At 38.4% G+C, this 57,671-nt stretch carries 44 protein-coding genes (1 of these 44 running past the window's edge); 20 read left to right on the top strand and 24 right to left on the bottom strand.

Annotated features, from left to right (window positions below):
- The 9 genes from UXI14_RS01065 to tsaD all read right to left on the bottom strand — a co-directional run.
- Positions 1-180 carry the beginning of a TonB-dependent receptor gene (locus UXI14_RS01065; protein ID WP_335964411.1) on the bottom strand. Its footprint begins 2,874 nt before the window's first position, so only the first 180 of its 3,054 coding nucleotides appear in the window; its start codon is at positions 178-180; its stop codon lies beyond the left edge, outside the window.
- A 306-nt stretch (positions 181-486) separates the two neighbouring features.
- Positions 487-1,542 (bottom strand): LacI family DNA-binding transcriptional regulator, encoded by a 1,056-nt coding sequence (locus UXI14_RS01060; protein ID WP_335964410.1) that lies wholly within the window; start codon positions 1,540-1,542, stop codon positions 487-489.
- Between the two features lie 88 nt (positions 1,543-1,630).
- Positions 1,631-2,812, bottom strand: a complete 1,182-nt coding sequence (locus tag UXI14_RS01055; protein ID WP_335964408.1) for a class I SAM-dependent methyltransferase — start codon at positions 2,810-2,812, stop codon at positions 1,631-1,633.
- A gap of 7 nt (positions 2,813-2,819) precedes the next feature.
- Positions 2,820-3,920 (bottom strand): AI-2E family transporter, encoded by a 1,101-nt coding sequence (locus tag UXI14_RS01050; RefSeq protein ID WP_277898816.1) that lies wholly within the window; start codon positions 3,918-3,920, stop codon positions 2,820-2,822.
- 128 nt (positions 3,921-4,048) lie between these two features.
- A complete protein-coding gene (locus UXI14_RS01045; RefSeq protein ID WP_335964407.1) occupies positions 4,049-4,558 on the bottom strand; it encodes a TrmH family RNA methyltransferase in 510 nt (169 codons plus the stop codon).
- Between the two features lie 2 nt (positions 4,559-4,560).
- Complete coding sequence (locus UXI14_RS01040; RefSeq protein WP_335964406.1) at positions 4,561-5,208, bottom strand: DUF4159 domain-containing protein; 648 nt, start codon at positions 5,206-5,208, stop codon at positions 4,561-4,563.
- An 83-nt stretch (positions 5,209-5,291) separates the two neighbouring features.
- On the bottom strand, positions 5,292-5,999 hold the full coding sequence (locus UXI14_RS01035; protein ID WP_335964405.1) for a 16S rRNA (uracil(1498)-N(3))-methyltransferase: 708 nt from the start codon (positions 5,997-5,999) through the stop codon (positions 5,292-5,294).
- Positions 6,000-6,254: 255 nt separating this feature from the next.
- Complete coding sequence (locus UXI14_RS01030; RefSeq protein ID WP_335964404.1) at positions 6,255-7,292, bottom strand: serine hydrolase domain-containing protein; 1,038 nt, start codon at positions 7,290-7,292, stop codon at positions 6,255-6,257.
- Positions 7,293-7,993: 701 nt separating this feature from the next.
- Positions 7,994-9,016: a tRNA (adenosine(37)-N6)-threonylcarbamoyltransferase complex transferase subunit TsaD gene (tsaD, locus tag UXI14_RS01025; RefSeq protein WP_335964403.1), complete on the bottom strand. Its 1,023-nt coding sequence runs from the start codon at positions 9,014-9,016 to the stop codon at positions 7,994-7,996.
- 139 nt (positions 9,017-9,155) lie between these two features.
- On the opposite strand from tsaD, the gene UXI14_RS01020 reads away from it, so the two are divergent.
- The 4 genes from UXI14_RS01020 (at position 9,156) to UXI14_RS01005 (ending at position 16,981) form a co-directional block, all read left to right on the top strand.
- Positions 9,156-13,538, top strand: coding sequence for a translocation/assembly module TamB domain-containing protein (locus UXI14_RS01020; RefSeq protein WP_335964402.1), 4,383 nt, complete (start codon positions 9,156-9,158; stop codon positions 13,536-13,538).
- A gap of 378 nt (positions 13,539-13,916) precedes the next feature.
- Positions 13,917-14,903: a 6-phosphofructokinase gene (pfkA, locus tag UXI14_RS01015; protein WP_277898823.1), complete on the top strand. Its 987-nt coding sequence runs from the start codon at positions 13,917-13,919 to the stop codon at positions 14,901-14,903.
- A gap of 53 nt (positions 14,904-14,956) precedes the next feature.
- Positions 14,957-15,958 (top strand): type I glyceraldehyde-3-phosphate dehydrogenase, encoded by a 1,002-nt coding sequence (gene gap / locus UXI14_RS01010; protein WP_335964401.1) that lies wholly within the window; start codon positions 14,957-14,959, stop codon positions 15,956-15,958.
- 165 nt (positions 15,959-16,123) lie between these two features.
- Positions 16,124-16,981, top strand: a complete 858-nt coding sequence (locus UXI14_RS01005) for an N-acetylglucosamine kinase (protein ID WP_335964400.1) — start codon at positions 16,124-16,126, stop codon at positions 16,979-16,981.
- Between the two features lie 91 nt (positions 16,982-17,072).
- Here the strand turns inward: UXI14_RS01005 and UXI14_RS01000 are convergent, their stop codons facing one another.
- The 3 genes from UXI14_RS01000 to UXI14_RS00990 form a co-directional block, all read right to left on the bottom strand.
- Positions 17,073-18,632 (bottom strand): family 10 glycosylhydrolase, encoded by a 1,560-nt coding sequence (locus UXI14_RS01000; protein ID WP_335964399.1) that lies wholly within the window; start codon positions 18,630-18,632, stop codon positions 17,073-17,075.
- Between the two features lie 99 nt (positions 18,633-18,731).
- Positions 18,732-20,444: a RagB/SusD family nutrient uptake outer membrane protein gene (locus UXI14_RS00995; protein WP_335964398.1), complete on the bottom strand. Its 1,713-nt coding sequence runs from the start codon at positions 20,442-20,444 to the stop codon at positions 18,732-18,734.
- Positions 20,445-20,453: 9 nt separating this feature from the next.
- Positions 20,454-23,681: a TonB-dependent receptor gene (locus tag UXI14_RS00990; protein WP_335964397.1), complete on the bottom strand. Its 3,228-nt coding sequence runs from the start codon at positions 23,679-23,681 to the stop codon at positions 20,454-20,456.
- Between the two features lie 255 nt (positions 23,682-23,936).
- Here UXI14_RS00990 and UXI14_RS00985 point away from each other — a divergent pair, with 255 nt between their 5' ends.
- Positions 23,937-24,686: a DeoR/GlpR family DNA-binding transcription regulator gene (locus tag UXI14_RS00985; protein WP_277898829.1), complete on the top strand. Its 750-nt coding sequence runs from the start codon at positions 23,937-23,939 to the stop codon at positions 24,684-24,686.
- 47 nt (positions 24,687-24,733) lie between these two features.
- On the opposite strand, the gene UXI14_RS00980 is transcribed toward UXI14_RS00985, so the two are convergent.
- Both UXI14_RS00980 and UXI14_RS00975 read right to left on the bottom strand, forming a co-directional pair.
- Complete coding sequence (locus UXI14_RS00980) at positions 24,734-25,114, bottom strand: RidA family protein (RefSeq protein ID WP_335964396.1); 381 nt, start codon at positions 25,112-25,114, stop codon at positions 24,734-24,736.
- A gap of 60 nt (positions 25,115-25,174) precedes the next feature.
- Positions 25,175-27,871 (bottom strand): putative LPS assembly protein LptD, encoded by a 2,697-nt coding sequence (locus UXI14_RS00975; protein WP_335964395.1) that lies wholly within the window; start codon positions 27,869-27,871, stop codon positions 25,175-25,177.
- Between the two features lie 136 nt (positions 27,872-28,007).
- Here UXI14_RS00975 and UXI14_RS00970 point away from each other — a divergent pair, with 136 nt between their 5' ends.
- The 8 genes from UXI14_RS00970 to bshA all read left to right on the top strand — a co-directional run bounded on the left by UXI14_RS00970 (position 28,008) and on the right by bshA (position 37,762).
- Positions 28,008-29,156: an N-acetylmuramoyl-L-alanine amidase gene (locus UXI14_RS00970; protein WP_335964394.1), complete on the top strand. Its 1,149-nt coding sequence runs from the start codon at positions 28,008-28,010 to the stop codon at positions 29,154-29,156.
- 56 nt (positions 29,157-29,212) lie between these two features.
- Positions 29,213-30,169: an MlaD family protein gene (locus UXI14_RS00965; protein ID WP_335964393.1), complete on the top strand. Its 957-nt coding sequence runs from the start codon at positions 29,213-29,215 to the stop codon at positions 30,167-30,169.
- Positions 30,169-31,497, top strand: coding sequence for a (Fe-S)-binding protein (locus tag UXI14_RS00960; RefSeq protein WP_335964392.1), 1,329 nt, complete (start codon positions 30,169-30,171; stop codon positions 31,495-31,497). The genes UXI14_RS00965 and UXI14_RS00960 overlap by 1 nt, the downstream gene beginning before the upstream one ends.
- Positions 31,498-31,524: 27 nt before the next feature.
- Positions 31,525-31,971 (top strand): phosphoheptose isomerase, encoded by a 447-nt coding sequence (locus tag UXI14_RS00955; protein ID WP_277898835.1) that lies wholly within the window; start codon positions 31,525-31,527, stop codon positions 31,969-31,971.
- A 183-nt stretch (positions 31,972-32,154) separates the two neighbouring features.
- Positions 32,155-32,946 (top strand): (Fe-S)-binding protein, encoded by a 792-nt coding sequence (locus UXI14_RS00950; protein ID WP_335964391.1) that lies wholly within the window; start codon positions 32,155-32,157, stop codon positions 32,944-32,946.
- Between the two features lie 46 nt (positions 32,947-32,992).
- The gene (locus tag UXI14_RS00945) at positions 32,993-33,478 is read left to right on the top strand and encodes an ABC transporter ATPase (protein WP_335964390.1); all 486 of its coding nucleotides are present in this window, start codon (positions 32,993-32,995) and stop codon (positions 33,476-33,478) included.
- Positions 33,479-33,583: 105 nt separating this feature from the next.
- Positions 33,584-36,508, top strand: a complete 2,925-nt coding sequence (locus UXI14_RS00940) for a glycoside hydrolase family 3 N-terminal domain-containing protein (RefSeq protein WP_335964389.1) — start codon at positions 33,584-33,586, stop codon at positions 36,506-36,508.
- Positions 36,509-36,631: 123 nt separating this feature from the next.
- Positions 36,632-37,762, top strand: coding sequence for an N-acetyl-alpha-D-glucosaminyl L-malate synthase BshA (gene bshA / locus UXI14_RS00935; protein ID WP_335964388.1), 1,131 nt, complete (start codon positions 36,632-36,634; stop codon positions 37,760-37,762).
- Positions 37,763-37,778: 16 nt separating this feature from the next.
- Here bshA and UXI14_RS00930 read toward each other — a convergent pair whose 3' ends face one another.
- Together UXI14_RS00930 and UXI14_RS00925 are read right to left on the bottom strand one after the other, a co-directional pair.
- Positions 37,779-38,441 (bottom strand): pyridoxamine 5'-phosphate oxidase family protein, encoded by a 663-nt coding sequence (locus UXI14_RS00930; RefSeq protein ID WP_277898840.1) that lies wholly within the window; start codon positions 38,439-38,441, stop codon positions 37,779-37,781.
- Between the two features lie 9 nt (positions 38,442-38,450).
- Positions 38,451-39,017: a cysteine hydrolase family protein gene (locus tag UXI14_RS00925; protein ID WP_335964387.1), complete on the bottom strand. Its 567-nt coding sequence runs from the start codon at positions 39,015-39,017 to the stop codon at positions 38,451-38,453.
- 78 nt (positions 39,018-39,095) lie between these two features.
- Between UXI14_RS00925 and UXI14_RS00920 the strand changes: the two genes are divergently transcribed.
- The 3 genes from UXI14_RS00920 (at position 39,096) to UXI14_RS00910 (ending at position 42,460) form a co-directional block, all read left to right on the top strand.
- Complete coding sequence (locus UXI14_RS00920) at positions 39,096-40,571, top strand: PLP-dependent aminotransferase family protein (RefSeq protein ID WP_335964386.1); 1,476 nt, start codon at positions 39,096-39,098, stop codon at positions 40,569-40,571.
- 78 nt (positions 40,572-40,649) lie between these two features.
- Entirely contained in the window at positions 40,650-41,588 is a 939-nt protein-coding gene (locus UXI14_RS00915) for an AraC family transcriptional regulator (protein WP_277898843.1), read from the top strand.
- Positions 41,589-41,692: 104 nt separating this feature from the next.
- Positions 41,693-42,460: an SDR family oxidoreductase gene (locus UXI14_RS00910; RefSeq protein ID WP_335964385.1), complete on the top strand. Its 768-nt coding sequence runs from the start codon at positions 41,693-41,695 to the stop codon at positions 42,458-42,460.
- A gap of 673 nt (positions 42,461-43,133) precedes the next feature.
- Here the strand turns inward: UXI14_RS00910 and UXI14_RS00905 are convergent.
- Complete coding sequence (locus UXI14_RS00905) at positions 43,134-44,105, bottom strand: NAD(P)-dependent alcohol dehydrogenase (protein ID WP_335964384.1); 972 nt, start codon at positions 44,103-44,105, stop codon at positions 43,134-43,136.
- Positions 44,106-44,805: 700 nt separating this feature from the next.
- Here UXI14_RS00905 and UXI14_RS00900 point away from each other — a divergent pair.
- Positions 44,806-45,756 (top strand): phosphoribosylaminoimidazolesuccinocarboxamide synthase, encoded by a 951-nt coding sequence (locus UXI14_RS00900; RefSeq protein ID WP_277898846.1) that lies wholly within the window; start codon positions 44,806-44,808, stop codon positions 45,754-45,756.
- 67 nt (positions 45,757-45,823) lie between these two features.
- On the opposite strand, the gene UXI14_RS00895 is transcribed toward UXI14_RS00900, so the two are convergent.
- Complete coding sequence (locus tag UXI14_RS00895; protein ID WP_277898847.1) at positions 45,824-46,495, bottom strand: hypothetical protein; 672 nt, start codon at positions 46,493-46,495, stop codon at positions 45,824-45,826.
- A gap of 158 nt (positions 46,496-46,653) precedes the next feature.
- Positions 46,654-46,905, bottom strand: coding sequence for a hypothetical protein (locus UXI14_RS00890; protein ID WP_335964383.1), 252 nt, complete (start codon positions 46,903-46,905; stop codon positions 46,654-46,656).
- 896 nt (positions 46,906-47,801) lie between these two features.
- Between UXI14_RS00890 and acs the strand changes: the two genes are divergently transcribed.
- Together acs and UXI14_RS00880 are read left to right on the top strand one after the other, a co-directional pair.
- The gene (gene acs / locus UXI14_RS00885; protein ID WP_335964382.1) at positions 47,802-49,712 is read left to right on the top strand and encodes an acetate--CoA ligase; all 1,911 of its coding nucleotides are present in this window, start codon (positions 47,802-47,804) and stop codon (positions 49,710-49,712) included.
- Positions 49,713-49,947: 235 nt separating this feature from the next.
- Positions 49,948-50,700: a DUF6503 family protein gene (locus UXI14_RS00880; protein WP_335964381.1), complete on the top strand. Its 753-nt coding sequence runs from the start codon at positions 49,948-49,950 to the stop codon at positions 50,698-50,700.
- Positions 50,701-50,737: 37 nt separating this feature from the next.
- On the opposite strand, the gene UXI14_RS00875 is transcribed toward UXI14_RS00880, so the two are convergent.
- From UXI14_RS00875 to UXI14_RS00855, 5 genes are all read right to left on the bottom strand, one after another.
- Entirely contained in the window at positions 50,738-51,817 is a 1,080-nt protein-coding gene (locus tag UXI14_RS00875; protein WP_335964380.1) for a DNA topoisomerase IB, read from the bottom strand.
- 6 nt (positions 51,818-51,823) lie between these two features.
- Entirely contained in the window at positions 51,824-52,486 is a 663-nt protein-coding gene (locus UXI14_RS00870; RefSeq protein WP_277898852.1) for a 3'-5' exonuclease, read from the bottom strand.
- Complete coding sequence (locus tag UXI14_RS00865) at positions 52,483-54,402, bottom strand: DUF294 nucleotidyltransferase-like domain-containing protein (protein WP_335964379.1); 1,920 nt, start codon at positions 54,400-54,402, stop codon at positions 52,483-52,485. The genes UXI14_RS00870 and UXI14_RS00865 overlap by 4 nt, the downstream gene beginning before the upstream one ends.
- A 64-nt stretch (positions 54,403-54,466) precedes the next feature.
- Complete coding sequence (locus tag UXI14_RS00860) at positions 54,467-55,018, bottom strand: NUDIX domain-containing protein (protein WP_335964378.1); 552 nt, start codon at positions 55,016-55,018, stop codon at positions 54,467-54,469.
- A 21-nt stretch (positions 55,019-55,039) separates the two neighbouring features.
- Positions 55,040-56,128 carry a M42 family metallopeptidase gene (locus UXI14_RS00855; protein ID WP_277898855.1) on the bottom strand — a complete coding sequence of 363 codons (1,089 nt, stop codon included), beginning with the start codon at positions 56,126-56,128 and terminating at the stop codon, positions 55,040-55,042.
- A gap of 236 nt (positions 56,129-56,364) precedes the next feature.
- On the opposite strand from UXI14_RS00855, the gene UXI14_RS00850 reads away from it, so the two are divergent.
- Positions 56,365-57,132 (top strand): DUF4294 domain-containing protein, encoded by a 768-nt coding sequence (locus tag UXI14_RS00850; protein WP_335964377.1) that lies wholly within the window; start codon positions 56,365-56,367, stop codon positions 57,130-57,132.
- Positions 57,133-57,671 lie beyond the last annotated feature (539 nt).

Here is a 57,671-nt window from a genome sequence, read left to right as displayed (position 1 = left end):
GAAACCTTCAGCGTCCAGAACAGTACCCGTAACTGTAGTTTCCTGAGGCTGTTGGACAATGTTTTTTGCATGCAACGGGTTTATAATCCCGATGCATAAGGTAAAAAGCAGCAAAAATAAATTTTGATACCTACAAATGGATGCAGACATCCAAAATACAGGGTTTTTAAAGTGTTTCATAATTTTAAAGTTTTTGTTAGCGGTGTTTATCAGTTTAGAATGTGTACGTACACATTTTTAATAAAAAGTTTATTCCATAAGCGTTTAATTAGTGATTAATTTAAATTTTCATTGATTTTAAAGCCGAAATTTCGCCCAAGTTAACATTTTTTTTGGATAAAAGTAATTTTGAAGGTTAAAAATAAGGTACGTATAACATTTGGTTACTTTCAAAAATGAAACAACTATTTTAATATTTAATCAACAAAAGCTATAAATAATTGAGGATTACTCACAATAAGAGTAACATTTTGTACTGTTGTTGTGTTACACAACATCGTCGTTGTAATACATTAAATTTTCCTGCGTGATGATGTCCAGCGGAAGGTATTTTTTTTGCGGCACCGATTTGCCCAGTACCAAATGCTTGTAAAAGCTTTCGAGCGCCAAATAGCCTTGGTTTTCGGGCCTTTGACCAATTAAATAGTTGATGACGCCTTTTTTTAGGTACTTTACATTGTTTGCAATTAAATCGTTCCCCACTAACTTTATATTGCTCATGGTGTCAAAATTGGCCTCGATGCATTTGGCGACATGGTGAATCATGGAGCTTGGCACAAAAATCCCAACGGTATTATTGGTGGGCGTACAGGCTTGCATTAAGTTTTCCTCCCAATTGGCAGTTCCTAAATGTATGTTGTTTTCTATCAGGGTAATGTTGGCAATAAAATTACTGTTATAAATGTAGTCCTTAAAGCCCTCAATACGCTGTTGGAGCGTTTTGTTATGGTTTTCGTTATTTTTTATGGATATGATCGAAATGGTGCCTTTTGAATTTATTTCAGAGCACAATAACTTGGCCGCTAGTTTCCCGCTTTGAAAGGCATCTTGCCCAATAAAGCTTAATGCCTTGCTGTTCAGGATGTTCGAGTCGATAAGGCTAAAAGGAATCTTGGCCGATTCTAGTTTTTTGGTAAGTTTTACGGCTTCAAAATTAATAACCGGAGCAAGTATAACGCCATCTGGTTTTAGTTTTAGAAGTTCGTTGACCTTTTCGTTAAACGAAGGGACAGAATTTTGGTCGAAGTATAATATATTGAGGTTTACCCCAAACTGGCTCAGGTTTTTTTCTGCCATCTTGATTCCTTTTGACGGCATTTCCCAATATTCCCCTTCAATAAAAGAAGGGACCAGCGCAACAATGGTATACGATTTATTTAAAACCAGCCCGCGGGCATAGATATTTGGTTGGTAATTTACTTTCTCGATGATGGCCAATATTTTTTCCTCGGTTTTCTTGGAGACCTTGCCCCGCTTGTGGATTACACGGTCTACAGTCCCTAATGAAACATTGGCTAATTTGGCTATTTCTTTAATTGTCAAGTTTTGTGTTCTTTGTTGGTTGAGCGACTAAAATAGTAAATAAAAAATAAATGAGGTACGTTAACGCTCGCTTGTTGTTTTTGTGTTTTTACGTTTTTTTGGCACTGATAACTATTTTTTCATTGTTGAAAATAGTACAAAAAAACAAATAAATATCCCCACCGTCTTTTATACCCGTTTTTTTGCGTATCTGTGCAACGCTTTCCGGGAAATTTCTTGTGGTAATATTGGCTTTGTTGCCTGGCAAAGCTTTCTTCAGCATTTTTTTGTTGTAAGGTAATATTTCTTTTATAATAAAACCCCTGCCCGGAAAGTCAATTTTATGGTTGCTTGTATATAAATGGGTGTTTGGATGCAGTTTGCTTACGGCAAATTTTTGAGTCAGGATATTAAATGCGCCACTTTTTAAAACGGCCGAATTGGGCTCGTATAAATATTTTTCGGGTACCGAAAAGGTGGCAATATTGGCGCTTTCTTCCTGCCAGGCAAAATTAAGGCATTGGCTCCCTTCATTCAGCATGTTTACGGTCTTTATTTGAATATCTGTACCGGCATCTGGCCCTAATAGCCACAACAGTTCCTTGACTTCGTTATTAACGGCAACAATATGTATTTCTTTAACACGCCCCAAATCTTCAATGCCCTTGGAAAGATCTATTAAAGGTGAAGTCTTCATTAAGACAAGATTACTTTTCTTGAGTAAAAAGGGAAGGATTTTTAAAATATCCGGCTCGCAATCATGTAGTAAAAATACTTTATTCTTTGAAGCGTCCCTGCGTGATGGGTCTAAAAAAATAACATCAAAGTGTTTTTTGCTTTCCTCTAAAAATGCTACTCCGTTTTGATGGATTGCATGGATGTTTTTTGTGTTTAAAATTTTAAAATTGTGCGCTGCAATTTCAGCTAATTCTTTGTTTATTTCGCAGTGTATAACCGTCTCGAATTTTTTAGCAAAATAGTAGGCGTCCACACCAAATCCACCGGTGATGTCAACAAGGGTTTTTCCCTTTATGATTTTTGATTTATATTGTGCTGTTTCTTCAGACGAAGTTTGTTCTATGTTTAATTTGTTGGGGTAATAAATTTGCTTGCTGTTAAACCAAGTAGGGAGCTTTTTTTTGGTTTTTTTCTTCGCTTCAATTTGTTGTGCCACTTCTTTTGGCGAAACACCGTCCAAATGTACGCCTTTTAGCAAAAGTGACGAAATGTCAGTATTCAGATTTTTTGTTATAAATAATTGTATACCAGTATTTAAAATATTTTTATTCAAAGTTTTACTATAAGTTTTTTGTGAGCTTACTAACGATGTTGTTTTCTGATAAAAATTCTTTTAAAACTACCTTAATTGCTGTATATGCAGGTACTGCAAGCACCATCCCGAATACTCCAAATACCATTCCCGCAATAATAATTACCAAGAAGATTTCTAATGGATGCGATTTTACACTGCTTGAAAATATAAGGGGCTGGCTAAAGAAATTATCTACTAATTGACCAATGATAAAACCAATTAAAACATATATGGCTTTTGGTAAGATTACGGTGCTAAAATCTGCCCCCAAATTACTAGACATGGTTAAGGAAACCATAAGTATCCCCCCGATAAGCGGTCCCACATATGGAACCAAATTTAACAGGGCACAAAGAAAGGCAATAACGATTGCATTTTGTATACCAAATACCAATAAAACTATGGTGTAAATTACAAAGAGAATTGCTATTTGTAACAGTAGGCCAATGAAATATCTTGATAGTAAATTTTTTATACTTTCCAATGAATTTATTACGCGCTGTTCGTTGCTTGGCGGAATAAATGTTAACAGGCCATTTTGGAAAAGGCGCCTATCTTTTAAAAAGAAAAACGAAATGAAAATAATGGTAAACAATGCAACGGTAATCGAGCCGAGCCCACCGATGATGTAATTGAACATATTAGGAATGGCAGATAGGTCTATGGTAGATATAAAATCGGATTTTTTAAGGGATTCTTCAATAGATGCCTCTACTTCGTAACGGCTTACTGAAAAATAGTCGGATAATTCCCGGTATACATCCTGTAAGCTCATCCTGAGGTTTTCTATGTTCAGCAAAGATAAATTCTTTCCCTGTTCAATAATAAGCGGTATAAACAGGCTTACAATGCCCACCAAGAGAATAATCATTACCATCATGGTTATAATAACGGCCACATTATTGTTGAATTTGCACCGTTTTATTAAAAAGCGTACCAGCGGCCTCCCGATTAACGAAATTACTACTGCTATAATAATATAGGCTATTACTGCTTGAATTTTGTATAAGAAAAACAGTAAAAGCAAAATACCAACAATGGTTGCAATGGCTCTTAATATGCCATTGGCTATAGTTTTAGAATCCATGTTTTATTGTATTAGTTAAGTCTAAAATTTTATTGTGTTTAGCCAGATAAATTATTTGTTGTTATTGTAAGTATAGGAGGAGTGTGGTTTATTGATGTCCGTAAAAATAAATAAAAAGCATCAACTATCTATATCTTGAGCTTATTTGTTAATTCATAGAGGCATATGCCGGTGGCATTGGCAAGGTTCATACTGCTGTTGTTCCCGTACATTTCTATATGGTGGACCGTATGGGCAGTTTCCAGCCATTTTTTTGAAACCCCGTGATTTTCGTTTCCTATAACAAGAACTATAGCGGTATTTTTTGGCAATTGCATGGTTCCAACTGGGCTGCTGTTACTTGTAATTTCCAGGGCAATGATATATTGTTTTTCTTTTTTTAAGTTGTTTATAAAGGCGTTTTCGTCTTCAATATATTTGTATGGAACCGTTTTATGGGTAGCACGGGCTGTTTTTTCCGTCCGTCTGCTAAGTAGCGGTTTTATGCCCGTAAAAACAATCTGTTCTACGCCAAAAGCATCGGCTAGCCTAAAAATAGAACCTATGTTGGATGCGCTCGATATATGGTCGCAAACAATGGTTATTGGAAATTGCTTTTTTAAAAAAGGCGTATTGGTATGTTGAAGCTGCGCTGCCATGATTAATTTTCAAAGGCATATTGAATAATATTGGCGCCCATTTCCAGCGCTTGAATCCTCACGTTTTGCGGGTCGTGATGTACTTCGGGGTCTTCCCATCCGTCTCCAAGGTCGCATTCAAAAGTAAAAAGAAGAATGAGCCTGTTATTGTCGAAAATACCAAAGGCCTGGGGCCGTTTTCCATCGTGCTCGTGTATTTTTGGAAGTCCGTTTGGAAATTTATATGTCTGGTTAAAAATGGGGTGGTTGGCGGGAAGCTCGGTAAATTCTTTATCCGGGAATATTTTGGGGATTTCTTTTTTAAAGTAATTTATCATTCCATAATTATCGTCTACATGTAAGAAACCGCCCGAGAGTAAATATTTGCGTAAATTTTGAGCCTCTTCATTGGTAAAAAAAACATTTCCGTGGCCTGTCATATGTATAAAGGGGTATTGAAAAATATCGCTGCTTCCGGGTTCTACCGTGGCCGGTTTTTCATTAATGGTGGTATGGATATTTTTATTGCAAAATTTAATGAGGTTTGGCAGGGAAGTGGGGTTGGCATACCAGTCGCCGCCACCTTTGTACTTTAGCAAGGCTATTTCTTGCGACTGCGCCAAGAGCCCGAATAAACAAAACAGCAAGCATGCCCAATAATTTTTTGTCATTTCTTTTTATAAGAAGTTTATCGTGTACCACAAACTTACACAATTTGTTTGGTATTGTATTTCTTGAAATGTGGTGTGCTTTTTTAGCCGTTCGCAATAGAAATAATATGGCACCCTACAATGGCGGCTGTTTCGGTTCGTAAACGGTTGTCGCTAAGTGTAACCGGGATATAGCCACTGCTGGTTGCCTTTTTAATTTCAGCAGAAGAAAAATCGCCTTCGGGCCCGATTAAAAGCAGGGTCTTGCTGTCTGGCAATACTTTTCGTTTGAGGTCGTATTTCTCATCATCTTCACAATGGGCAATAAATAATTGACCTTCGGAATTGTTATTTTCAATAAAAGTATTAAAATCAATGGCATCGTTAAGCTTTGGCAAATAACAGGTAAGCGATTGTTTCATGGCCGACTGAAGTATCTTTTCATAGCGTTCGGGCTTTATCACTTTTCTTTCGGAATGTTCGCAGATAATGGGGGTAATTTCATCGATACCGATTTCCGTGGCCTTTTCAAGAAACCATTCATAGCGGTCGTTCATCTTGGTGGGGGCCACCGCCATATGCAAGTAATAATTTTTTTTATGTTTTAGGCGTGCCTGGGTAATGGCTACATTGCAATGTTTTATGTCGGCGTTTATTATTTCGGCTTCAAAAAGCCAGCCTTTTCCGTTTGTAATATATAACTGGTCGCCCTCTTTTTTACGCAAAACTTTGCTTATGTGCTTGCTTTCTTCTTTGTTAAAAGAAAATAGTTTGGTGTCTTTCTCTATTTCGGGCGCATAAAAAAGTTGCATGGGTTTAAGTGGAGTTTATAAAGTTAAAAGAGTTAAAAGTTTGTAAAGTTAAAAAGTTTGTAAGGTTTATAAAGTTGAAAGTTGTAAAGTTAAAAGTTATATGCAAAACGGATTGATTTTTTATTTAGAAAATTTAATGGTTATTGTGTGCGGGTTTGTTTGTTGAACAAATCGGCAAAAAGGATATGCCAAAGGCGACATCCTTAAAAGCGCTTTTGTATGTCTTTTTTTACGATTATGGGATTTTTACAGCAGCTAGTTTTCCTTTTTTAATATTTTAACGATCCGGTTATACATTATTTCTGACATATTCCAATTATAGCCATCAAAATTAACCGTGTTTGTAAATTGTATAACGACAGCATCTATATCTTTATGGTATTTGGCAATAGTTTGGTATCCCGGTATCAAACCTGTGTGTTCATACTTATAAATGGAAGAATAGATTTCTTTTTCTTTTTTATCCCTAAAAACCGAACCATCGTTTAGGGCACGTATAAATTTGCTCAAATCTTCTGCTGTTGCCAGTATCGAGCCTATATTGTCCGTTTTTAAATCTGCATCATAGCCCACATAGTAACCGCTCATTATATTATCTATATTTACATCTTGAATCGATCCAAACGTATGCTTTAAGCTTAATGGATTTAAAATTTCTTCTTGAATGTATTGGAACGAACCATATCCAAGAACCCGGTTCATTATTTTGCCGAGTAATAAGTAATTGGTATTGGAATATTCATACCCTTGGTCGGGTTTAAAATTAGCAGGCAGGTCCAAAACCAAAGCAAGATTTTCATCTGCTGTCTCTTTTGGAGCTGCCCAATACATATAAGTATCTGTATAGTTTGGAATACCGCTTCTATGTTTGACCAACATACGCAAAGTAATTTTGTCGGCATATTCTATCCTGCCTTTTAATTCGGGCAAATAATCGGCAAGTGTTTTGTTTAATGATAATTTTCCGTCGTAAACCAGTTTTGCAACGGCTACGGCATTATACAATTTGCTTACGCTGGCAATTTTAAATAGGGCATTGGGGTCGGCTGGAATTTTGTTTTCCCTGTTTTTGTAGCCCGAAGCATAAAATTCTGATTGGTTACCTTTTTTGTTCACGCAAACAATAATACCATCAAACCCGTAATCGGCTGCTTTATCAACTTGTTCCTGAACGGTGTTTGGAAGTGGCATAATCCAAGCTTTTACAATGGGCCAAGGGACAAAATATAGAGAGATAATCGCTCCCAGGAGCAATAAAACCCTAATGATGCGTTTTGATTTTTTTTTAGTCATTTTATTTTTTGTTCAATGTTGATTGAAAAATAGGTGAAAAATGCAATTGCATTTATTTATTTTTTAACACACCAAGTTTCATGTATAAAATGCCCTAAAAAAATAATAGCAGCGAAGAATGGTGTTGGTTTAGTTGCCCTAAAATACATATTTATCTTACAAAACAATGTTTTAACAGTATTTTTTAGTTTATAGGAGCAAATTAAGTGTGGAATGACCTATTGGATACGTCCGGAACCCCAACCGATATGTCCAATAACGTATCTGGACATATCTGGAACCCCACGAAATACGTCCGCTAACGTATCAGGATACGTCCGGAACCCCACGGGATAAGTCCGCTAATGTATTTGTATGGAAATAGTTAATGGTTGAACTTTGCACCTTTAAACCCTCAACAACATAGCATCGTAACAACCTTGAATAGTGAATAGTGAAAAGGGGTTAGTTAATTGTTAATTGTAGAGCTTTGAACCTCTGAACCTCTGAACCTTTGCAATTTTGAACCTATCAACCCCCAACAACGTAACACCATAACACCATAACAGCCTTGAATAGTGATAAGGGAAAAAGGGGTTAGTTATTTGTTAATGGTTAATTGTTGTATGTTAGGGATATTTGAAACCTGAAACCTGAAACCTGGAACCTTTGTAACTTTGAATCTTTGCACCTCTAGACTCTCAACTCTCAACAATCAACTCTCAAATAGAAAACCGTGCTTTGGCGGTGATGCGCTGATCGGTAAAATCTTCATTCAAAAATTTATAATATCCTACAATACCTATCATGGCGGCATTGTCTGTGGTGTATTCAAATTTAGGAATGTAGGTCTGCCAGCCAAAGCGCTTTTCGCATTCTTTTAAAGTGTCCCTTATTCCCGAGTTTGCCGAAACCCCGCCACCAATGGCTATTTGCTTGATACCTGTTTGTTTAACCGCTTTTTTTAATTTATCTATTAAAATATTGATTATTCCCTGTTGTATGGATGCACAGATATCATTAAGGTTCTTCTCGATAAAATCTGGGTCTTTTTCGGTTTCTTTTTGAATAAAATACAATACAGAAGTTTTAAAGCCGCTAAAGCTAAAATTAAGTCCGTCAACCTTGGGTTTCGGGAACGGATAGGCTTTAGCATCGCCTTGCCTTGCATATTTGTCCACCAAAGGGCCGCCCGGATATGGAAGGCCTAATATTTTTGCCGATTTGTCAAAAGCTTCGCCAACGGCATCGTCTATGGTCTCGCCAATAACTTCCATATTAAAATGGCTGTTCACTTTAACAATTTGTGTGTGCCCGCCACTAATGGTCAGCGCCAAAAATGGAAAACCGGGCATGGGCGTTTCGGGTTCCTTGATAAAATGTGCCAATATATGTGCCTGCATATGGTTTACCTCGATTAACGGGATGTCTAATCCCAGGGCAAGCGACTTTGCAAACGATGTTCCAACCAATAACGAACCCATTAATCCAGGGCCTCTTGTAAAAGCTATGGCAGATAATTCTTTTTTGTCGATATTTGCCCTGCTCAATGCTTGATGGACTACCGGAACGATGTTTTGTTGATGCGCCCTGGAAGCCAATTCCGGTACAACGCCTCCATATTCTTCATGAATTTTTTGGTTGGCAACAACATTGCTCAACACTTTATCGTTGTGGAGTACAGCGGCCGATGTATCGTCGCAAGAAGATTCTATGGCTAGTATGTAAACATCTTGAGTATTCATGCTATCTTTGGAATGGAAATTGAATGGCAAAGGTAAAACATTAAGAACTATCAAAAAACTCAGAAAAATATTAATTAGAATACTACTTGTTTTGATCCTTATTTTGGTGATGGCAAGTATTTTTCTATCCTTACCTTTTGTGCAGACATCCATTGCAAAACGTGCAACCAACTACTTAAACGAAACCTTCAATACAAACATCAATATAGACGAGATACATTTTATTCCCTTTTTTGGCGATGTAAACATTAAAGGGGTTTATGTAGAAGATTATAAAAAGGATACGCTTATCTATATCAACAAATTGAGCACATCTATTTTAAGCCTTCGCAATGTGGTTAAGGGCGATCTGGAGTTTGGCGAGATTAGGGCCGATGAATTGTTGCTTAACCTAAAAATCCACAAGGGCGAAGACAATACCAATTTAAATGTTTTCGTGGACAAGCTCGATAGTGGAGAAGGCGATCCGGACCATCCTTTTTTAATGACTTCTTCTAATATTTCGGTAAAAAAAAGCGAGTTCAGATTGGTAGACGAGAACAAAGAGAACCCTGTAATATTGGGACTCGAAAATTTGCATATTGAAGCCGACTCGTTTAAAATTTTGGGCCCGCAGGTAAATGTCGGGGTAGAGCAGCTGGATTTTACCTCCAAGAAAGGAGTGGTGGTAAACCGTTTAAAAACAGAATTTTCTTACAACAGAACCGAAATGCGATTGGATAGCCTGTCAATCGAAACCCCCGAATCATTTATCAAAGGAGATGTGGTTTTTAATTATGAAGTGGAAGATTTCCGGGATTTTATGAATAAGGTAAAATTAACCGGGCACTTTGACGATTCTACCGTTTCCCTTGACGAGATAAACCTTTATTTTGATGAATTTGGTACCGGAAGGGAAGTAGAACTGTCTTCTAATTTTAAAGGGGTTTTAAACAAGCTCGAAATGAACAATCTTAACATGACATCGCAAAACACACTTATAGACGGCGATTTTGTTTTTAACAATATGTTCGAAAAAGCCAAGCCCTTTAGCATAGATGCCCATTTAAGGAATGTATCGTCCAACTATTACCAGCTTACCAATTTACTGCCGGGCATTTTGGGCAAGGCGTTGCCTTCTTCTTTTCAAAAATTCGGTCAGCTTTCCGTTTTTGGAAACATGCGCATCACCGAGCAGTCGGTTTATGCCAAAGTAAACCTTATTTCGGATATCGGTAAGGGATATTCCGATTTAACGCTTACCAGCATTAACGATATAGACGAGGCCTCGTACAAAGGAACGCTCTCTCTCCAAGATTTTAACATGGGTACCTTTATTGAAAACGATCTGCTGGGCGAAACCGATCTGGATATTCGGGTAGACGGAAAAGGATTTAAGCAGGAGGCCCTCAATACAGAAATAATTGGCGAGGTATATACCGTTGATTACAATGGGTACGAATATAAAAACTTGAAGGTTTCGGGAATTTTAAAGGATCAGCTTTTTGATGGTTCGGTAACTTCTAAAGACGAAAATTTTGATGTTGCCTTTAAAGGATTGGCCGACCTTTCGGGCGACACCAATGAGTTTAAGTTTGTGGCTTCTGTAAACAGGATAGACCTCAATCGCTTAAACTTTGTCGACCGGGACAGTATATCGGTCTTCAAAGGGAACATCGTGGCCGACATGGCAGGAAATACAATGTATGATTTGGCAGGGGAGATAAGCTTTTACAAAACCAATTATACCAACCAGAACGACAGTTATTATTTTGATGATTTTACGGTAACCTCAAAGTTTAAAGGAGACGAACGTATTATTACCGTAAATTCCCCGGACATTATTACCGGGTCTTTAAGGGGCAAGTACAGGGTTAGGGAACTGGGTAATTTGGTGAAAAATTCCATTGGTAGCATTTATACAAATTACGAGCCCGTTGAAATTACACCCGGACAGTATGTAGACTTCAATTTTAAAATATACAACAAGATAATCGAGGTTTTTTTCCCAAAGCTTGAATTTGGGAGCAATACCTTCATAAAAGGGAGCATGGCCGCCGATGAAGGTGATTTTAAGCTGAATTTTAACTCGCCTAAAATTAATGCCAACGGAAATATCTTTGATAATATTCAAATACAAATAGACAACAAAAACCCATTGTACAATACTTATGTTGAAGTAAAGGATATTCAGTCTAATATTTACGATGTAAGCGATTTTAGTTTGATCAACACAAAAATTAACGATACGCTTTTCTTTAGAACAGAATTTAAGGGCGGTAAGGAATTCAACGACGTGTACAACCTTAACTTTTACCACACCTTCAACAACAATCAAGAATCTGTTATTGGCTTAAAACGTTCCCAACTTGGATTTAAGGGAAGAAACTGGATAATTAACGAAAACAACGACACCAATAATAAGGTAAGTTTCAACAAAACCTTGGACACCATAAACATTAGCCAGGTTGTAATGAACTACAAAGACGAACAGATACGCCTGGAAGGAACGCTTATAGACAGTACGTATAAAGATATCGATCTGGAATTTGAAAAAGTAGCACTGGACAAGATAATGCCCAATGTAGACAGCCTAAAACTGGATGGCATTGTAGATGGATATTTAAACATTTTACAGCGAAACAGCAACTATACGCCTTCGTCCAATGTAAAAATTTCAAACTTTGCCGTAAACGATTTGCCATTGGGGAATTTGTTTCTATCTATTCTCGGGAACGACAACCTCACCACTTTTGGGGTAAATGCAAAAATTGTAAATCAAGATACCGAATCGTTGAATATTTTAGGCGAAATTAAACCAACGGAGACCAATACAATGCTGGACCTTAATGCGCATTTGGAAGGGTTGAATCTAAAAGCACTGAGCCCGTTGGGGGGCGATGTAATTTCGGATATGCGGGGGCTTGCATCGGGCGATTTTAAAGTAACAGGCGCCCTGAAAAATCCTGAAATGAACGGAAGCATACAAATAACCGATGGCGGACTTAAAATTCCATATCTAAACGTGGATATGGATTTTGATAAACTTGCCAATGTTGCGCTGGAAGGCCGTGCTTTTAAGTTTGACAATATTGGCCTTATAGACTCAAGGTACAAAACAAAAGCCAGCCTGCGCGGTTCCATAAGTTACGACCATTTTGAAGATTGGTACCTGGATCTCTACCTAGATACCATGGGCGAACGCTTCTTGGTGCTTAATACCGGGCATAAAGAAGAATCTTTGTATTACGGAACGGCTTTTATAAGCGGTAATGCGCAAATTTATGGGCTTACCAACGAAATGATAAATATAGACGTAAATGCAAAAACCGAAAAGGGTACTACGTTTGTCATACCCGTAAGCGATATTACGGAAATCGGGGACACGTCTTTTATTAATTTTATTGAAAAAAACGAAACCGAAGAAGAGGTTGAACAGCGTAAACTAGCCGATGTTCAGGGCATAGAAATGCAGTTCGACCTGGATGTTACCCCCGATGCCGAAATTGAGATTGTAGTAGACCAAAAAACCAGAAGCTCTTTAAAAGGTACCGGCGCAGGAAACCTACTGATTGAGATAAATACCAACGGAAAATTTAGAATGTATGGCGACTTTATTACCTATACAGGGGAGTACCTTTTTAAATACGGAGGCTTTATAAACAAACGCTTTGTAGTACAGCCGGGGGGGACAATTACTTGGGAGGGCGATCCCCTCGACGATGTAGACATGAACATAGCGGCGAAATACTCGTTGTATGCAAACCCAGCGGTATTACTGGATAATGCACAGCTTACCCGAAAAATAGAAACCGATGTAATTATTAGGCTTCAGGGGCAATTAATGCAGCCAAGCCTTGATTACGAAATTAACTTCCCGTCTACCAACGCCGTTATAAACGCCGAGCTTCAATATAGACTGGATGATAATGCAAAACGGGAGCTGCAAGCTTTTTCCCTGCTTTCCCAAGGGGTTTTCTTAAACGAATTGAGCATCAACCAAACAGCAGTTACGGGAAATTTGGTGCAAACGGCATCGAGTTTGTTTAATCAGGTATTAAACTCGGGAGACGGTAAGTTTGATGTGGGCGTTTCTTATGAAATAGGCGAGCGCAACCCAGAACTCGATTTTGTAACCGAAGACCGGCTTGGGGTTACGGTCTCTACACAAATAAGCGATAGGATACTTATTAACGGAAAAGTGGGAGTACCCGTTGGAGGTGTTACCGAAACCGTTGTTGCCGGCGATGTGGAAGTACAGATTTTATTGAATGACGAAGGAAATTTGACCGCCCGGATTTTTAACCGCGAAAACGAAATCCAGCAATTCTTTGCCCAACAACAGGGCTATACGCAAGGTGTTGGGCTTTCTTATCAAGTCGAGTTTGATACTTTTAGGCAATTATTGCGAAAAATCTTTGAGGGAGACCCCGCCAAAGCACAAACAAAAAAAGAACTTAAAAAAGAAGAAGAGGCTACGACCGAAGATGAAAGTATGGGGAACGGCCTCGTAAACTTCCGCACCAAAAAAAGTAAGGAATAAGTCTTTTTTACGTCTATATGGATGAAGTTTTTTTAAGACTGTATTCGGGCCAAAAAAAACAGAAAGCATTGTAGAGTTTTGCGTTGGAATTAAAAAAAATAGGAGCGGTAAACAAAAATGCCATATTCTTACCTTTGGGCTTAATTATCATAATACATTTGGTTATTCTTATAATTACACACAAAAATTTATTACAATAACTGTTAAGAGGGCTCTTTTTTTGTTAATTCAGAAATTCAGACTTAAAAAAAAATAACACATTTGTTAAGAATTTAGCAACGAAAACGATTGAATCTTTCATTATTGTATTTTTAAGCAAAACAATATGAGAAAATTGAAAATTCTTTGGTAGTTTTACCATCCAAATAATAAAAATTAATGTCTGCAAACATCAAAAAAATAGGAGTATTGACGTCCGGTGGCGATGCGCCGGGAATGAATGCTGCCATTAGGGCAGTTGTAAGAACATGTGCATATCATAATATAGAGTGTGTAGGTATATATCGAGGTTACCAAGGTCTTATTGAGGGCGATATGGAGGAACTAACCGCAAGAAGTGTAAGAAATATTATAAATAGGGGCGGTACCATATTAAAATCGGCTCGATCAAAAGATTTTAGGACAAAAGAAGGCAGGGCCAAGGCCCACCAACAATTGGTAGATAACGGAATTGATGCCTTGGTACTAATTGGTGGCGATGGAACCTTTACCGGAGGCGTTGTTTTTAACGAAGAGTTTGGCTATCCCGTAATCGGGATCCCGGGAACCATAGACAACGATATAGATGGTACCATGTATACGCTTGGTTACGACACTGCCTTGAATACCGTGGTAGATGCCATTGATAGAATTCGGGATACCGCAAGTTCGCACGACAGATTATTTTTTATAGAGGTAATGGGGCGCGACTGTGGCCAGCTTGCATTGAACTCTGGTGTTGGTGCCGGAGCCGAGGAAATATTGATTCCAGAAGCAAATAGGGGGCTGGAGCGTTTGCTGCACTCTCTTGAAAGAAGCCGTACCAGTGGAAAGACATCGAGTATAGTAGTGGTTGCCGAAGGCGATAAAACCGGGAAAAATGTTTTTGAGCTTGCATCATATGTAGAAGAAAACCTGCCAAATTACGATATCAGGGTGTCCGTGCTCGGGCATATGCAAAGGGGTGGAAGCCCTACATGTTTCGATAGGGTGCTGGCCAGTAGAATGGGTGTCCGTGCAGTAGAATCGCTCATGGAAGGTAAATCTAATTTCATGGTCGGGATTATAAAAGACGAAATTGTGCTTACACCAATAGAACAGGCCATTAAGGGAAAAACCACTATCGATAAGGAATTGATGAGGGTTTGTGAAATAATGTCAACATAATACTAAAAATAAAAACAACAGATAATTAATAATTTTTTAAAACTTAGAATAACATGTCAACAATTAAGATTGGGATAAACGGATTTGGACGTATAGGAAGATTGGTTTTTAGAGCTACGGTAAAAAGACCAAATGTAGAAATAGTTGCAATTAACGATTTATTGGATGTAGACCATTTAGCTTATTTATTGGAGTACGATTCTGTACACGGTAGATTCGACGGGAAAATTGAAGTAAAAGACGGAAACCTGGTTGTTGATGGAAAAACAATTAGGATTACTGCCGAAAGAGACCCTAAAAACCTTAAGTGGGACGAAGTAGGTGCCGATATCGTTGCCGAATGTACGGGAATATTCACAACTATGGATACGGCTCAGTACCACTTGGATGCAGGTGCTAAAAAAGTTGTAATTTCTGCTCCTTCAAAAGACGCTCCAATGTTTGTAATGGGCGTAAACCACAAAGATGCCAAAGCTTCTGATAGAATAGTGTCCAATGCCTCATGTACAACCAACTGCTTGGCACCGATTACAAAAGTTTTGCATGACAATTTTGGAATAGAAGAAGGTTTAATGACAACCGTACACGCTACAACAGCTACACAATTAACGGTAGACGGACCTTCCAGAAAAGATTACAGGGGCGGGCGTAGTGCAATGCTAAATATTATACCGGCTTCAACCGGCGCTGCAAAAGCAGTTGCCAAAGTAATTCCTGCAATGGAAGGAAAACTTACGGGAATGGCCTTTAGGGTACCGACCGCCGATGTTTCTGTAGTAGACCTTACCGTGAAACTAGGAAAAGACACTTCTTACGAAGAAATTAAAAAAGTAATGAAGTCTGCTTCTGAAAACGAATTAAAAGGAATTTTAGGATATACTGATGAATTGGTAGTTTCACAAGACTTTATTGGGGAAACCTGCACAAGTATTTTTGATGCCGATGCCGGTATTGAGCTAAACTCTAAATTCTTCAAAATTGTTTCTTGGTACGATAACGAAACAGGTTATTCAAACAAATTGGTAGACTTGGCCGAGCATATTAGCGCATTGTAAATAATAATAGATCTTTAAAGTAACCTAAATAGTATTTTAAAAAATAAGCAAACCGAAGCGAAAGGCAGTTTCTATATGCCATTGGGCACAACAACCGTCTTTTGTTTGGGTTTGCTGCAAAAAAATGTAAAACTGTTTGGGTGGCTATTAATTTAAATTTAAAATATGATTTTAATAGTAGATAGTGGTGCAACAAAATCAGATTGGATCGCATTAGATGAAGAAGGTAATAAGTTATTTGTTACTAAAACTTTAGGATTAAGCCCTGAAGTATTAACCAGAGAGATTATAGACGAACGTCTCGCAAATAACTTTGAGCTTTACAAACATCGGAAAGAAGTGACCCAGCTTTATTTTTATGGGGCAGGTTGCGGTACCGAGAGAATGCGAAAGTTTTTAAAGGAAATTTTTAACGAATACTTTATAAACGCCAAAATTTCTGTAAAAGAAGACACATATGCCGCTATTTACGCAACTGTAGAGCCAGACCAGCACGCCATAGTGTGTATTTTGGGTACAGGATCCAATTGTAGTTACTGGGATGGAAAGGAACTTTTTCAAAAGGTAACCTCGCTAGGATATATTTTGATGGACGATTGCAGTGGGAATTATTTTGGAAGACAGCTTTTAAGGGATTACTATTACCATAAAATCCCGGAAAAACTTGCCGTGAAATTTGCCAGTGAATACGACTTGGAAGAAGACAGTATAAAAAATCATTTATACAAACAACCAAACCCGAATACCTATTTGGCAACCTTTGCCAGGTTTTTAATCCAGAACAAAGATGAGGAATATAGCCAGGCTTTGATAAAGAAAGGAATGCAGTTGTTTATTACCAACTCTATAACACAGTTTGAACAGGCAAAAAACGTGCCTGTCCATTTTATAGGGAGCATAGCTTATTACTTGCAAGACGAGTTAAGACAAATATTGCAAGACAACGGCTTGTCCATGGGGAAAGTACTAAGAAGGCCCATAGACGGATTGGTAGATTACCATAAATCTGTTTTGTTTGAATAAAACATAAAAATTGAGCTACAAAAAATGCCCGAACTAAATCAGTCCGGGCATTTTGCATTTAATGAGAACATGTAGGTATTGGTAGGGAAACTTATTCGGTATATATAATTTCTTGTTCTTTAAATTGACTTTGGTTTCCGGTTCGGTCTACAGCAGTAATTCCTATTTTTAGTAGCGGGGAATTTGTTTCTGCATTTAGCAAGGGGATATTTTTTAACAGCGTTGAATTGGTTAAAATCTCATAATCCCATTTTGTTCCCTGATACTGAAAGTAAAAAATATAATGAAAAACATCTTCTGGCTTATGAGCTTTCCAAGTAACAAAAACCTCATCTTTTTTCACATTGATATGAGAAATAGGGTTTTCGGGCGGTATGTTGTCGAGCCATGGACTTGGCGGAACCAGTGCTTTTTTTGCATAGGGCCTTTGTACTATATTAAGAGATAACGTATCGTACTTTATTAGCGGGCCTATGCTCCAATGTACAGTCCCTTTGCTTTTTGGGAGCATTCCACGGCTTATCATGATTTGATTGATGGTTTCGTCAACATTTACTTGCCCGCCCCCGTGGTCAACCCTAATACCGGGCCATAAATGCCTTTGTTGGTAATTTTCATGGCTCCACCATCCTAATAATTCAGGGAAGCTTTGCCCTTGCTTGTTAATTTCCCAATATAGTTGAGGGGTAAAATAATCAATCCATCCTTTATTTAACCAAAGTTTTGCATCGGCATAAAGTTTATTGTACTGGTCATAACCCGTTACAGATTGTGGAGATCCCGGGCGCCATATTCCAAATGGGCTTAAGCCAAACTTAACATATGGTTTTTCTTTTTTTATGGCATGGTATACTATTTTTATAAAGTCGTTAACTTGTTTTCGCCGCCAGTCGCTTCTATTTAATTTGCCTTCAGAATTTTTGTATTGTTGCCAACTTTTATCATCAGGAAAATCTTTCCCGTCATTATAAGAATCGTAAGGATAAAAATAATCATCAAAATGGATACCGTCAATATCGTAGCGTTTAACTATATCTTCAACCACAGATAGCGAATGCTTTTTTGTGGCTTCCAAGGCGGGGTCCATCCACCACATTCCATTGGCCAGTTCAACAACCAGCTCCGGATGTGTTTTAACTATGGAATTTTCTGAAATGGCTCCCCCAGAAGTATGGTGAGCCCTATATGGGTTTAACCAAGCATGTAATTCAAGGCCCCTTTTGTGTGCCTCTTCAACCCAAAACTTCAATGGGTCGTAAAATGGAGCAGGGGGATTTCCTTGTTTCCCTGTGAGGTAGTACGACCATGGTTCGATATTGCTTTGGTATAAAGCATCACATTGGGGCCTTACTTGAAAAATGACAGCATTATAATTATGTTCGACCAAAAAATCCAAAAGTGAAAGAGCTTCTTCTTTTTGCTCTTCAGTTGAAAGCCCTGGTTTGCTTGGCCAGTTAATATTTGCTACCGTGGCCACCCATGCTGCCCTAAACTCTTCTATGTTATAAGGAGTATTTGCTTGCCAGATTTTTGGTTTCTTTTTGGTAATGTCAATCCCGCTTGCCTTGTTGTAATAAGCTGTTTGATACCCCGATTTACAAGAAGCAACAAAAAAAAGAATGAGAATAATTAATTTGAGTTTAAAGTTCATGAATGGTTATTTATTAAAAACATATGTATGGTAACTAGAACAAATTTAAAAGTTCTCCAGAAAATTTTCTGGAGAACTTTTTAGGGTTTAAGATGGTGGCTACCATCCTGGGTTTTGCTCTAAGTCTGCTCCATGATCGCTGTACAGTTTAATTTGATCTAATGGAATTGGACTTAAATATACTTTTGGATCGTCAAAAACCCTTGCAGATTCTGATGCCGATGCAGGAATGATATATCCTGTAGCACCATTGGTAAGGGTAATGCTTTCCAGATTGCTATCTGGATAGTTTGCTTTATCTATCCAAGCCCCACGATTAATATCTTCATTAGACACCATATCGCTGTATTCAAGTTTTTTCCATCTTCTGAGGTCATCCAGCCTGAAGCCTTCCATCATGAGCTCGATTCTACGTTCCCTGCGTATTTCCCATATAACGGAAGGCACTTCTGGGTCCCTGTTCGGGTCATCATACGCTACACCGCCAACAGTAACAGAATTTCCAGATACTTGGAGATGGGGGAGTGCTATTCCAGGACGGTCCCTTAATGCATTTAGCGACTTGTCCAAATCGCTTTGGGTTAGTGCCGGACCACCTATGGAAGCCAATTCGGCTGCTGCTTCGGCATAATTTATAAGGACTTCGCCATAACGTATTACCGGGGCATCGGTTGGGTTTAAGTTTGAACTTCCTTCTGGGTCGTCTTTTATTTGTTCATTTAAAAATTTATGGACGGCAAATCCTGTCGTAGAAAAATTAAAGTCTATTCCATTTAAACGGAGTATATTGGGCACAAAAGTCTCATACATTCTAGGGTCTCTGCTTGCCATTACATTTTCAACCCCCATATCTCCTTGGTAATTTGGAGAAACAGAAATGGGAAGGCCATCATCCATTAAATAAGATTCGATAGCATTTTTTGAAGCCCCCGATTGAGGTTCTTTATTGTTATAACTATTAAGGGCGTGCGTTAAAATACCTGCTTCGTATTCGCGGAATAAAATTACTTCCGGATTATTGGCCAAGCTTAAAGAATTGAATACCTCCCGGTAATTCCCTAAAGAGTAATTCCCTTGATCTATAATTTGTTCACCGGCCCACTTGGAGGCTTCAAGGTATGTTGTGGCTCTTGTATTGTCTCCTATATGATATTTTTGCCAAGTTCCTTCAAAAAGGAATACACGCGACATATATGCCAAAACAACATCGCGATTTACTTCTAGCCCCGGGCTGTCAACATTAGCCCTTACATATTGGGCCGCATATTGAAAATCTTCCAATACTTTGTCCATTACATAGCCACGGTCGTCCCTTGGTTTATAAAGTTCTTCCGTATCTTCTTCGGAAAGTTCTTTGTCGTAATACGGCACATCGCCAAACCGGTTTACAAGGTCATGATATTCAAGCGCCCTAAAAAACCGTCCAACACCTGTCCAATGTTCTATTGCTTCCTGTTCCATAGGTACGGTTTGCACGCGTTCAATAAAAATATTTGCTTTTCTGACCCATGAAAAAGACCAACCACCATTACTTGTGGGCACTTGTTGTGTAAATTGAGGAGGGTTTGAAGGTGCAAAATCGTCGTTTAATGCTTGTCCGGAAAAATAGTCGCCCCAAGTATATCCAGAACCATAACCGGTAAAATAGCCTGTATAAAAACCAAAAGCAAAAGTTCTTACGTTGCCTTCGTTGGTCCAGTATGTTTCGTCAACTAATTGGTCTTGTGGAGGCACTTCAAGGTAATCTTTTTCGCATCCTATTAGTAATAATAAGGAAAAGATAATTGTTGTTATTTTGTATTTCGTTTTCATTTTTTTTATTTAGAAGGTTAATTGAAGTCCAAATGAAAATGATCTTCTAAAGGGATATACCCTGCCAAAAGTAGAAGTGTCGTTCAATCCGGCAGTTGTATAGTCAACTTCAGGATCTACGGGAACTTGGGCATCTGTAAATTCAAACAGATTTTCGCCACTGAAATATATTCTAAGCCTGTTTACATGAAACTTAGACGTAAGCGATTCTGGAATGGTATATCCAAAAGCCATGTTTTTCATTCTTATGTACGACATGTCAAGAAGGTATTTGGTTTGCGGCAAGAAATTCATAGCATCGTTGGATTGTCCTTGATCGTTGGGCCTTGGGTAATATGCATCTGGATTTTCGGGGGTCCAATAATCCAATTGGTGAGTATACCAACCTTCGCCATACCGATATCCAGGGATAAATACCGGTCCATTGGCCCAAAAATCCCGTTTGGCCACCCCTTGCAGAAACATGCTAAAGTCGAAACCTTTCCAATCTGCCCTAAATTGAAACCCGTATTGATAACGTGGTGTTGTGTTACCAATTACTTTCATGTCTCCAGAATCTCCTACGGTTTCCGTGCCATAATTTATAACGCCGTCGCCATTTAAATCTTTGTATTTAATATCTCCCGGGCCATATTTAAACCAGCCATTGGTTTCAAATATTTCCTGACTGGGAACACCATCTGCATAGCTTCCATCAGAATTGAAATCAGATTCGTTGAAAAAGCGGTCGGTTTCATACCCCCAAATTTCACCAATCTTTTTTCCTTTATAATAAGAGTTGATACCTTGTGTTTCATTTTCGTATTTTGTGATTTCTTCGGTAAAATCGCTTAGCGTGGCTATGGCGCTAATGCTTAGCCCGTTGCTAAATTGATGTTTGAAATCTACTGAAAGTTCCCAACCGGTTGTTTGCAACTCTCCGTAATTTCTGGTTGGGGATGATGTGCCAAAAGTATTGGGGAGCGTAACTCCTGGACTGTGCATATCGCTTACGGTCCTTTGATACCAGTCGAAAACAATGCCCAATTTGTTATTGAAAAATTTAGAATCAAAGCCAAAATCCATGGTGGTTACTGTCTCCCATGTAAGTGAGGCAGGAAGTGCCCCGGGAGTACCTACCGTAACTTGGTTTTGTGCATCGATGAGCCATCCAGAATTGGAAGATGACATGACCCGGTATATATTAGACAAATATGTGTTCTGGTTTCCTACAGACCCATAAGACCCTCTTAACTTTAAGAAAGAAAGAGTGGGTTGCAGGCTTTTCATAAAGTTTTCCTCGGTGAGGACATAACCTGCCGAAAACGATGGGAAATACCCCCATTCTTGATCGGGGGAAAGTCTTGAAGAACCATCATAACGAGCATTTACTTCTAACAATATTTTGTTTTTATATGCATAGTTTACACGCGCAAAAAAACCTAGAGTGGTCCATTTATCACGATTACCACCTATAAATTGATCTCCGGTTGCCAATTCCAGTTCTCCTTGATCTGGATTTAAAAGATTTCTTCTTTGTGAATACTGAAACCAATACTCATATTTCTCCATGTCACTACCAACAGTAAAATCGAATTTATGCACATCGTCAAATGTTTTGGTGTAATTGCCAAATACTTTTGCGGTGTTCCTTCTGCTCCATTCAGAATTGTATTGAACCCTATCGTATGCGGGGCTGCTGTATGGAACATAGGAAAAATCGGCTCCTTGTGCCCAAAAATTATAAGCATACAAAGTGCCTCCAGTTTGATGTTCGTGTTCTTCTATTCTATCATGTGTAAAATCGAAATTAACAGAAAAATTATCAGAAGGGGTTATGGTAGTCCCTAGATTTAGGCGCGACAAGGAATAATCGTTTTTATTCATTTTTGCTTGTTCGACCTCTGATATATGATTTCGGAAAGGTTTGCCATCCAGTGTGCCATAAGGATAAAAAGCCGGCCATCTGGTAGTGTAATACCAGGCATCGTACGTTGCACTACCAAACGCAAATGGTTCTGTTGTTATTGAATTGGTGTTGAGTACTTTTGCCCGGACATCCAACCAATCTGTAACAGATGTATTGATGCTTAAATTTACGTTGTAACGTTCGTATTTATCAGGATTGGTTTTATATACTCCCCCTTGGTTTAGGTACCCAAGCCCTAAATAATAATTGGTGTTTTTGCTTCCTCCCGATACCGAGACATCGTGTTTTTGCTGCAATGCCCATTCTTTTACAAATAATTCACGGGGGTCCCATGACCTATAAAAAAACAAGCGTCCGTCCCTTATTTCAAAATCTCGTCCTTCAACCATTTCCATGCCCAAATCTTGACCGCCGTATAGTTCTTCCCATTCTCTCATTTTTTGTATTGCAGTTTGGTCTATGTACATGCCTACAACACCAAAAGCATCCAAAGATGGAATCCTTCTATTTACGGCAGCGAAAGCCATTTCTGCACCTTCTGCCGCAGGCGCTACTTTGGGTGTTACGGTAGGGGTTGCCCATGAAAAATTATTGGAATAACTTATGGTAGGTGCCTGCTCCCTCCGGCCGTTTTTTGTGGTTATTAAAATAACGCCCCATGCACCTCTAGACCCGTAAATGGAAGTTGAGGCTGCATCTTTTAAAACAGAGATATTTGCTACATCTTCCGGGTTTATGGATTGTAAGCTTTGTATTTCCACATTATCAACCAAGATTAATGGTTGTGCCCCGCCCGGCGTTCCAAGGGTGCCAATGGAGCCCCGTAACTTTATAATAGGGTCTTGGCCTATTTGTCCACTCGATGATAACACGGTTAATCCAGGAGATACTCCTTGTAATCCACGGCCAATATCGGTAATCGGTCGAGATTCTAAGACCTCGGCATCAATAGAGGCAACGGCTCCCGTTAAGTTTCTTTTTTTCTGGCTACCATAACCAACAACAACAACTTCTTCCAAACCTGTTATGTCTAACTCCAATTTTATGCTAACAATAGTTTGGTTATGCAACGGTAGCTCCTTAGTGGCAAAGCCAATAGACGAGAAGACCAGAACATTGTCTTCATTTTGCGGCACGCTGATTAAAAATTTGCCATCAAAATCGGTAACTACACCATTGGTAGTATTTTTCAGGATTACATTGGCTCCGGGTATCGGAACACCATCTGGATCGTAAACAACGCCGGTAATTTCTTTGGTTTGTCCCCATGCCGTTAAACAACAGCTAATGGATAAAAACCAGAAAATGAATTTTAATTTTCTTTTCATTGTTTTAGGAATTTAGGTTGATTAAATAGATTTAGATTGTTTCTCAATCCATAGCGCCGAAGTTATATTTATGGTTTTTTTGGGCTGTTTTGTTATAAATATATAAAAGTCGACTGTTAAATTTAGGTAAAATATTGCATAAGACTGCAAAATATTGCAGTTTTTTATGTAAAAAATCCATTATTTTAAATTAAAGCATATGATAATTGCATTTTTTTACCGTATTTTGTCAAATATTACTAATATTGAAAATCTGTGTTAAAAGCCGAAAGAAAGCGAGTGATTCTAAATGAGGTTAGAATTCACAATAGAGTTTTATTAACTGATATTGCCGAAATTTTAAAAGTTTCCGTTGATACTATTCGACGTGATATTACAGAGCTGCATAAAGAAAAACAGCTTAAAAAAGTCCACGGAGGTGCTATTTCCTTGGGGTTTGATAATTACGATACTGGCCGGAAAAATATCTATTCTTTAGAATTAAAGACCAAGATTGCCCAGAAAGGAATCGAACTCTTAAAAAAAGGACAGGTTGTTTTGTTAAGTGGTGGAACTACAAACATGGAATTGGCCAGATTGATACCCCCGGACCTTGAAATAACATGTTTTACCCCAAGTATACCAGTTGCCAACCAATTAATGACAAAGCATAATGTTGAACTTATTGTTATAGGCGGGAAGGTTTCCAAGGGATCGCAAATATCTATTGGGGGAGAGGCATTAAATCTCCTTTCCGACATAAAGGTAGATTTGTGTTTTATGGGAACAAATTCCATCGATGCAAATCATGGCCTGACAGAGTTTGATTGGGAAATCGTTCAGCTCAAAAAAACAATGATGAAAGCTTCAAGGAAAATTGTTTGCCCGGTTATATCAGAAAAATTAAATACGGTTCAACGCTATAAAATATGCAATATTGATGATATCGATATTTTAATTACCGAACTTTCTCCGGAAAATGAAAAACTAGCCGTATTTAAACATAAAAAAATATCAATTTTATAAAAGCCAGCTTTTGACTGTCGGGATAGGTTTTTCTGTTTAATGAATCTTTATTTCACGGCAATCATGGATATTTCAACATTTACGTTTTTAGGCAATGTAGAAACTTCTACGGTTTCCCTGGCGGGTGCAGTGGCTTCGTCAAAATGAGCTCCGTAGATGGTATTTATTTTTGCAAAATCGTTCATGTCGTTTAAAAAAATAGAACTTTTCACTACATTATCAAAAGTCATCCCGGCAGCTTCCAAGACTGCTTTTAGATTATGCATTACTTGCTTGGCTTCGTCTTCAACGCCTGTGGAAATCAGTTGGTTTGTTTTTGGGTCGATGGCTATTTGCCCCGAAACAAATAAAGTATTGCCCGCTAAAATTGCTTGATTGTATGGGCCCAAGGGCGCAGGAGCTTTGTCGGTGTTAATTATTTTTTTCATATGTTTTATTTTGGTTGAATATAAGGTTTAATTTTTATGCCTTATGCCTTATGCCTTATGCTACAGCCTCTTATCCGGTTCGCTTCGTTTTTCCCATTTAAGGTCGCTCAACATGGACGATTTAATACCAATAAAGAAAAACCAAGAAGCCCTATTGCTAAAAGGTACCCAGTTAAAATTAAGCCTAAAGCTTTTTAAGTCCCGGGCAAACCTCAATTGGGTATATGTAAACCCTTTTTGTTTAAAATCGTATCCCGAGGAAACACCGACCTTCCACTGTGGAGAAAGCTCTATATTTCCCGAAAACATAAGCGAGTTATTAGAAATTTCGCTTTCCCTGTTTCTGTTGGAATAGGTCAGGGAATATGCCATTCTAAGATCCCAAGGAAGTTTTGCCGCATAGGCTTCTGCCGGGATGTCTTCTTTTTCTTCATCATCTTCATCTGCAAAAGTCCGTTCGTCGCTAAAATCTTGTGCGCGCCCAAATAAATCGTCGTCACGCCCGCCACTTTGGGTATTGTCTACTTGTTCTTTGTCTTCCTCGCCCGAAAATGTCTTGCTGTTTATGGAGTAACTTACATTTACATTGGCTTGGGTCAACCTAAACAGGCTTCCGCCGTTTTCGTAATTAAAAACATCTATCCGGGTTCCGGTATTGTCGATGGCATAGGGATCTAAAGTAGCACCAAAATTTACGTTCATCTTGTTTTGGAAAAACTGAGTTCCACCACTCATCCGGACAGGGCTCCAAGGGAGCGAATCGGCAACAATATTGTATGAGGTGCTAAAGTTAAGGTTGTTTAAGAGCATGACCTTTTTGGGTTCTGTAGCTGTGGTGTCTTTGTCCCTTACTTTTGCCTCGACCACATTACTTAAAGATAAACCTATGCTGTTGGAGTTATTAAGGCTGGGTTGCCCGTAAATACCGTTTTCGAATCTAGTATACTCACGTTCCACACCATCTTCTCCAATATATTCATCATAATATTGGTCGAAAGCTGGTGTATACCCATAACTTATGGATGGCCTGACGGTATGGCGGATTGCTTGTATTTTTTTGTCTTCCCCAAAAACAAAGGTCCCATAAAGTGTGGTACCAAGGCTGGCATTGAAATTATAGGTGCCAAACCTGTCAAAACCACTTATGGTGTCAATGGTTGCTTCTTCTAATATAGAATCATAATCATTTCGATGAATGGTTTTTAACTGCCATACTTCGTTGTAATTGGCTCCTACGGAAGTACTGAAAAACTTAAAGATTTTAAAGTTCGTACTAATGGGAATGGTGTGTTGAAACCCAACTTTTGCATTGTCGAACATTTCCTTTTTAAAAAGAAGCGTATCAATAGTACTTATCCTGTTTTCTGCCCTAAAATTATATTGAAAGTTAATATTTTGTATAATCCCTTTTTTGGCACCATCCCTTTTTGCAAACGGAAAAATACGTTCCATGCTGGCCTGCAAGGTTGGCAATGTCATATTTACCGATTGGTCTCTGGTATTTTGCTGAATGGAAGTGGTAGCGTTTAAATTTACCATGGGATAGCCCGGAAATGTTTTATTGTACGAAATAGACGATTGCAATGTATTGTTTAGGAAGTTGGGCGTGTTTAATTGGTTAAATGAATTTTGGTAATATTGACTACTACCAAAATTAACCGACGCCGATAACCTGGAATTTGGGTTGGCTTTTGCATCCTGGCTATGGTTCCATTGAATATTGTATATGGTACTCCTGCTATAATCTGGAAAACCGCGTTGGCTCTCTACATTATTTTCGTACCTAAAGCGCAATGCGCCCCTAAATTTATAGCGTTTTGCATAATTGGTTTCCGTTCGAAGACCATAGCTTCCGTTGGTATAATAATCTCCAAGTAAGGCCAGGTCGAAATAATCGCTTATGGCAAAATAATAACCACCATTTTGCAGGGAATACCCCCGTCTGTTTGTTTGCCCGGGGGTTGGCATGATAATCCCGGAATTTCTACGTTCTTGCGACATGGGGAAATAGGCAAATGGTACGGCAATGGGCGTAGGCACATCGGCAATGTACATATTGCTAAACCCTGCTATGATTTTTTTGTTAGGCACAAATTTACCTTTCCGTACACGTATGTAATAATCGGGGTCGTCAATATCTTCGGCGGTCGTTATCCTACCTTCCCTTAAAAAGTATACCGAGTCGTTTTCTTTCTTTACGGTTTCGGCAAAAACGCTCATCGATTCGCCCATGGACTGCTCGGTCCTGGAATTAAAAATAAGGGCTTTTTTGGTGTCGAAATTAAACCTTATGGAATCGGGTTCCACAATGTTATTCCCCTGCTTAAAATACGGAGGTTGAATTAATGCGCCGGTGGAGTCTTTTATACGTCCGGCATGGACCTCGTTGGTAGTATAGTCAATAACAATAATCCCCGACTTTAATTCGTAATCCTGGTAATAAACTTCGGCTTCGTTATAGAGGTAGATTTTATTTTCCTTACGGCTCATTTTCATATAATCTTTGGCCTTGTAGTCTATTTTCCCCTGTAGAAAACCTTGTTTGGTAGTGTCTTTAGATATGGAGTCTGTTTCGGTTGTGTCAACAACGGCCAAGCTTGTTAAAACTTCACTGGCATTAATTTTAAGGGAGTCTGTTTGCTCTTTTTCGGCCTTAATGTCCAGCGCTTGAACTTTAGGTCTTTCTTGGGCATAAAAAAAACCACTGAAAAACAGAGTTAATAGCGCTAAAAGTATGTAACGTTTCTTTGCTCGCAAAGCTTTTAATCCTATTTTTGTATAAAGAATGGCTTGGTTTTTGACGTGCCAAACATACGTATATTTTTTGGTCTGTTTGGTATAGATTAACAAATTTTAATCAAAATAAATAACTGCCATAAACCGTTATTATTTTATGAAGAGATTTTTTGGTGTCCTGTTTTTAGGGATGAGTTTATTAATAACACAGCCTATATTTTCATTTGAAAAAAATAAACCCAATGATGGCAAATTTACCGTTGTTCTTGATGCTGGTCATGGTGGTCATGATCCTGGGAATTTGGGTAATGGGTTTAAAGAGAAAGATATAGCATTGAAGATTGTGCTTAAAGTGGGTGCAATTTTAGAGAAGCATCCAGATATTAAGGTAATTTACACTAGGGACGACGATAGCTTTGTAGACCTATACGTTAGAGGAAAAATAGCCAACGAGGCAAAAGCAGACCTTTTTGTGTCGGTGCATTGTAATTCTCATGGTTCCAGTGCGCATGGTACAGAAACTTTTGTATTGGGGCTTCATGCAAACAAAAGAAATTTTGAAGTAGCCAAAAAAGAGAACTCGGTTATTTATTTGGAGGACGATTACGAGGTAAATTATGCTGGTTACGATATTAATTCTCCCGAATCGTTTATTGGCTTAACAATTATGCAGGAAGAATTTTTGGATCAAAGTGTGTTCTTGGCAAAATCTATTCAGGATAATTTTACCGATAAGTTAAAACGTGTGGACAGAGGGGTTAAACAGGCGGGGTTTATTGTGCTCCACCAAACATTTATGCCCAGCGTATTGGTAGAAACCGGGTTTTTAACATACAAACCAGAAGGGTCTTACTTGAATTCAAACAAAGGAAAGTCGGACATGGCCACTTCCATAGCCGATGCCATTTTAAAGTATAAAAAGCATGTCGAGGAGAATATTGGCGACGATTTTTCATTTGAGGTAAAAGATCATTCATCGGGACAGGTTGCCACAGAACAAACCGACGTTTCCGGAAATTCTTCAGATGTGGTAACTGCCGAAGGGGTAACCTTTAGGGTACAAATAGCGGCCGGGTCCAGTGCCATAGAAACCAAAGCCTACAATTTTAAAGGCCTTTCTCCCATCAGCAGGGAAAAAGAAGGGAGTATTTACAGGTATTATTACGGCGAAGTAACAAATTACGATGATGTAAAACGCATGCAGCAAGAAGCAATAAGCAAAGGATACAAAAGTAGTTTTGTGGTAGCTTTTAAAAACGGCGAGAAGGTTAAAGTGAAATCTGTGCTCAATTCCATATCAAATTAAAGCCAATCTTAAGAAATTATTTCTAATTTTGTTGCTTATAGTATAAAAAAAAGCTTTTGAAATTAACTAAAGAATTAAAAACCGGAATTATAGTAGTAGGTGGCATTGTGCTGTTTATTCTAGGCTTTACTTTTTTAAAGGGAAGCGACCTCTTTAATTCCAGCCGGACTTATTATGCCGTATACGAGAACGTAAACGGGCTTTCTACGGGAACATCCGTAAGCATTAATGGGTTGCAGGTAGGGAATATTAAAGATATAAGTTTTGTTAATGGTGAAGGAAATCTACTCATTACCTTTACGGTCAACAGCGAGTTTCAATTTTCGAAAAATAGTGTAGCCGAAATATACGACACCGGAATTATAGGAGGTAAAAGCTTGCGTATTGTTCCTGTTTACGATAGGAGCGAACGCTCCAAATCTGGAGATACCTTAAAGACCAATGTACAGCCAGGACTAACCGAGCTGGTAACCCAAAAGCTGGGACCCTTGCAAAGTAGCCTTGACGGGGTGTTGAAAAATGCCGACTCGGTTATGGCCGGGGTAGACGATATTTTGGATGAAGAAAGCCGTGCAAATATAAAATCCAGTCTGGCCAACCTGGACAAGGTTATTTATAATTTTAGCCAGGCATCGGGAACGCTTAATGCATTGTTGGCAAACAATAAAGATAAATTAGACAGGTCTTTGACCAATATAGACAATCTTACAACCAATCTATCCATGGTAAGCGATACGCTTGCACAGGCCAATATTGGCGAAGCCATAGGCGATCTTCAGTCCAGCATGGCAAAATTGGATGATATTATGACCAAAATCGAATCTGGAGATGGATCTGTAGGAAAATTGTTGAACGATGAAGAATTGTATAAAAACCTCACCGATGCCTCTTTGGAACTAGAGCTGCTATTGGAAGACCTTAGATTGAACCCGAAACGGTACGTACATTTTTCGTTATTCGGGAAAAAACCCAAACCATACGAAGCCCCCGAAGAAGAAACCAATAACGAGTAATGAGCTATATTTCCCAAATACTATTTGCTGTTGTATTAGTAGCCGGCATCGGTTACTTTGCCATTAATGTTAAAAAACTTGTCAGGAACATCAGGCTTGGAAGGGCAATAGACCGTACCGATAATAAGGCCGAACGGTGGAAAAACATGGCACGTATTGCCTTAGGGCAACAAAAAATGGTGGTGAGGCCATTGGCAGGGTTTCTCCATATTATTGTATATGCAGGATTTATCATTATAAACATAGAGGTATTAGAAATTATTATCGACGGGCTCTTTGGTACCCACCGTATTTTTTCATTTTTAGGAGGGTTCTATAGCTTTTTAATAGCTTCTTTTGAAATATTGGCCGTATTGGTTATTGTAGCAGTGGCCGTATTTTGGGCCCGAAGAAACATTGTTAAATTAAAGCGTTTCTTTTATCCAGAGATGAAAGGGTGGCCAAAAAACGATGGGAACATTATTTTATATTTTGAAGCAGTGCTTATGTGCCTGTTCTTAACCATGAACGGTGCCGATTATACGCTTCAACAAATGGGGGCAGAACATTACACAATGGCCGGAACCTTTCCGGTAAGTCAGTTTTTGGTGCCGTGGTTCGAAAACTATAGCACCGCAACCCTTATTTTTATAGAACGGACGGCTTGGTGGCTACATATTGTGGGAATATTGGCATTTTTAAATTATCTATACTTTTCCAAACATTTACATATTTTACTGGCTTTTCCAAATACATGGTATGCCAATTTAAAACCAAAAGGCGAATTTAACAACTTGGAATCGGTTACCAAGGAGGTGCAGTTAATGATGGATCCCAATGCAGATCCTTTTGCCGCACCGGCCGAAGATGAGGGAGATGATATGCCGGAAAAGTTTGGGGCTTCAGATGTATCCGACCTTAATTGGGTACAGCTTTTAAACGCATATACCTGTACCGAATGCGGGCGCTGTACCAGCGAATGTCCGGCAAGCCAAACCGGAAAAAAATTGTCCCCGCGCAAAATAATGATGGACACAAGGGACCGTTTAGAAGAAGTAGGAAAAAACATGGATGCCAACAAAGGCGAGTTCAAGGAAGATGGAAAACAATTGTTGGACGATTATATAAGCCGGGAAGAACTTTGGGCATGTACCACGTGCAATGCCTGTGTCGAGGCCTGTCCGGTAAGCATTAACCCGCTTTCCATCATTATGGATATGAGGAGGTATTTGGTAATGGAACAGTCGGCCGCACCAATGGAATTGAACAATATGATGGGGAATATTGAAAACAATGCTGCCCCGTGGCCATATAACCAAATGGATAGGCTGAACTGGAAAAATGAGTAAACATAAACCAATAAATAAAGCTTTAAAATGAACAAAGAAGAAGTTGAAAAATTGCTACATGAAAAGTTAGAAGACGGAGAACATATAAGTCCGGTCTTGCCAAAGGGGATAAAAAACTATTTAATCGATATAGATGGTACTATTTGCGACGATATCCCCAATGAAGAGCCAGAGAGAATGGCTACCGCACAGGTATATCCGGATGCTTTAAAAACATTAAACAAGTGGTATGAGGAAGGGCATATTATATATTTCTTTACTTCCCGTACCGAAGAACATAGAAAAACCACCGAAGAATGGTTAAACCGTCACGGGTTTAAGTACCACGGGATGGTAATGGGGAAACCAAGGGGCGGAAATTACCATTGGATCGATAACCACTTGGTGAAAGCAACCCGTTACAATGGTAAATTTACCGACCTTATCGACAAGGAGGTTACCATTCAGGTTTTTGACGATGGAAAACACGATTAAAGATATTCAACCTTTACCAAAGCAGTATTGTAAATATTGCAATGCTGCTTTGTATAATGTGTATTACATATTGTAGTTGCAGAGCAAATAGTCTTGAACGCTCCTTTTTTTGAAAAGGCCAATGTTAAGCCAAATATCTCAAGAATAACTTGATGCAACTATAATAGCTAAAAACAATTCAGTATGAGCGATACAATAAAAGTGCCCACAATGGCAGAAATGATGGCTGAGGGAAAATCCCCCGAAGTACTTTTTTGGGTGGGTTGCTCCGGAAGTTTTGACGATAGGGCCAAAAAAATAACAAAGGCTTTTGTAAAACTTTTAAACAAGGCCAACGTTAGCTTTGCTGTATTGGGTACTGAAGAAAGTTGTACGGGAGACCCTGCCAAGCGGGCCGGAAACGAAATGCTTTTTCAAATGCAGGCAATGACCAATATAGAAGTATTGAACGGTTACGAAGTAAAAAAAATTGTAACGGCATGCCCACATTGTTTTAATACCCTAAAGAATGAATATCCTTCATTGGGCGGAAATTACGATGTGGTACACCATACACAATTTTTACGTTCTTTATTGTCTGAAGGAAAGCTTACGGTTGAAGGTGGTAAATTTAAAGGAAAGCGGATAACGTTTCACGACCCTTGCTATTTAGGAAGAGCCAATAACGTGTATGAAGCACCGCGGGACCTTATTCAAAAACTGGATGCAGAACTGGTTGAAATGAAAAGCTGTAAAAAAAGAGGTTTGTGCTGTGGTGCAGGCGGGGCACAAATGTTTAAGGAACCCGAAAAAGGAAATAAGGACATTAATATAGAACGCACCGAACAGGCCCTGGAAACCAAACCTGAAATTATTGCAGCTGGATGCCCTTTTTGTAATACCATGTTAACCGACGGAATTAAAAACAAAGAAAAGGAAGTACAAATAGCCGTTATGGATGTTGCAGAACTTATTGCAAATGCAGGCGATTTATAAAAAAATATTTTAACTGAAAAACGGACTCTTTTAAAGGTAAAAGAAAATGATAGTAGCTTTTAATGAAATATCAGAAACGGCACGCGTATGGATATACCAGGCCAACAGAAGTTTTACAGAAGATGAGATTAAGGAACTAAACCAAAAAATAACAAACTTTATAGAACAATGGACCGCTCATGGAGCCCACCTGCAAGCTTCCTTTGAAATACGCTATAAAAGGTTTATTATCATAGCATTGGATCAAGAATTTAATGCTGCAAGCGGTTGTTCCATTGATGCTTCGGTACGTTTTATCCAAGAACTTGAAAAAGAGTACCATGTCGACCTTCTGGATAAAATGAACGTTTCCTACAGACAAGGCGACTTTATTGCCTACAAGACCTTGGCTGATTTTAAAAAAATGGCAAAACAAAAGGCAGTCTCCCAAAACACAATTGTTTTTAACAACTTGGTGACCAATAAAGAGGAATACCAAAATTATTGGGAAGTCCCCGCAAGGGACAGCTGGCATGCCAGGTTCATGAATTAAACTTTAACTTTTTACCTGCTAACTAGTATTTTAAACATCGTTTTTTATAGTAAAATGATGTCGATTTTTTATGAGAAAAACATTCTATTTAATAAAAATTATTCAATGGTATTAAAGAAAAATGTTTTTGTTGTTGTATTCCTATGTGGATTTTTAAATCTGTCTGCTCAAGGAGTAGACCCTTTAATTACCAGTGATTATCAACAGCAAAAAGCATGGGTAGACAGTGTTTATAATGCATTAACACTTCAGGAAAAAATAGGTCAGTTGTTCATGATCCGTGCCTTTACGGACAAAGGGCAGGAACATATACAAAAAGTAAAAAACCTTGTGTCCAACTATCAAGTGGGTGGGGTTATATTTTCTACTGGGGGGCCTTACCGTCAGGCAAAGATCAATAATGAGCTACAGGACCTTTCAAAAGTAAAGATGATGATGGCCATGGATGCCGAATGGGGACTTTCCATGCGCTTGGACTCTACATTTGCTTTTCCTTACAACATGGCACTGGGCGCTGTTAAAGATACAGACCTTATTAGGCGTGTTGGAAAACACATTGGCCAACACTGTAAACGTTTAGGGATGCAAATTAATTTTGCGCCAGATGTAGATATCAATACCAATCCCAAAAACCCCATTATAGGCAACCGTTCATTTGGAGAGAACAGAGATAAAGTTGCACAAAAAGCCTTGGCATTTATGCAAGGGATGCAATCGGCTGGCGTGCTTGCCAATGCAAAACATTTTCCGGGTCATGGAGATACGGAACAGGATTCCCATAAAACCTTGCCCACTATTAATTTTTCAGAAGAACGTATAGACAGCGTAGAGTTATATCCGTACAAGCAGTTAATCCCGCAAGGACTTGCAAGTGTTATGGTGGCCCATCTCAATGTACCGAGTTTAGAATCGCGGGATGGTTTTCCGTCTTCTCTTTCTGAAGGAATTGTTACGGGCTTGCTAAAAGAAAAGCTTCATTTTAACGGCCTTATATTTACCGATGCTTTAGAAATGAAAGGAGTTGCCAATTATGCCGATTCGGGCAATGTAGACCTTTCTGCTTTTCTTGCCGGAAATGATATGCTTTTAATTTCCGGGGATACCCCCGAGGGAATAAAAAAATTAAAAGAAGCTTATGATGAGGGCGTTATTACCGAAGAACGCTTGGCCTATTCAGTAAAAAAAGTCCTAAAAGCCAAATATAAAGTTGGTTTAAATGATTACCACCCCGTAAAGATGGAAAATCTATACGAAGATCTTAATAGGGTAGAAGATACCATTTTGTACGAAGAAGTGATGGAGAACGCCATTACGGTTGCTAAAAACGACGAACAACAAATACCTGTCCGCGATCTGGATAAAAAGAAAATAGCATATGTGGGCTTTGGCGACGGGGAACATCAATCTTTTTTAACAACACTACAAAAATATACGGAGGTAGATTATATACAGGCTTCAACCTTGAGCGATATGGTCGAGCGCTTGCAACCATACAACTTGGTAATTATTGGGCATCACCGTTCTACGGAAACCCCATGGAAAGCAGCCGATTTTACCAATGAGGAGAAGGTTTGGATTTATGAAATTGCCAGATTGAAGAAAGTAATTCTGGATGCCTTTGTAAAACCATATGCACTGCTGGACCTTCAAAGTATAGATAATATTGAATCGATTGTAATAAGTTTTCAAAACGATGCCATTGCACAAGAGAAATCAGCCGAAATTCTTTTTGGTGCCCTGTCTTCAAAAGGGAGTCTTCCGGTAATGGCACATCAAAAATTACCCGAAAACAGGGGTTTTTTAACCAACTCGCTTTCCCGTTTGGGGTATAGTGTCCCAGAACGCGTAGGGATGAATTCCAAAGTACTTAAAAAAGTAGATTCGGTAATGAATACGGCAATTAGCTCTGGGGTAACGCCCGGTGGGCAAATCCTTATTGCCAGAAACGGCAAGGTTGTTTATAGCAAAAACTTTGGAAGGTTTGATTATGGAAGGGATGCAGAGAAAGTACAGGGCAATAGTATTTATGACTTGGCATCGCTTACCAAAATTACAGCTACCTTGCCCAATATCATGCAATTGGTAGAAAATGGCGAGCTTACCTTTAATACAACTTTGGGCGAAATGATCCCCGAGCTTAGAGGGAGCAATAAAAGCGACCTTAAACTCTTGGCCGTTTTATCTCATTACGCACGGCTAACACCTTGGATCCCGTTTTATTTGCAAACCCTTGATGAAGGCACCAAAAAACCGTTGGATAAATATTATCATGAAGAACCCAATAAAAAGTTTTCAACGCAGGTGGCAGACCATATGTATATTAGAAATGATTATAAGGATACCATCTTTGAGCGAATAAAGGAAAGTGAGCTTTTGCCTAAATTGGAATACAAGTATAGCGATCTCCCTTTTTTATTGCTACAAAAATATTTAGAAGATTATTACAAAGAACCTTTAGATGAGATAGCCCAAGAACGCTTTTATAAATCTTTGGGGATGAACTATACCACCTTTAAGCCATTGGACAAATTTAAAAAAGGCGAAATTGTGCCTACCGAGGTAGACGACTATTTCCGTTACCAAACCATACAAGGTTATGTGCACGATATGGGTGCAGCCATGTTGGGAGGCGTTGGTGGACATGCAGGGTTATTTAGCACATCAAACGATTTGGCCAAAATGATGCAAATGTACCTTCAAAAAGGATATTATGGCGGACGCAGGTATTTTAGCGCGGCCACTTTGGATAAATTCAATACGTGTTATTATTGCGAAGAAGATAACCGGAGGGGCGTTGGTTTTGATAAGCCCCAATTGGGAACAGTTGGCCCCACATGCGGTTGTGTGTCCATGACAAGCTTTGGCCATAGCGGCTTTACCGGAACCTATGCTTGGGTAGATCCCGTGGATAACCTTGTGTACATATTTTTATCCAACAGGACATATCCAACAATGATGAACAGAAAACTTATAACCGAAGGGACACGTACCGTAATCCAGGAAATTATATACGAATCCATAGAAAGATAAATTTTTTTGTCATACTTTGTAAATTCAGGTAAAGACAACCGACTTAGGTTTTAAATAACTTTAAAATAACCTATCTGTTCCTTTCTCATATTTTAAGGTTCAGGAAATTAATAGTTAAAAGATATGCGTATAGGGATTGTATGTTACCCAACCTTTGGAGGTAGTGGCGTAGTTGCAACAGAATTAGGAATGGCTTTGGCAAACAGGGGTCACGAAATCCATTTTATAACATATAAGCAACCCGTACGGCTGGCTTTATTAAGCGGAAAGATTCACTTTCATGAGGTAAACGTGCCAGAGTACCCGCTTTTTCATTACCAACCCTATGAGCTGGCATTGTCCAGTAAGTTGGTAGATATGATTAAGCTATATAAAATTGAAGTGCTGCACGTACATTATGCCATTCCACATGCCTATGCAGCTTATATGGCAAAGAAAATGCTTCAAACGCAAGGTATTGACATTCCTATTGTAACCACTTTGCACGGTACCGATATTACCTTGGTTGGAAACCATCCTTTTTACAAACCTGCGGTTACCTTCAGTATAAATAAATCGGATGTGGTGACTTCGGTTTCCCAAAGTTTAAAGGACGATACCAAACGCCTTTTTGATATTAAGAGAAAGATTCATGTAATTCCCAACTTTATAGATCTCTCAAAATATAGCCGCTCTTTTACCGATTGCCAGCGTGCCATGATGGCCTCCGATAACGAGAGGATTATAACACATATTAGTAATTTCAGGAAGGTAAAGCGCATCCCCGACGTAATCAATATATTTTACGGTATTCAAAAAGAAATGCCCGCAAAACTTATTATGGTAGGCGAGGGGCCCGAACGGGAAGGCGCCGAGGCCCTGTGCGACCAATTGGGCATTGGTGAAAAAGTTATCTTTTTAGGGAACAGTAATGAGGTGGATAAAATACTTTGCTTTTCCGATCTTTTCTTGTTGCCTTCTGAAACCGAAAGCTTTGGTCTGGCGGCACTTGAAGCAATGGTGAATGAAGTTCCCGTAATTTCCAGCAATACTGGCGGTATTCCGGAAGTAAATAAAGATGGGTACAGTGGCTTTTTAAGCAATGTGGGAGACGTTGCTACCATGACAAGCAATGCGCTTAAGATATTAAAGGACGATGTTATTTTGAACACTTATAAAAAACAGGCCCACGATCAGGCCCGCAAATTCGATATAAACAATATTGTACCTCTTTATGAGGAAATATATGAAAAGGCATACGAAAAGATTTTTTAGTTTTTTGTACCTCCAATTACTTTGAATTCTTGTTTACATAATTATCTATATGTTCTGGAATAGCTACACCTTCAGGTAAATAGGGATCGCTTTGGGGTGTTTCTGCCAATTGTTTTATAGGGACAATCCCTGCCCAGATAGGAAGTTCCATATCACTTTTTTCATCATGAACGCCAACGTCCCTTATTTTTGCCGAAGCCGTTTCAATCACCATTTCGGCTACCAAGGTTCCGTTCAGTTCTTTTTCAAGTATAGGGCGTAAATTTTCCCATCTTCCCGGAATCATTTGGTCAATTACACATTTTAGTCCTTTTTCTTTTTCAAGAGAATCTGTAACCTTTTTCAATTTTCCAAATAAGGTGGCCGACCTGTAATTTACAGAATGGTGCAATCCAGACCGTGCCAACACCAATCCGTTCAAATGCATTACAGTCATGCTTATATCTTCGGCTTCGAGTAGGGTAAGTAACATTCGGTTTTTTAAAGAACCGTGCAGGTATATTTTATTGTTTTCCCTTCCATATGCCATTGGCAAGGAGATTGCACGCCCTTTGTATGCATAACCCACATACCCCATAAAATCGGCGTCGAGTATTTGGTTTACCGTTTCAATATCATAAGAAGCCCTTTTGGCGCCTCTTTGCACTTTGTTTAGAGATGTTTTTGGATAGGTAGCCATGTTTTTTGCTTATATAATTTCTAAAAGTTTTTTTGTTGAGATAATATCGGCAAACTCATCTTTTAGGTTTGCCAATGTGGTTAAATGTATCAACGCAGCGTCGTACTTTTCACCATTAACACCAACCCTGTCAAAAGCCGCTGTTGCATCGTTAATTAAAATAGTTTTATAGCCATAATTTCCTGCCATACGTGTAGTTGTAGAGACACAATGGTTGGTGGTCAAACCCATAATTACAAGCGTATCTGTACACATATCGTCAAGCATCTGTTTTAAATTGGTGCCAATAAAGGCACTGTTTACATTTTTGGTTATAAGTGTTTCATCGGGCAACGGGATAACTTCCTTTTTAAATTCAAAACCTGGGCTGGAAACATGTAATTTAGATGTTGGTTCCTGCGAACTATGCTTTATATGGTAAATGGGAAGCTCGAGCTCCCGCCATTTTAATAAAATCTTTTCGGCATTCTTTTCAGCATCTTTATTATTCCTGTTTCCGCCCCAATATGCTTCATCGTTAAATGCTTTTTGAAAATCTATAAGTAGTAATGCCGGGCGTTTTGTTCTTAAGCTCATGTATTCTTTTTTAATGTCAAATGTAGTAGATTTGTGGAGCATTTATTTCGTCCACTTTTTATTTAATTGATAGTCCAGATGATTCCGTACAAAACTATAATCAAGCTCGATAAGGATACCAAACAAGCATTGTACCTTCAAGTTGCAAATCAATTTATTGAGTTGATAAAAAAAGGTATGATTGCCCCAAAAACAAAACTTCCAAGCAGCCGATTGCTTGCAGAAACATTACAAGTACACAGAAGGACTATTGTGGCCGCTTATGATGAATTGATTTTACAGGGTTGGGTTGAAACAATTCCAAAAAAGGGAACTTTTGTACACCGGGACTTGCCCATATTAAAACAAAAGGCTTTGGGAAGTTTAAGCAAAGGAGTCCATAAGGAGCGCATTGGGTTTTCTTTTAACAAGGAACCGGGAATTGATTTTCCGGTTTTTGACAAAAAAGAAAACTTTTTATATATAAACGATGGCACACCCGATGCGCGTTTGGCCCCTTTACCAGAAATTGCTAAAATTTATAGGCGTATTGCAGCCAAAAAAAGGAGCATTCCTTATGCTACATATCATTCCACTTACGGAAATCCCGAGTTAAGGCAAGCCCTTGCCCAATACCTAAACCAAACACGTGGCCTGCGATGTACTAAAGACAATATAATGATTACCCGCGGGAGCCAGATGGGAATATACCTATTGTCACAGTTATTACTACAGGAAAAAGAATATATAATAGTTGGAGAAACCAATTACATTGCAGCAAACATTACTTTTTTAAATAGGGGTGCACAATTGTTGCGCATTCCGGTAGACCACAACGGAATAGTAACCGAAGCCGTAGAAGAATTATGTGAAAAGCATCCAGTAAAAGCTATATTTGTTACCCCGCACCACCATCACCCTACCACCGTAACTTTATCGGCAGAAAGGCGGCTACATCTATTAAATCTTTCTCAAACTTATGGTTTTGCCATTATTGAAGACGATTACGATTATGACTTTAATTATAGTCATGCTCCTATTTTGCCATTGGCAAGCCATGATAAAAACGGAAATGTAATTTACATAGGCTCTGTTTGCAAAGCCGTGGCACCGGTTTATAGAATAGGGTATTTGGTTGCCCCCAAACCTTTTGTAGATGAATGTGCCAAATTAAGACGGTTTATAGACAGGCAGGGGGATTCCCTTTTGGAATATGCGTTTGCCTATTTTATAAAAGAAGGCGGCATGGAAAGGCACTTAAAGAAAACGCTCAAAATATATAAAAAACGTCGGGACCTATTCTGTACACTGTTGAAAACAGAATTAAAGGATTATTTTAATTTTGAAATTCCCAAGGGAGGCATGGCCATTTGGGCGATGTTAAATGCTAAATATAAATGGGAAGACCTAGTTGTTTTGTCGGAAAAGCATGAATTGGAGATTGGTAACTGGCAACGTTACGATAGTGCCAAAATAGGACATAACGGTATCCGGTTTGGTTTTGCTGCATATAATGAAGAAGAAATACACGAAGTAATACATAGATTGAAACAAAGTTGTTTGGGGTTACTATAATGCAATCTGTTTTAAGGGTATTAAAAAAGAACATAATGGTGTAACTATATTGTTGTACCTTTGAATTTTGCAAATGTTATGAAAGCTGTTAAAAGTACTTCCCTTGAAGAATTTTATAAAGAAGCCGCTGCATTTACCGGTCGGGAAATAGACACTTTGTTGCCACCTGGGATCAACAAGGAAATAGGTCATTTTAATGTATTCGATATTTCCGAGACCATAAAGCAGGTAAAGCGCAAAAATGTCATGCCATACAACCGCAGGGCATACTATAAAATAAGTTTAATACGTGGCAAGAATAGGGCGGAATATGCCGATAAGGTTATAGACGTTAAAAAAAACGCATTGCTTTTTGCCACACCAAAAGTCCCTTACCATTGGGTTCCTTTAGATGAAAACCAATCGGGCTCTTTTTGTGTTTTTACCGATGAATTTTTGGCAAAGAACATAACGGGGATAGTCTTGGACGAACTCCCCATATTCAGGTCGGGCGGATATCCCGTTTTTGAGATTGAAGATGCGCAGGCAGATCAATTAGCATTGACTTTCAACAAAATGAAAGAAGAAATTGCTTCCGGTTATGTTTATAAATACGATCTGCTCCGCAACTATGTCCTTGAGCTTGTTCATCAAGGTCAAAAGCTACAGCCCGCAACACAATTGCATACCAACCAAAATGCTTCGGCGCGGATAATTTCCCTGTTCATAGAACTGTTAGAACGCCAGTTTCCTATAGAGTCGCCCGAACAAAAATTAACATTGCGTACTGCCAAGGAATATGCCGAGCGTTTGGCCATACATGTAAACCATTTAAACAAGGTACTTAAAGACAATATGGGGAAAACAACAACCGACATTATTAGTAGCAGGATTGTACAAGAAGCAAAAATATTACTAAAGCAAACCGATTGGAACATCTCGGAAATTGCTTACTGCCTTGGTTTTGAAGAAGTGGCACATTTTTCCAACTTCTTTAAAAGACAAACTTCCGTAGCCCCTGTTACTTTTCGTACGTAAGTCTTTTTATTTGAATTTTGCAAACAATCCTTTGATGTTTACAAACCACACTCCTTGTTTATAGCCTAACTTTGTACTATCAAAAATTTTAAAAAAAAGTACAAATGAAAACAGAAAACAACAAAGTGGCTTTGGTTACCGGTGGTAGCCGTGGCTTGGGCCGGGATATGGCCATTAACCTCGCAAAAAAAGGAATAGACGTTATTCTTACTTACAGAGGCAATAAAGAAGAAGCAGGAGCCGTTGTGGCAGAAATTCAGTCAATTGGCCAAAAAGCCATTGCCTACCAATTGGATACTTCAAAAACAGGAACGTTCCAGACATTTATTAATCAGGTTACCGGTCATTTAAAAGAGAATACCGGAAGCCCTAATTTCGATTTTTTAATCAATAATGCGGGAACGGCACTTTATGCACCTTTTACCGAAACCACCGAAGCGCAGTTCGACGATATGTTGAACATTCACTTAAAAGGCGTTTTCTTTTTAACACAAAGAGCAGTTCCTTATATAAACAAAGGCGGCCGCATTATTAACATTTCTTCGGGATTGGCAAGGTTCTCTTTTCCTGGTTCTTCCGCATATGCCGCAATGAAAGGTGGAGTAGAAGTGTTAACCAGATATTTGGCCAAGGAGCTGGGAGAAAAGGGTATTGCTGCCAATATTGTGGCACCAGGTGCTATTGAAACCGACTTTGGCGGAGGCCGTGTGCGGGACAACAAAGAAATGAACCAACAAATAGCCGGGGTAACGGCATTGGGCCGAGTAGGACTGCCTCAGGACATAGGTGGGGTAGTAGCTTTTTTATGTACTGAAGAAGCCCGATGGATAAACGGACAACGAATAGAAGTTTCTGGCGGGATGATGTTGTAGATTATCAAAAAAATAAAGAATTAAAAAGCTTGTACATTCCAAATACAAGCTTTTTTTGTAGTATTTTTATAGAAGGGTTTATATTTTCAATAAAAAAATGATGGATAGATTTGTGTCCATATTATATTCAAAGTGGATTGGAATATGTATCTGCTGTGGCTTTTTTATATCTATTATATTACGTAATGTTTTAGAAAATTGGTACCGGTTTTCTGCTTGTAGAACTTGGTATGAAATATTGGCCCCTGTATTATTGTTTTTTTCATTGGGAGTTTTATTAATTTCATTTTTATACCTTATCTACATCTTGATAGAGATCTATAACAAAACCCTTGAAGAAGATATTTTAATACGCTTAACAGGAGTAATACCTATTGTATATGTTTTTGTAAAAAGTTTTATGAACTTTGTTTAAGGAGCTTCAAATACCTGTCGTATACAAAAATAAAATTGGACATAGGTTAGCTGTTAATTGTTGTTAGTGATAAGGGAAGAGGGGCTAGTTACTTGTTAATGGTTAATTGTTGTATGTTAGGGATATTTGAAACCTGAAACCTGAAACCTTTGAACTTCTGGACTCTCAACCTTCAACAACACAGCAACATAACAGTGTAACAACGACCAACCATCAATTAGCTCGGTATGAGCATGATATTCGCACTAGCAAGGGGTGTTATTTTTTAATTTCGACTACAATTTTTCCTTGGTGTCTTCCCTCGCCGAAATATTGAATCAACATAGGGATTTCATCAAATTCATAAGGACCATCAATTATTGGTTTAATCTGCCCATTTTCCAAAAGGTTAGAAATTTGATCTAGGCCCTTGTTTGTTTTAAGGTTGAGCACACTTAACTTTTTGCTTGTAAAAAGAGATATCAATTTTCCTAACAATAATACTTCGAATAACCTATACATCAATCCTCCAACCGTTATATAAGTACCGTTTCTCTTGAGGGAGCGCGCATATTTAAATACGGATCTGTTTGATTTTGTATCAAGGATAAGGTCATATTTTTCGCTACTATTGGTGAAGTCAATTTTTTTATAGTCCATAACGTTATCAAATCCCATCGATTTCAATAAATTAAGTTTTTCACCACTGTCAACGCCGGTAGCCTTTATTCCATGTAATTTTAGGATTTGAATTCCCAAGCTACCAACACCACCACCAGCGCCATTGATTAGGATATGTTGTCCAGACTTTACCTTTCCCTTTTGCATAAGTCCTTGAAGCGCTAATAGTCCGGCATGTGGCAGGGCAGCTGCATCGTTATAACTTATATTGGAAGGTTTTTTGGAAATTGTTTTTTCTGGAACACAAACATATTCGGCAAATCCGCCAAATCCACACTCCGACAGGTCACAGTATATTTCATCACCAATTTTAAAAGAGTTCACTTTACTGCCAATCGCCTCAATTTTTCCCGAGATGTCTGCCCCGGGAATATTTATTTTTGGCTTTTTTAACCCATGAACCAAGCGAATTACAAATGGCCTACCCCTTACCAGACCCCAATCCCAATCATTGATGGATGCTGAGTGAATTCTCACCAATACTTCCTTGTCTTTCGGAATCGGTTTTGAAACTTCCCCAATCTCAAGGAAATTAGGTAAACCATATTCCTTTAATAGAATCGCTTTCATGAGATTTTTATTTGTTTATAGTGATGCATAACTTACTACAAGTATACTAAAAATACATTTTGTTATATAAAATGGTTTGATAACTACTCGTTTTTAAATTAATAAAGCTTGTAGTAGCTAATGTATAGAATACAATGCAGAGGACATGTGTTATATTAAGCATTAAGTTAACAACGAAAAAAACTCAAATAGTGAATAGTGATAAGGGATTAGTTACTTGTTAATGGTTAATTGTTGTATGTTAGGGATATTTGAAACCTAAAACCTAAAACCTAAAACCTGAAACCTGAACTCTCAACCCTCAACTAGAAAACTCTCTATACTCATTACTTTATGCGACTTCTCCTTCTTCGAAGTGACTGGAACTTTATTCGTTGATTGTTATTAGATGTTCGTTGTTAGATGAATTTTGAATCTCTGAACTTCTGGCCTCTAAACTCTAAACCCTCAACTAGAAAAAACCTTTCCTCATTAACTTATTGACTTATTAGTTTATGCGACTTCTCCTTCGTCGAAGTGACTAGAGCTCTACTAGTTAATCGTTGTTAGATGAATTTTGAACCTTTGCAACTTTGTAACTCTCAACAACATAGCAACGTAACAACATAACAGCATAACATCCCACTAACACAAACCAAAAACTATCAAATAAAAATTAAAATATCACCTATATTTGCCATAAGAAACAATAGATATATTCATGAGCAACACCATTACAAGTAGCAATTTTAACTTTCCGGGCCAAAAGAGTGTATATAAGGGAAAAGTAAGGGAAGTATACAATATAAACAACAATCTGTTAATAATGATTGCTACCGATAGGCTCTCTGCTTTCGATGTAATTATGCCCAAAGGAATACCCTATAAAGGACAAATACTTAACCAGATTGCCACTAAAATGATGGAAGCCACCAAGGATATTGTGCCCAATTGGTTAATGGCAACCCCCGACCCCAATGTAGCCATAGGAGATTTATGCGAACCTTTTAAAGTAGAAATGGTTATTCGCGGATACTTATCCGGGCATGCCGCCAGGGAATACAAAGCAGGAAAGCGCACGCTTTGCGGAGTTACAATGCCCGAAGGAATGAAAGAAAACGATAAGTTCCAGCAACCAATAATTACACCTTCAACCAAGGCCGACCAAGGAGACCACGACGAAGACATTTCGCGTGAAGCTATTTTAAAGAAGGGGATTGTTAGCGAGGAAAATTATAGCACACTAGAAAAATATACAAAAGCCTTATTTCAAAGGGGAACAGAAATAGCCGCAAAACAAGGACTCATTCTGGTTGATACAAAATACGAATTCGGAAAAACAAAAGATGGAAAAATAGTATTGATAGACGAAATCCATACCCCCGATTCTTCCCGTTATTTTTATGCTGAAGGATATGAAGAACGTCAGGCAAAAGAAGAACCGCAGAAGCAATTGTCCAAAGAGTTTGTGCGTCAATGGCTTATAAGCAATGGCTTTCAGGGAAAGGAAGGACAACAAATTCCAGAAATGGACGAAGCTTACATCAATTCCGTATCCGATAGGTATATTGAATTGTATGAGAACATCACCGGAGAAAAATTTGTTAAAGGCGATGTTTCCAATATACAATCGCGCATAGAACAAAATGTATTGGAATATCTTAAGAAATAAGATTAGCCGATAATTATCTTTTCATTACTGAAGTTCTTAAAGGGGAGCTGCACCTGTACATTTTCGTTTATATGTTTCTCTTTAGCCGTATGTTTAAAGCAGATATATATTCTTTTTTAGCGCTTAGTTTCTCTAAATCGGTTTGATAGGTGTTAATATTGTGCAACTTCGGAATTGAGAACCTGTTCTTGGATATGGAATTAGAGAGCAATATATTTGGGAAATTATAGATAAGTACAAGGCTATCTATAAAATTGGTTTCAACAATGTCAAACCCAATTTTTTTAGCAGTCCTTTTATTTATAATATAGCTGGTCCCCTTTATGGTATAGTTCTTTAAAGTACCATTGTTGTAGTGTTCAATTAAATTTAAAAGACCTTCCAAATACTGTTGTATAATTAAAGAAGTACGTTGTTTTCCATTCATCGAAAAATTAAGCACATACACATAATCAAACAAACTCCCTCCGTGAACCTTCATGATGTTATTTTTGGGTTGTTCCGTTAAAAATAAGCTTGAATAGTAAACAATTTTTCCACTTTTTTTAAGTGAAGGAACATCAAAAAAAGGAGCTATTATGGAGATTACAATGGGGAGGGCTAAAAATGCAATAATATAGAAATGCAAAAGCCAGGAAATGGCCAAAGAAATTAATAGTACCAATAAGGCAGTTCCGGCAATTGATATTTGGATCTTTATTTGTGTATGTTTGGGTTTGTTATAATATTGATGCTTCACAAAAAACGACTTTATTAAAGTTGGTAGTTTTGGAAATTACGGCTATTAGAATAGGAATACGGGAAAAACGATTAACTGAAAACTCTAATAGTTATAAGCTATAATTCTTTAAAATGCTCAAAATCCATATACGTGGTAAGATGGTTTTTAGGAACAGCTCATTCACACAATAAAGTATCAAATTCTAATTGGAGTTGTGTAGTACCATCATCATCTACGGTAATCCATTTATAACTGGTAAGAACATAAGCATTACCACCATCTATTTCCAGCCATTCATCTATTCCTTTAGCACCGTTTTTTAAATCGTTTTTTGTTGTAAGTCCAATAGGGGCCATATAACTTCTTCCTTTGACCAAGTATTTGCAATTACCTGTTTTTATAGCGGCTTCTGCCTGTTGTTGAGACATAAGTTTTGATTTGGTCAAAGTAGGCAATGTATTGTTTACTTCTATTGGAGTCATTGAACTTGCACAAGAGATAAAAAATAGGGCCATTCCCATAATCATATTCAGTTTAATAAAATACTTAAACATATATTAGGCTTTAATTGATTAGTCTAATTTGATATTTTTTCCTGTTTCCCCATCTCTTATAAAACACATGATTTCCATTTTATCCGAAAATGAGGTGTTTGAAGGCTAAAAGGCTGTAAGATACTTATTTTTTAAATGATGAATGTTAATTGTTGTTAGGGAAAAGGGATTAGTTATTTGTTAATTGTTTGAGCCTTGAACCTCTCAACTCTAAACCCTCAACTCTCAACAACAACAAAAAACCTGAAATCTTGAACCCAATAAATACCAGACTTTCAGTCACTTAGAAGAAGGAGAAGTCGCATAACGCGATGATTCAACAAGCCAATAAGTTAATGAAGAAAAGGTTTTCTGGTTGAGCGTTGAGAGCCTAAAGTTTTGGTTTTTGTTCTCTATTAACCTCCCTAATCCCTAGCACCTAATCACTTTTCCCTAACAACAATTAACTACCGTCCCAAGACCCAGAACTTCCAACTGCCACTTACATTGTGCCAACTGCAAACCCAGAACTGCCGACTGCAAACCCAAAACTGCCAACTGTCATTTTTTAGCTAAAACACCGTAATCTACATATCAACAACTTCAAAAAACAAACAAACAACACAAAATCGTATTTGTTACTATAAAAGCATAATAAAACAAGTTGCTTATTGTTTGTGTTGATTACCAAAAAGTTACGACCGGATAAAGGGGATAAACCCTCATTGCCCATTGTAAATCTAACGTTTTCGTATTAGGTTGTTCTTATAAAAATAAGTACTTTAGTTGCTATGAGTAATTACCACATCAAACACTTAGAAGAGTATTTTCAAGTTTACAGAAAGTCAGTTCGCGAACCCGAAAATTTTTGGGGAGAAGTAGCCGAGGAGCACTTTGTATGGCGAAAAAAATGGAAAAACGTATTAAGTTGGGACTTCACCAAGCCCGAGATAAAATGGTTCGAAGGAGCCAAGCTTAATATTACCGAGAATTGCATAGACAGGCATTTACGTACACGGGGCGATAAAACCGCTATTATATGGGAACCCAACGACCCCGGCGAAAAAGCTTTACATATTACATACAACAACTTGCATGAGCGCGTTTGTAAGTTTGCAAATGTGTTAAAATCCAAAGGAATAAAAAAAGGCAACCGCGTTTGTATCTACTTACCAATGATTCCTGAACTTGCAGTTTCGGTATTGGCATGTGCCCGTATAGGGGCCATACATTCGGTAGTATTTGCCGGGTTTTCATCCACCGCCTTGGCAACACGTATAAACGATGCCGATTGTAAAATGGTCATTACGGCCGATGGGTCATTTAGAGGGAGCAAGACCATAGACCTAAAAGGGATTGTAGACGAGGCACTGGAAAAGTGCAGCAGCATAACATCGGTTTTGGTAGCAAAGCGTATCAAAGCAGCTATTAATATGAAAGAAGGTCGGGACGAATGGTTACAACCATTGCTTGATAATGCAAGCCCGCAATGTGAACCCGAAATAGTTGATGCCGAAGACCCCTTGTTTATACTGTATACATCCGGATCTACCGGGAAGCCCAAAGGAATGGTACATACTACCGGGGGGTATATGGTATATACGGCCTATACCTTCAAAAATATTTTCCAATATAGGGAGAACGATGTATATTGGTGTACCGCCGATATAGGTTGGATAACCGGACATAGCTATATTGTTTACGGTCCGCTAGCAAATGGGGCCACAACCGTAATGTTCGAAGGCGTACCTTCATATCCCGATTTTGGCCGTTTCTGGGAAATTGTAGACAAGCACAAGGTAAATCAGTTTTATACCGCACCAACAGCCATAAGGGCCCTAGCAAAAAAGAGCCTTGACTTTTTAACAACCTATAACCTGTCTTCCTTAAAAGTATTGGGCTCTGTTGGAGAACCTATAAACGAAGAAGCCTGGCACTGGTACAATGACAATGTGGGAAAAGGGAATTGCCCTATTGTAGATACCTGGTGGCAGACCGAAACGGGCGGTATCATGATATCCCCAATACCATACGCAACGCCAACCATACCAACCTATGCTACATTGCCCTTGCCGGGAATACAACCCGCATTAATGGACGAAGAAGGCAACGAAGTAAAAGGCAACCTTGTAGATGGCCGTCTGTGCATTAAGTTTCCATGGCCGTCCATTGCCAGGACCATATGGGGAAACCACGAACGATATAAGGATACCTACTTTTCGGCATACAAAAACATGTATTTTACCGGAGATGGGGCCCTTCGCGATGCCGTTGGCTATTACAGGATTACCGGCCGCGTAGACGACGTGGTAATAGTTTCGGGCCATAACCTTGGCACGGCTCCCATAGAAAGCGCTATTAACGAGCACCCTGCCGTAGCCGAATCGGCCATTGTTGGTTTTCCGCACGATGTAAAGGGAAATGCCCTGTACGGTTTTGTAACCCTCAAAGAAGTAGGCGAAACCCGCGACCGCGACAACGTAAGGAACGAAATCAACCAACAAATAACCGAACACATAGGCCCAATTGCCAAACTGGATAAAATACAGTTCGTAAACGGATTGCCAAAAACAAGAAGTGGAAAGATAATGCGAAGGATATTGCGTAAAATTGCCTCCAACGATCTCTCCAATCTTGGCGATACAAGTACCTTGCTCAACCCCGATGTGGTAGAAGAGATAATAAATGGCAAACTGGATTAAAAACATAAAACTTTATTAGTTAATGGTTAACTGTTATTAAGGAAAAGGGAAGAGTGAAAGGGGAAAGTGATTAGAGGGTTGGTTATTTGTTAATGGTTAATTGTTGAACTTTGAACCTTTGCAACTCTAAAGCCTCAATTCTCAAAAACATAACAGCGTAACAATAAAAAACCAACAACCAACAAAATGTAATTTTACAATCAGGGCTACGTCTAAGCATGAAAACTAATCCATCATGCAAAAACATTACCTTGTTTTAATTACGTCAATATTGCTTTGTGCTTGCAACGGCAATACAGAAAAGGCTTCAGAAACAAATATGGATATATATCCACAAGATTTCACTGAAGTATTAAAGGCACATGGAGGTCTTGATAAGTGGAAAAAAGCAAAAACTCTTTCCTTTAAAAAAGATAAAGAAACCTATACCATAGACCTTAACAGTAGAAAAGCACTAATTAAAACTCCTAAATATTCATTGGGATATGATGGAAAAACCGCTTGGTTGAAAGAGAAAGATACTGCCGCCTTTAAAGGGAACGTAGATTTTTACCACAACCTGTTTTTTTATTTCTTTGCCATGCCTTTTGTTTTGGCAGATAGCGGAATAGTATACAGCGAAACGCAACCTATTACCGTGGAGGGAAAAACATATCCCGGTATTAAAATAGCGTACCAAGATGGGGTAGGGGCATCATCAAAAGATAACTATTACCTTTATTACAATGCCAAGACCCATAAAATGGAATGGCTTGCATATACCGTTACTTACTTCGACCAGAAAGAAAAAGGAAAAGAACAGGCCAACATTATAAAGTATAGCGATTGGCAGGCTATTGGTGGGGTGAAGCTACCAAAAACCATTATTTGGTATGCAAAAGATTCTTTGGGAAATATAGTTGCGCCAAAAGACCCCAAGCCCGTTACTTTTTCAAAAGTTTCTTTAAGTGCAGTACCCGTAAACCCGTCTATTTTCAATAAAGAATAAATAGATAAAACACGAATTTAAAAGCTTTGGCAATTGGTTAAGGGTTGTCTAGGTCTATTTTGTAATCTTTAATAATGGTTAAAACGGCGCCCTCTTCTTTAGAAAAGTAAGGTTGTTCTTTCCTTCTGTTCAAACCTTCAAAATAAGAAGCTATTTCATTGGTTTTGTATTTTCTCACTATTTCGGGGTGTATATAATACTTTTTGCATACATTTCTTGTATTACCCAATGCTTTGGCAGCAACATCGTAGGCTTGTAGAATGTTTGTTTTGTTCTTGGCTTCATCTTCTTCAATACCTGTCATATATAAAGATTCAAAAAAGAGGGTAGTGGCTGCCCATGTTCTAAAATCCTTGGCAGAAAAGCGGTCGCCACTCAAGTCGTGTATATAGGCATTTACCATGCCCGAATCTATGGAGTGGTGCTGTTGGTCCGCATCATAATACTGAAAAAGTTCCCATCCGGGAATCTCCTTGCATTGAAGGATTAACCTTTGCAGGCGTTTGCTTTTAATGGTTATACGGTGCTTTTTTCCTTTTTTCCCCACAAAATGGAACTTCATTTTATGGTCAACCGTTTTTAAATGCCGGGTCCGCATGGTAGACAGCCCGTACGAATTGTTGCTCTTGGCATAATGGTCGCTACCAATCCTTATATGTGTTTCGTCCATAAGCCTTACAATTAGGGCAAGAACCTTTTTTTTAGGAAGTCCTTTTTGCTTTAAATCGTTGTCTACTTTTTCCCGAATTACGGGTAAGGCTTTTCCAAAGGCGTTCATTTTATAAAATTTGGTGCTATTCCTTATTTTATTCCATAATTCGTGGTATAAATATTGTTTTCGTTTTTTCTGGTCTTCACCAATAACCTGTAGGTGGGCATTGGCATTGGTTGCAATTTTTACGTTTTCCCAAGCAGGAGGAATTACTAATTTTTTTATGCGCTCCAGTGTTTTTTTATGAGTGAGTTTTTTGTTTCCCTTTTTATAGATAAATCCTTTTCCTTGTTTTTTCCGGATAATGGATAGCTGATCTTCATATACATAAACAAGGTCACAGAAATTGGCTACTTTTTCCGGGTCGTTTAAAATTTTGTCCAGTTCTTTAGAAGAGATGCCCATTTTACATTAATTTACTTGAAGAAGGTGTTTTAACTTTCCCTTATCCTTTTTGTTCAGCTTGGCTACAATCTTTAAAAAGGCAATGGCGGTAATCATGGCGTCGCCAGCGGCAGTGTGCCTGTCCTTTACGGAAATATTGAGGTTTTCGGCAACTTCGTCAAGGCTGTAATGCTTGTTTTGGTCTATTAAGTTGGAGTTAATCCGCGTGGCCCTGTAAAGTACCATGGTATCGAGTACTTTGTTTTTTAACTTGGGCAGGCCCAACCGTTTTAGGGCATGGTTTATCATTGCGATGTCGAATTGTGCATGGTGGGCAACAAGCACGGCATTTTCAATATAATTTAAAAAAGTTACAAGCGCTTCCCTTTCCGTAAGGGTATTTAGATCTTCGTTTTTTATAATACCGTGGATTTTCACCGTATCGGGGTTAAAAGTTTCCTGATCTATATATAGCTCTAATGTCCGGGAAATTTCAATATTATTATGTTCAAGGTTAACCGCACCAATGCAAAGGATGCGGTCTTTTTTTAAATCAAAACCCGTGGTTTCGGTGTCCAGAACTACAAAACGGACGTCTTGTATAAGTTCTGGGAGTTTATGCTGAAATTTACGTTCGTAATCTTTCCAGAAATCGGGGTGATTTTTATTCTTCTTAAAAAAGGAAATCATAAAAATGCGGTTATTTTAAATCGTAACTTAATAAGCTCCTGGACATCGTTAATGGTTTTAAAACAACGTTTAAGCTTTATCTTTTCTTCTTTAGAAAGGGTGTCGAGTTCTATAAAACGTCCGGTATCATTATGTAAGAGCCCTTGTTTTGTTCTAAATTTTAAAAGCGCCTTTGCGGTATAAGAACAAGATAGGTACAGTTCGCGGTTCTGTGGTTCCAGCTCTGCCAGTTTCTCAAAGCGTTCTGCGGTATTGTTGATGTTTTTTATTTTATGCTGAAGGATTAACACCCTTCCGGCATCGGTAATTGGCATAATGGCTCTTTTTTTTAAATCGAAAAAATCTTTGTACTCTCCATTTGTTTCCACTAAAAATTGTCTGAAAAATCCCAACGGCGATGCACTTCTTATGGAGCTCGATGCCAATGCCGTTAAGAACAGTTGATTGTTCTCGCTCAGTTTAAAAATATGATCAGATATTTGGTTGGTAAGCCAAACGTCACCATAAGAAATATCATAATCAAAGAAAATGGAGCACAATAAAATTTCATCATTCCCCGGGCTGGTCATCCATTCGGTAAACTGTTTTTTCCATTCCTGAAGGGACAATGTATAATTCGGGTTCCGTGCCATCATATCGGCGGGACAATAATCGAAACCAATATTGTTCAAGCCCTTATTGACCAATTTGGCCAATTCCAAAAAATATGCTTTTGTAGCTTCCAGTTTGTTTTCGGGAACATCTTCAAAAACAATGGCATTGTCTTGGTCGGTATGCAAGAGTTGTTCTTTTCGTCCTTGGCTGCCCAGCGACATCCATGCAAATTTGACCGGTGGTGGGGTTTTTATTTTTTCAAGGCTTCTTTCAATAACACGTTTAATGGTGGCATCGTTTAGTTCGAACATAATTTTGGAAACATGCGTCATGGGTATGTTCTGTTGAAGGTATCCGTTTAGTAAATGCATGATCCTTTCGTGTATGGCCTTAAGTACTTTAGACTTATTGGCCCTTTCTATGGCTTTAATCAATACCGCGGGATTGTTTCCCTGACTTACAATAATATCGTGTTCAGATACAATACCGAGTACTTTGGTATTTGGGGTGCCGTCTTTTGTTATGCATAGATGACTTATTTTATGTTTCATCATTGCTACTTGTGCCTGTGCAATGGTCAACCCTTTTGCATAACAGATAACCGGGGCCGACATAATTTTTTCAACGGCAATGTCAATGGGGTAGATACCAACGGCAATGGTATTTCTAATATCCTTATCGGTTACAATGCCGAGGGGGATTACGTTTTCGACCACAAGAACAGAACCTACGTTTTTGGCCGACATTAATTTGGCAACCGTAGAAACAGCGGTATTTTTTGTGCACGAAATAATATTTTTTACGTATTGTACGGGTTGTAGTTCAAAGAGTTCCGGGGCGCTGTCTTCCTGAATTTCGTTTTCGGTATAAAGTTTTCCACGATGCTCACGCGAATAAGGGTTTCGTGTATTAGAAGCAAAGCTTTCAATTAAAAATTGACCAACTCTGTAATTTCTTTTAATAAGTGGCTGGAATATTTCAATGGGAATGGCATAGAGTATGGATTCTTCTTCTGCATTGGCGCTTATCATGTAATTTTCCTTAGCAAACAATGGGCGTAGGCCAAAAATATCCCCTTCATCGCATTTGTCGAGGGTATCGGTTTGCCCATTTTCTTTTCTCTGGATTGCAACAGCGCCTTTGTGAACTACATAAAATTGAGAATGGCCTTCGTCTCCTTGATTAAATATGGTATCTCCTTTTTGGACATATACTACTTTTACTTCCCGGGATATATCTAATAACTGATGCGGCTTTAACAAATCGAAAGGGGGAAAGCGCTTTAAAAAATCGGCAATACGTTCTGCAATGGTATTTTTCATTTTGAAATATATTCTTACAGCTAATTTAAACAAAAGCCCCTGATTTTTTCAGGGGCTTTGTCTTTTATATAAGTTTTTTTCTGACGAAAGAAAATACCAAGTCTAAATAATCCGGCGGATGCGGCACATAATCTTTTAGGAGCGTGGGTTCTTTTAAAGCACCCAAATAAACATCGATATTAATAAGTTTTATATCGGCTACCTCGCTTTCCTGAATTTTAAGCTTGCTTTCGGGAACGGTAAGTTCAATAAGGTAAATATGATGAAATTCGCAATCGATAATATCTTTATTGTGCACCACCGCCGATCGGTAAACGCCAATCTTCTCCAAGTCGTTAGCGGTTACTTTTAAACCTATTTCCTCCTCGATTTCCCTTATGGCCGATTTGGCTGGTGCTTCGCCGGCTCCAATATGCCCCGCTACAGAAACGTCCCATTTGTTTGGGTATGTTTTTTTACTGGCAACACGTTGTTGAATTAAAACTTCTCCTTTTTTTGTGTACAACCATGCATGGATAGTAGGGTGGAAAAGCCCCTTTTTATGGGCTTCCGATTTTAACATTACTTTTCCGGTACTGTTTCCTTTGCTGTCCAATATGTCTACCAGTTCGTCCAAGAGGGTATATTGTTTTAAAATTTAGTCAAAATAACTAAAAGTTTCTTCTGGTTTTATTTTCAACAATGTTTCATAAATTAATTTGATAACATTTTCAACATCGTCTTTGTGCACGGTTTCAACCGTAGTGTGCATATAACGCAACGGAAGCGATATCAAAGCCGAGGCAACACCGCCATTGCTGTAGGCAAAGGCATCGGTGTCGGTACCCGTAAACCTCGATGCTGCCATGCGCTGAAAAGGTATTTTCTTTTCTTCGGCAGTTTCAATTATCAGTTCGCGTAGCTTGTTTTGTACAGCTGGCGCATAAGAAATAACCGGGCCTTTGCCAATTTCGGTATGCCCTTGTTTTTTCTTTTCTATCATAGGTGTCGTGGTATCGTGGCAAACATCGGTAACAATGGCAACGTTTGGCTTAATGGTTTGTGTTATCATTTCAGCCCCGCGCAAGCCTATTTCTTCCTGAACGGAATTGGTAATATATAAGCCAAAAGGAAGTTCTTGCTTGTTTTCGTGCAATAACCTGGCAACTTCGGCAATCATAAAACCACCTGCCCGGTTGTCAATGGCACGGCAAACAAACTTGTCTTTGTTCAAAACAAAAAACTCGTCTGGATAGGTAATAACACATCCTACATGAACTCCCATTTTTTCAACTTCTTCCTTGTCTTTTGCCCCAATATCAATAAAAATATTGTCCAGCTTAGGGCTTTCTTCCTTATCGTTGCTCCGTGTATGGATTGCGGGCCAGCCAAACACACCTTTTACAATACCCTTTTTTGTGTGGATGTTAACCACTTTTGAAGGCGCTATCTGGTGGTCGCTCCCGCCATTCCTAATTACATATATAAGTCCGTTATCGGTTATATAGTTTACATACCATGAAATTTCATCAGAATGGCCTTCAATTACAACCTTATATTTGGCATCGGGGTTAATAACCCCAACGGCAGTGCCATAGGTGTCGGTTATAAAAGTATCTACATACGGTTTTAGATAATCCATCCATATTTTTTGGCCCTCCCATTCATACCCGGTCGGGGAGGCATTGTTTAAATATTTTTCTAGGAATTGAATAGATTTGTCGTTTATTATATTCTTTTTCGCCATATGTCATATATATTTTAGTCCACGAAAATACTAATATTCATATAGATTTAATGAACACGGATAATTTTTTTATATGAAACTAAAAAATGTTTTTTATGCTAAATGAAGATTTTTTCGTTAAAGAATAGTACCGTAAATCAAAAAAGACTAAAATTTGGGATAAATGATGATTTTTAGCCAACCCGCATGAACGTCAATCCGGCTAGTTGAAAAAAGTTTAAATGCGTTCCATATGTATGCACAAGTTATTTGCTATTTTTGAATGCTATAAATACACAATTTTGTTTAAAAGCTTTTTATTAATACTATGTATCTTTCATTTTGCTATTGGTTGGTCTCAGGTTGTCCAAAAGGACACGCTTTCCAATTCGCCGGCAGACTCTACGGAAGTGGAATACTATTTCTTTGAAGGAGATTCAGTTCCCAAAAAAACCATTGAACTCGATCCTGTATATCTTTTTCAAAATTTAAAGTTTGCCTCCTATAAAGACAAAGTACGTTATTACATACTAAAGCGAAAAACCATAAAAGTATATCCATATGCCAAGCTGGCCGCCGAAAGACTAACAGAACTAACCGAAAGGTTGGACAGGATTAAGTCAAAATCCAAAAGAAGGCAGTACACAAAAATCATACAGCGTTATATCGAGGACGAATTTTCGGCCGAACTAAAAAAGCTCACCCGGACCGAAGGGCAGATATTGGTAAAGTTGATACACAGGCAAACTGGCATAACAACTTTCAATCTGGTCAAAGAGCTCCGGAGCGGATGGAGGGCCTTTTGGTACAACACGACCGCCAAAATGTTTGATATCGATTTAAAAAGGGAGTATCATCCCGAATCTGTCCACGAAGATTATTTAATTGAAGACATCCTGCAAAGGGCCTTTGCCGATGGTAAACTAGAAAGACAGGAAACCGCGCTCAATTTCGATTACGACGAGCTCTCCAATCAGTGGCGGGACCAAAATAAAAATATCTCCTTCGAAGACAAAAAAGATTAACTTACTGATTTACAATTTTATAGTTGTGGGATTAATTATTTTTGTTTAAATTAGCTACCCTTTTCTTTGAAATTCACCTAAAAGTCCACTTTTGTTTTGGATGAATTTTAAACTTTACAGTTGTTTTTTTAAGGCTGAAGATGTAATTATATATAATAATGAAATTTTTTTTTATTTAACATGATTGATAATCAGCGTGTAATAAAAAAATGTTTATTAAAGTTGAAAAAACATTTGGAAAGGATGAGAAATAGTTTCTATATTTGCACCCGCTTTGAGGGACGGTTATTAACTGTCCGGGACAGGCGGAAGTTCATTTGTTATTGGTGCTCCGGGGGATTTTAAGGGAAAGCGGAAAGTTTTTCAAAAAAAAGATCCGGAAAAGTTTGCGGGTAACAAAAAACGCATTACTTTTGCACCCGCTTTGAAAACGAAAACTTTTCAAGGTACAGGGACAGAGAAGAAGAGTTCATTGATATATTGTTGACAGCACGGCCTTTTTCAATGGGGCGATAGCAGTATCGTCCGAGTGGAAGGGG

Source organism: Galbibacter sp. PAP.153 (genome assembly GCF_037029175.1).
Classification (GTDB): Bacteria; Bacteroidota; Bacteroidia; order Flavobacteriales; family Flavobacteriaceae; genus Galbibacter; species Galbibacter pacificus.
This window is presented reverse-complemented; position numbering and strand designations above follow the sequence as displayed.

What these genes read in the sequence shown, in the direction of transcription:
- UXI14_RS01050 (WP_277898816.1), bottom strand. Translation starts at nt 3,920, where the DNA reads ATGGATTCTAAAACTATAGCCAATGGCATATTAAGAGCCATTGCAACC.
- UXI14_RS01045 (WP_335964407.1), bottom strand. Translation starts at nt 4,558, where the DNA reads ATGGCAGCGCAGCTTCAACATACCAATACGCCTTTTTTAAAAAAGCAA.
- UXI14_RS01040 (WP_335964406.1), bottom strand. Translation starts at nt 5,208, where the DNA reads ATGACAAAAAATTATTGGGCATGCTTGCTGTTTTGTTTATTCGGGCTC.
- UXI14_RS01035 (WP_335964405.1), bottom strand. Translation starts at nt 5,999, where the DNA reads ATGCAACTTTTTTATGCGCCCGAAATAGAGAAAGACACCAAACTATTT.
- UXI14_RS01030 (WP_335964404.1), bottom strand. Translation starts at nt 7,292, where the DNA reads ATGACTAAAAAAAAATCAAAACGCATCATTAGGGTTTTATTGCTCCTG.
- tsaD (WP_335964403.1), bottom strand. Translation starts at nt 9,016, where the DNA reads ATGAATACTCAAGATGTTTACATACTAGCCATAGAATCTTCTTGCGAC.
- pfkA (WP_277898823.1), top strand. Translation starts at nt 13,917, where the DNA reads ATGTCTGCAAACATCAAAAAAATAGGAGTATTGACGTCCGGTGGCGAT.
- gap (WP_335964401.1), top strand. Translation starts at nt 14,957, where the DNA reads ATGTCAACAATTAAGATTGGGATAAACGGATTTGGACGTATAGGAAGA.
- UXI14_RS01005 (WP_335964400.1), top strand. Translation starts at nt 16,124, where the DNA reads ATGATTTTAATAGTAGATAGTGGTGCAACAAAATCAGATTGGATCGCA.
- UXI14_RS01000 (WP_335964399.1), bottom strand. Translation starts at nt 18,632, where the DNA reads ATGAACTTTAAACTCAAATTAATTATTCTCATTCTTTTTTTTGTTGCT.
- UXI14_RS00995 (WP_335964398.1), bottom strand. Translation starts at nt 20,444, where the DNA reads ATGAAAACGAAATACAAAATAACAACAATTATCTTTTCCTTATTATTA.
- UXI14_RS00990 (WP_335964397.1), bottom strand. Translation starts at nt 23,681, where the DNA reads ATGAAAAGAAAATTAAAATTCATTTTCTGGTTTTTATCCATTAGCTGT.
- UXI14_RS00980 (WP_335964396.1), bottom strand. Translation starts at nt 25,114, where the DNA reads ATGAAAAAAATAATTAACACCGACAAAGCTCCTGCGCCCTTGGGCCCA.
- UXI14_RS00970 (WP_335964394.1), top strand. Translation starts at nt 28,008, where the DNA reads ATGAAGAGATTTTTTGGTGTCCTGTTTTTAGGGATGAGTTTATTAATA.
- UXI14_RS00960 (WP_335964392.1), top strand. Translation starts at nt 30,169, where the DNA reads ATGAGCTATATTTCCCAAATACTATTTGCTGTTGTATTAGTAGCCGGC.
- UXI14_RS00955 (WP_277898835.1), top strand. Translation starts at nt 31,525, where the DNA reads ATGAACAAAGAAGAAGTTGAAAAATTGCTACATGAAAAGTTAGAAGAC.
- UXI14_RS00950 (WP_335964391.1), top strand. Translation starts at nt 32,155, where the DNA reads ATGAGCGATACAATAAAAGTGCCCACAATGGCAGAAATGATGGCTGAG.
- UXI14_RS00945 (WP_335964390.1), top strand. Translation starts at nt 32,993, where the DNA reads ATGATAGTAGCTTTTAATGAAATATCAGAAACGGCACGCGTATGGATA.
- UXI14_RS00940 (WP_335964389.1), top strand. Translation starts at nt 33,584, where the DNA reads ATGGTATTAAAGAAAAATGTTTTTGTTGTTGTATTCCTATGTGGATTT.
- bshA (WP_335964388.1), top strand. Translation starts at nt 36,632, where the DNA reads ATGCGTATAGGGATTGTATGTTACCCAACCTTTGGAGGTAGTGGCGTA.
- UXI14_RS00930 (WP_277898840.1), bottom strand. Translation starts at nt 38,441, where the DNA reads ATGGCTACCTATCCAAAAACATCTCTAAACAAAGTGCAAAGAGGCGCC.
- UXI14_RS00925 (WP_335964387.1), bottom strand. Translation starts at nt 39,017, where the DNA reads ATGAGCTTAAGAACAAAACGCCCGGCATTACTACTTATAGATTTTCAA.
- UXI14_RS00920 (WP_335964386.1), top strand. Translation starts at nt 39,096, where the DNA reads ATGATTCCGTACAAAACTATAATCAAGCTCGATAAGGATACCAAACAA.
- UXI14_RS00915 (WP_277898843.1), top strand. Translation starts at nt 40,650, where the DNA reads ATGAAAGCTGTTAAAAGTACTTCCCTTGAAGAATTTTATAAAGAAGCC.
- UXI14_RS00910 (WP_335964385.1), top strand. Translation starts at nt 41,693, where the DNA reads ATGAAAACAGAAAACAACAAAGTGGCTTTGGTTACCGGTGGTAGCCGT.
- UXI14_RS00905 (WP_335964384.1), bottom strand. Translation starts at nt 44,105, where the DNA reads ATGAAAGCGATTCTATTAAAGGAATATGGTTTACCTAATTTCCTTGAG.
- UXI14_RS00900 (WP_277898846.1), top strand. Translation starts at nt 44,806, where the DNA reads ATGAGCAACACCATTACAAGTAGCAATTTTAACTTTCCGGGCCAAAAG.
- UXI14_RS00890 (WP_335964383.1), bottom strand. Translation starts at nt 46,905, where the DNA reads ATGTCTCAACAACAGGCAGAAGCCGCTATAAAAACAGGTAATTGCAAA.
- acs (WP_335964382.1), top strand. Translation starts at nt 47,802, where the DNA reads ATGAGTAATTACCACATCAAACACTTAGAAGAGTATTTTCAAGTTTAC.
- UXI14_RS00880 (WP_335964381.1), top strand. Translation starts at nt 49,948, where the DNA reads ATGCAAAAACATTACCTTGTTTTAATTACGTCAATATTGCTTTGTGCT.
- UXI14_RS00875 (WP_335964380.1), bottom strand. Translation starts at nt 51,817, where the DNA reads ATGGGCATCTCTTCTAAAGAACTGGACAAAATTTTAAACGACCCGGAA.
- UXI14_RS00870 (WP_277898852.1), bottom strand. Translation starts at nt 52,486, where the DNA reads ATGATTTCCTTTTTTAAGAAGAATAAAAATCACCCCGATTTCTGGAAA.
- UXI14_RS00865 (WP_335964379.1), bottom strand. Translation starts at nt 54,402, where the DNA reads ATGAAAAATACCATTGCAGAACGTATTGCCGATTTTTTAAAGCGCTTT.
- UXI14_RS00855 (WP_277898855.1), bottom strand. Translation starts at nt 56,128, where the DNA reads ATGGCGAAAAAGAATATAATAAACGACAAATCTATTCAATTCCTAGAA.
- UXI14_RS00850 (WP_335964377.1), top strand. Translation starts at nt 56,365, where the DNA reads ATGCACAAGTTATTTGCTATTTTTGAATGCTATAAATACACAATTTTG.